The organism is Natronoarchaeum mannanilyticum (genome assembly GCF_039522665.1).
Lineage (GTDB): Archaea > Halobacteriota > Halobacteria > Halobacteriales > Natronoarchaeaceae > Natronoarchaeum > Natronoarchaeum mannanilyticum.
On record NZ_BAAADV010000001.1, the window covers coordinates 761,824 to 816,789 of the forward strand.

The 54,966-nt window shown below is 65.8% G+C and carries 60 protein-coding genes and 1 tRNA gene (2 of these 61 cut by a window edge); 28 read left to right on the plus strand and 33 right to left on the minus strand.

From position 1 onward, the window contains the following. From ABDZ81_RS04090 to ABDZ81_RS04100, 3 genes are all read right to left on the minus strand, one after another. Positions 1–1,424: the 5' portion of an Env/VP5 family phage fusion protein gene (locus tag ABDZ81_RS04090; RefSeq protein ID WP_343772591.1), read on the minus strand. 274 nt of this gene lie to the left of the window's left edge; 1,424 of the gene's 1,698 nt are visible here — the first part of the coding sequence; the start codon lies at positions 1,422–1,424; its stop codon lies off the left edge, out of view. An 87-nt stretch (positions 1,425–1,511) separates the two neighbouring features. Continuing rightward, positions 1,512–1,643 carry a hypothetical protein gene (locus ABDZ81_RS04095; RefSeq protein WP_343772592.1) on the minus strand — a complete coding sequence of 44 codons (132 nt, stop codon included), beginning with the start codon at positions 1,641–1,643 and terminating at the stop codon, positions 1,512–1,514. A gap of 25 nt (positions 1,644–1,668) precedes the next feature. Next, positions 1,669–2,106 (minus strand): DUF8023 family protein, encoded by a 438-nt coding sequence (locus ABDZ81_RS04100; protein WP_343772593.1) that lies wholly within the window; start codon positions 2,104–2,106, stop codon positions 1,669–1,671. A 116-nt stretch (positions 2,107–2,222) separates the two neighbouring features. Here ABDZ81_RS04100 and ABDZ81_RS04105 point away from each other — a divergent pair, with 116 nt between their 5' ends. Beyond that, the gene (locus ABDZ81_RS04105; RefSeq protein ID WP_343772594.1) at positions 2,223–2,426 is read left to right on the plus strand and encodes a DUF8053 family protein; all 204 of its coding nucleotides are present in this window, start codon (positions 2,223–2,225) and stop codon (positions 2,424–2,426) included. A 520-nt stretch (positions 2,427–2,946) separates the two neighbouring features. On the opposite strand, the gene ABDZ81_RS04110 is transcribed toward ABDZ81_RS04105, so the two are convergent. After that, positions 2,947–3,348 carry a type IV pilin domain-containing protein gene (locus ABDZ81_RS04110; RefSeq protein ID WP_343772595.1) on the minus strand — a complete coding sequence of 134 codons (402 nt, stop codon included), beginning with the start codon at positions 3,346–3,348 and terminating at the stop codon, positions 2,947–2,949. Continuing rightward, a complete protein-coding gene (locus ABDZ81_RS04115) occupies positions 3,348–3,761 on the minus strand; it encodes a type IV pilin domain-containing protein (RefSeq protein ID WP_343772596.1) in 414 nt (137 codons plus the stop codon). The genes ABDZ81_RS04110 and ABDZ81_RS04115 overlap by 1 nt, the downstream gene beginning before the upstream one ends. 441 nt (positions 3,762–4,202) lie before the next feature. Here ABDZ81_RS04115 and ABDZ81_RS04120 point away from each other — a divergent pair, with 441 nt between their 5' ends. After that, positions 4,203–4,799 (plus strand): hypothetical protein, encoded by a 597-nt coding sequence (locus ABDZ81_RS04120; RefSeq protein WP_343772597.1) that lies wholly within the window; start codon positions 4,203–4,205, stop codon positions 4,797–4,799. A gap of 379 nt (positions 4,800–5,178) precedes the next feature. Here ABDZ81_RS04120 and ABDZ81_RS04125 read toward each other — a convergent pair whose 3' ends face one another. Next, positions 5,179–5,631 (minus strand): hypothetical protein, encoded by a 453-nt coding sequence (locus ABDZ81_RS04125; RefSeq protein ID WP_343772598.1) that lies wholly within the window; start codon positions 5,629–5,631, stop codon positions 5,179–5,181. Positions 5,632–5,743: 112 nt separating this feature from the next. After that, entirely contained in the window at positions 5,744–5,977 is a 234-nt protein-coding gene (locus ABDZ81_RS04130; protein WP_343772599.1) for a hypothetical protein, read from the minus strand. A 469-nt stretch (positions 5,978–6,446) separates the two neighbouring features. Between ABDZ81_RS04130 and ABDZ81_RS04135 the strand changes: the two genes are divergently transcribed. The 4 genes from ABDZ81_RS04135 (at position 6,447) to ABDZ81_RS04150 (ending at position 9,707) form a co-directional block, all read left to right on the plus strand. Beyond that, positions 6,447–6,710: a hypothetical protein gene (locus tag ABDZ81_RS04135; protein ID WP_343772600.1), complete on the plus strand. Its 264-nt coding sequence runs from the start codon at positions 6,447–6,449 to the stop codon at positions 6,708–6,710. Then, positions 6,707–6,943 carry a hypothetical protein gene (locus tag ABDZ81_RS04140; RefSeq protein WP_343772601.1) on the plus strand — a complete coding sequence of 79 codons (237 nt, stop codon included), beginning with the start codon at positions 6,707–6,709 and terminating at the stop codon, positions 6,941–6,943. Before ABDZ81_RS04135 ends, ABDZ81_RS04140 begins: the two co-directional genes overlap by 4 nt. Continuing rightward, positions 6,940–7,956, plus strand: coding sequence for a tyrosine-type recombinase/integrase (locus ABDZ81_RS04145; protein ID WP_343772602.1), 1,017 nt, complete (start codon positions 6,940–6,942; stop codon positions 7,954–7,956). Before ABDZ81_RS04140 ends, ABDZ81_RS04145 begins: the two co-directional genes overlap by 4 nt. Positions 7,957–8,345: 389 nt before the next feature. Further along, a complete protein-coding gene (locus ABDZ81_RS04150) occupies positions 8,346–9,707 on the plus strand; it encodes a GntP family permease (protein WP_343772603.1) in 1,362 nt (453 codons plus the stop codon). Here the strand turns inward: ABDZ81_RS04150 and ABDZ81_RS04155 are convergent. The 8 genes from ABDZ81_RS04155 to ABDZ81_RS04190 form a co-directional block, all read right to left on the minus strand. Then, a complete protein-coding gene (locus ABDZ81_RS04155) occupies positions 9,704–11,092 on the minus strand; it encodes a glycerate kinase type-2 family protein (RefSeq protein ID WP_343772604.1) in 1,389 nt (462 codons plus the stop codon). The two genes, ABDZ81_RS04150 and ABDZ81_RS04155, sit on opposite strands and share 4 nt — an antisense overlap. 215 nt (positions 11,093–11,307) lie before the next feature. Continuing rightward, on the minus strand, positions 11,308–11,511 hold the full coding sequence (locus ABDZ81_RS04160) for a DUF8005 family protein (protein WP_343772605.1): 204 nt from the start codon (positions 11,509–11,511) through the stop codon (positions 11,308–11,310). A gap of 2 nt (positions 11,512–11,513) precedes the next feature. Continuing rightward, the gene (locus ABDZ81_RS04165; RefSeq protein WP_343772606.1) at positions 11,514–12,707 is read right to left on the minus strand and encodes an ABC transporter ATP-binding protein; all 1,194 of its coding nucleotides are present in this window, start codon (positions 12,705–12,707) and stop codon (positions 11,514–11,516) included. 2 nt (positions 12,708–12,709) lie between these two features. Then, complete coding sequence (locus ABDZ81_RS04170) at positions 12,710–13,678, minus strand: carbohydrate ABC transporter permease (protein WP_343772607.1); 969 nt, start codon at positions 13,676–13,678, stop codon at positions 12,710–12,712. Continuing rightward, the gene (locus ABDZ81_RS04175; protein ID WP_343772608.1) at positions 13,679–14,701 is read right to left on the minus strand and encodes a carbohydrate ABC transporter permease; all 1,023 of its coding nucleotides are present in this window, start codon (positions 14,699–14,701) and stop codon (positions 13,679–13,681) included. Between the two features lie 3 nt (positions 14,702–14,704). Further along, the gene (locus ABDZ81_RS04180; protein WP_343772609.1) at positions 14,705–16,147 is read right to left on the minus strand and encodes an extracellular solute-binding protein; all 1,443 of its coding nucleotides are present in this window, start codon (positions 16,145–16,147) and stop codon (positions 14,705–14,707) included. A 413-nt stretch (positions 16,148–16,560) separates the two neighbouring features. Continuing rightward, a complete protein-coding gene (locus tag ABDZ81_RS04185) occupies positions 16,561–17,637 on the minus strand; it encodes a TrmB family transcriptional regulator (RefSeq protein WP_343772611.1) in 1,077 nt (358 codons plus the stop codon). 178 nt (positions 17,638–17,815) lie between these two features. Then, entirely contained in the window at positions 17,816–18,619 is an 804-nt protein-coding gene (locus tag ABDZ81_RS04190) for a DUF8054 domain-containing protein (RefSeq protein ID WP_343772612.1), read from the minus strand. A 418-nt stretch (positions 18,620–19,037) separates the two neighbouring features. Here ABDZ81_RS04190 and ABDZ81_RS04195 point away from each other — a divergent pair, with 418 nt between their 5' ends. Continuing rightward, positions 19,038–19,874 (plus strand): hypothetical protein, encoded by an 837-nt coding sequence (locus ABDZ81_RS04195; RefSeq protein ID WP_343772613.1) that lies wholly within the window; start codon positions 19,038–19,040, stop codon positions 19,872–19,874. 296 nt (positions 19,875–20,170) lie between these two features. Here ABDZ81_RS04195 and ABDZ81_RS04200 read toward each other — a convergent pair. The 3 genes from ABDZ81_RS04200 to ABDZ81_RS04210 all read right to left on the minus strand — a co-directional run bounded on the left by ABDZ81_RS04200 (position 20,171) and on the right by ABDZ81_RS04210 (position 21,331). Further along, positions 20,171–20,244, minus strand: a tRNA-Lys gene (locus tag ABDZ81_RS04200). A 51-nt stretch (positions 20,245–20,295) separates the two neighbouring features. Then, positions 20,296–21,129, minus strand: a complete 834-nt coding sequence (locus tag ABDZ81_RS04205) for a DUF7119 family protein (RefSeq protein WP_343772614.1) — start codon at positions 21,127–21,129, stop codon at positions 20,296–20,298. Positions 21,130–21,199: 70 nt separating this feature from the next. Then, on the minus strand, positions 21,200–21,331 hold the full coding sequence (locus ABDZ81_RS04210) for a hypothetical protein (protein ID WP_343772616.1): 132 nt from the start codon (positions 21,329–21,331) through the stop codon (positions 21,200–21,202). A 317-nt stretch (positions 21,332–21,648) separates the two neighbouring features. On the opposite strand from ABDZ81_RS04210, the gene ABDZ81_RS04215 reads away from it, so the two are divergent. The 3 genes from ABDZ81_RS04215 (at position 21,649) to ABDZ81_RS04225 (ending at position 24,389) form a co-directional block, all read left to right on the plus strand. Further along, positions 21,649–21,963, plus strand: a complete 315-nt coding sequence (locus ABDZ81_RS04215) for a DUF8134 family protein (protein ID WP_343772617.1) — start codon at positions 21,649–21,651, stop codon at positions 21,961–21,963. A gap of 195 nt (positions 21,964–22,158) precedes the next feature. After that, positions 22,159–23,934, plus strand: coding sequence for a nitrite/sulfite reductase (locus ABDZ81_RS04220; protein WP_343772618.1), 1,776 nt, complete (start codon positions 22,159–22,161; stop codon positions 23,932–23,934). A 170-nt stretch (positions 23,935–24,104) separates the two neighbouring features. Next, positions 24,105–24,389, plus strand: a complete 285-nt coding sequence (locus ABDZ81_RS04225) for a DUF6360 family protein (protein ID WP_343772619.1) — start codon at positions 24,105–24,107, stop codon at positions 24,387–24,389. A 15-nt stretch (positions 24,390–24,404) separates the two neighbouring features. Here ABDZ81_RS04225 and ABDZ81_RS04230 read toward each other — a convergent pair whose 3' ends face one another. Together ABDZ81_RS04230 and ABDZ81_RS04235 are read right to left on the minus strand one after the other, a co-directional pair. Continuing rightward, a complete protein-coding gene (locus tag ABDZ81_RS04230; protein WP_343772620.1) occupies positions 24,405–24,812 on the minus strand; it encodes a hypothetical protein in 408 nt (135 codons plus the stop codon). A 130-nt stretch (positions 24,813–24,942) separates the two neighbouring features. Beyond that, positions 24,943–25,803, minus strand: coding sequence for an aldo/keto reductase (locus ABDZ81_RS04235; protein ID WP_343772621.1), 861 nt, complete (start codon positions 25,801–25,803; stop codon positions 24,943–24,945). Between the two features lie 174 nt (positions 25,804–25,977). On the opposite strand from ABDZ81_RS04235, the gene ABDZ81_RS04240 reads away from it, so the two are divergent. After that, positions 25,978–27,066, plus strand: a complete 1,089-nt coding sequence (locus ABDZ81_RS04240) for a CNNM domain-containing protein (RefSeq protein ID WP_343772622.1) — start codon at positions 25,978–25,980, stop codon at positions 27,064–27,066. On the opposite strand, the gene ABDZ81_RS04245 is transcribed toward ABDZ81_RS04240, so the two are convergent. After that, entirely contained in the window at positions 27,031–27,423 is a 393-nt protein-coding gene (locus tag ABDZ81_RS04245) for a hypothetical protein (RefSeq protein ID WP_343772623.1), read from the minus strand. The two genes, ABDZ81_RS04240 and ABDZ81_RS04245, sit on opposite strands and share 36 nt — an antisense overlap. Positions 27,424–27,528: 105 nt before the next feature. Here ABDZ81_RS04245 and ABDZ81_RS04250 point away from each other — a divergent pair, with 105 nt between their 5' ends. From ABDZ81_RS04250 to ABDZ81_RS04270, 5 genes are all read left to right on the plus strand, one after another. After that, a complete protein-coding gene (locus tag ABDZ81_RS04250; RefSeq protein WP_343772624.1) occupies positions 27,529–27,873 on the plus strand; it encodes a helix-turn-helix domain-containing protein in 345 nt (114 codons plus the stop codon). Positions 27,874–27,875: 2 nt separating this feature from the next. After that, positions 27,876–28,199, plus strand: a complete 324-nt coding sequence (locus ABDZ81_RS04255) for a DUF7521 family protein (RefSeq protein WP_343772625.1) — start codon at positions 27,876–27,878, stop codon at positions 28,197–28,199. Positions 28,200–28,314: 115 nt separating this feature from the next. Continuing rightward, on the plus strand, positions 28,315–29,781 hold the full coding sequence (locus ABDZ81_RS04260) for a sodium-dependent transporter (RefSeq protein ID WP_343772626.1): 1,467 nt from the start codon (positions 28,315–28,317) through the stop codon (positions 29,779–29,781). A gap of 2 nt (positions 29,782–29,783) precedes the next feature. Then, positions 29,784–30,101 carry a DUF8026 family protein gene (locus ABDZ81_RS04265; RefSeq protein WP_343772627.1) on the plus strand — a complete coding sequence of 106 codons (318 nt, stop codon included), beginning with the start codon at positions 29,784–29,786 and terminating at the stop codon, positions 30,099–30,101. 27 nt (positions 30,102–30,128) lie between these two features. Then, positions 30,129–31,136: a proline racemase family protein gene (locus ABDZ81_RS04270; RefSeq protein WP_343772628.1), complete on the plus strand. Its 1,008-nt coding sequence runs from the start codon at positions 30,129–30,131 to the stop codon at positions 31,134–31,136. 232 nt (positions 31,137–31,368) lie between these two features. Here the strand turns inward: ABDZ81_RS04270 and ABDZ81_RS04275 are convergent, their stop codons facing one another. After that, complete coding sequence (locus ABDZ81_RS04275) at positions 31,369–32,907, minus strand: aldehyde dehydrogenase family protein (RefSeq protein ID WP_343772629.1); 1,539 nt, start codon at positions 32,905–32,907, stop codon at positions 31,369–31,371. A 92-nt stretch (positions 32,908–32,999) separates the two neighbouring features. On the opposite strand from ABDZ81_RS04275, the gene ABDZ81_RS04280 reads away from it, so the two are divergent. The 3 genes from ABDZ81_RS04280 (at position 33,000) to ABDZ81_RS04290 (ending at position 35,075) form a co-directional block, all read left to right on the plus strand. After that, the gene (locus tag ABDZ81_RS04280) at positions 33,000–33,755 is read left to right on the plus strand and encodes a helix-turn-helix domain-containing protein (RefSeq protein WP_343772630.1); all 756 of its coding nucleotides are present in this window, start codon (positions 33,000–33,002) and stop codon (positions 33,753–33,755) included. A gap of 101 nt (positions 33,756–33,856) precedes the next feature. Then, positions 33,857–34,726, plus strand: coding sequence for a proline dehydrogenase family protein (locus ABDZ81_RS04285; protein WP_343772631.1), 870 nt, complete (start codon positions 33,857–33,859; stop codon positions 34,724–34,726). A 148-nt stretch (positions 34,727–34,874) separates the two neighbouring features. Next, positions 34,875–35,075, plus strand: coding sequence for a hypothetical protein (locus ABDZ81_RS04290; protein ID WP_343772632.1), 201 nt, complete (start codon positions 34,875–34,877; stop codon positions 35,073–35,075). Here the strand turns inward: ABDZ81_RS04290 and solA are convergent. Then, positions 35,072–36,232 (minus strand): N-methyl-L-tryptophan oxidase, encoded by a 1,161-nt coding sequence (gene solA / locus ABDZ81_RS04295; protein WP_343772633.1) that lies wholly within the window; start codon positions 36,230–36,232, stop codon positions 35,072–35,074. The genes ABDZ81_RS04290 and solA overlap by 4 nt on opposite strands. Before the next feature lie 137 nt (positions 36,233–36,369). Continuing rightward, a complete protein-coding gene (locus tag ABDZ81_RS04300; protein ID WP_343772634.1) occupies positions 36,370–37,224 on the minus strand; it encodes an aldo/keto reductase in 855 nt (284 codons plus the stop codon). A 356-nt stretch (positions 37,225–37,580) separates the two neighbouring features. On the opposite strand from ABDZ81_RS04300, the gene ABDZ81_RS04305 reads away from it, so the two are divergent. Together ABDZ81_RS04305 and ABDZ81_RS04310 are read left to right on the plus strand one after the other, a co-directional pair. Next, on the plus strand, positions 37,581–39,479 hold the full coding sequence (locus tag ABDZ81_RS04305) for an ABC transporter ATP-binding protein (RefSeq protein WP_343772635.1): 1,899 nt from the start codon (positions 37,581–37,583) through the stop codon (positions 39,477–39,479). 646 nt (positions 39,480–40,125) lie between these two features. Continuing rightward, positions 40,126–40,722: a uracil-DNA glycosylase gene (locus ABDZ81_RS04310; protein WP_343772636.1), complete on the plus strand. Its 597-nt coding sequence runs from the start codon at positions 40,126–40,128 to the stop codon at positions 40,720–40,722. A gap of 24 nt (positions 40,723–40,746) precedes the next feature. Here ABDZ81_RS04310 and ABDZ81_RS04315 read toward each other — a convergent pair whose 3' ends face one another. Beyond that, on the minus strand, positions 40,747–40,917 hold the full coding sequence (locus tag ABDZ81_RS04315; protein WP_343772637.1) for a DUF7331 family protein: 171 nt from the start codon (positions 40,915–40,917) through the stop codon (positions 40,747–40,749). A 159-nt stretch (positions 40,918–41,076) separates the two neighbouring features. Between ABDZ81_RS04315 and hisH the strand changes: the two genes are divergently transcribed. Then, entirely contained in the window at positions 41,077–41,745 is a 669-nt protein-coding gene (gene hisH, locus ABDZ81_RS04320) for an imidazole glycerol phosphate synthase subunit HisH (protein ID WP_343772639.1), read from the plus strand. A gap of 63 nt (positions 41,746–41,808) precedes the next feature. Here hisH and ABDZ81_RS04325 read toward each other — a convergent pair whose 3' ends face one another. Beyond that, positions 41,809–42,945, minus strand: coding sequence for a DUF7972 family membrane protein (locus ABDZ81_RS04325; RefSeq protein WP_343772640.1), 1,137 nt, complete (start codon positions 42,943–42,945; stop codon positions 41,809–41,811). A 155-nt stretch (positions 42,946–43,100) separates the two neighbouring features. Then, complete coding sequence (locus ABDZ81_RS04330) at positions 43,101–43,331, minus strand: Lrp/AsnC ligand binding domain-containing protein (RefSeq protein ID WP_343772641.1); 231 nt, start codon at positions 43,329–43,331, stop codon at positions 43,101–43,103. 129 nt (positions 43,332–43,460) lie between these two features. On the opposite strand from ABDZ81_RS04330, the gene ABDZ81_RS04335 reads away from it, so the two are divergent. Together ABDZ81_RS04335 and ABDZ81_RS04340 are read left to right on the plus strand one after the other, a co-directional pair. Further along, positions 43,461–44,150, plus strand: coding sequence for a potassium channel family protein (locus tag ABDZ81_RS04335; protein WP_343772642.1), 690 nt, complete (start codon positions 43,461–43,463; stop codon positions 44,148–44,150). A 1-nt stretch (position 44,151) separates the two neighbouring features. Next, positions 44,152–44,382: an Lrp/AsnC family transcriptional regulator gene (locus ABDZ81_RS04340; protein WP_343772643.1), complete on the plus strand. Its 231-nt coding sequence runs from the start codon at positions 44,152–44,154 to the stop codon at positions 44,380–44,382. Between the two features lie 197 nt (positions 44,383–44,579). Here the strand turns inward: ABDZ81_RS04340 and ABDZ81_RS04345 are convergent, their stop codons facing one another. From ABDZ81_RS04345 to ABDZ81_RS04355, 3 genes are all read right to left on the minus strand, one after another. Then, a complete protein-coding gene (locus ABDZ81_RS04345) occupies positions 44,580–45,320 on the minus strand; it encodes a hypothetical protein (protein ID WP_343772645.1) in 741 nt (246 codons plus the stop codon). A 219-nt stretch (positions 45,321–45,539) separates the two neighbouring features. Further along, on the minus strand, positions 45,540–46,064 hold the full coding sequence (locus ABDZ81_RS04350; RefSeq protein WP_343772647.1) for a DUF5813 family protein: 525 nt from the start codon (positions 46,062–46,064) through the stop codon (positions 45,540–45,542). 40 nt (positions 46,065–46,104) lie between these two features. Continuing rightward, positions 46,105–46,488, minus strand: a complete 384-nt coding sequence (locus ABDZ81_RS04355; RefSeq protein WP_343772648.1) for a DUF7522 family protein — start codon at positions 46,486–46,488, stop codon at positions 46,105–46,107. A gap of 183 nt (positions 46,489–46,671) precedes the next feature. On the opposite strand from ABDZ81_RS04355, the gene sppA reads away from it, so the two are divergent. From sppA to ABDZ81_RS04370, 3 genes are all read left to right on the plus strand, one after another. Further along, entirely contained in the window at positions 46,672–47,676 is a 1,005-nt protein-coding gene (gene sppA, locus ABDZ81_RS04360; protein ID WP_425541898.1) for a signal peptide peptidase SppA, read from the plus strand. Between the two features lie 86 nt (positions 47,677–47,762). Continuing rightward, positions 47,763–48,944, plus strand: coding sequence for a DUF373 family protein (locus tag ABDZ81_RS04365; RefSeq protein ID WP_343772649.1), 1,182 nt, complete (start codon positions 47,763–47,765; stop codon positions 48,942–48,944). A 76-nt stretch (positions 48,945–49,020) separates the two neighbouring features. After that, on the plus strand, positions 49,021–49,749 hold the full coding sequence (locus tag ABDZ81_RS04370) for a diphthine--ammonia ligase (protein ID WP_343772650.1): 729 nt from the start codon (positions 49,021–49,023) through the stop codon (positions 49,747–49,749). Positions 49,750–49,791: 42 nt separating this feature from the next. Here ABDZ81_RS04370 and ABDZ81_RS04375 read toward each other — a convergent pair whose 3' ends face one another. Next, positions 49,792–50,760 (minus strand): nucleotidyltransferase family protein, encoded by a 969-nt coding sequence (locus ABDZ81_RS04375; protein ID WP_343772651.1) that lies wholly within the window; start codon positions 50,758–50,760, stop codon positions 49,792–49,794. 156 nt (positions 50,761–50,916) lie between these two features. On the opposite strand from ABDZ81_RS04375, the gene ABDZ81_RS04380 reads away from it, so the two are divergent. After that, a complete protein-coding gene (locus tag ABDZ81_RS04380; RefSeq protein WP_343772652.1) occupies positions 50,917–52,743 on the plus strand; it encodes an SLC13 family permease in 1,827 nt (608 codons plus the stop codon). A gap of 66 nt (positions 52,744–52,809) precedes the next feature. Here the strand turns inward: ABDZ81_RS04380 and ABDZ81_RS04385 are convergent, their stop codons facing one another. Both ABDZ81_RS04385 and ABDZ81_RS04390 read right to left on the minus strand, forming a co-directional pair. Further along, a complete protein-coding gene (locus ABDZ81_RS04385; protein WP_343772653.1) occupies positions 52,810–54,504 on the minus strand; it encodes a Coenzyme F420 hydrogenase/dehydrogenase, beta subunit C-terminal domain in 1,695 nt (564 codons plus the stop codon). Continuing rightward, positions 54,497–54,966, minus strand: partial view of a nitrite/sulfite reductase gene (locus tag ABDZ81_RS04390; RefSeq protein WP_343772654.1) — the 3' portion only. The gene runs 1,270 nt beyond the window's last position; the window shows 470 of its 1,740 coding nt (coding positions 1,271–1,740); the start codon falls outside the window, past its right edge; it ends in the stop codon at positions 54,497–54,499. Before ABDZ81_RS04390 ends, ABDZ81_RS04385 begins: the two co-directional genes overlap by 8 nt.

Consider the following 54,966-nt stretch of genomic DNA (forward strand, 5'->3'; position numbering starts at 1 on the left):
TCAGTGCGAACGATAGTGAACTCGTCGGTCAGTTCGGCAACGTCGGCCTGCACGTTCCCGGCGTCGTCTTCGTAGTTGAACGCGAAATAGAACGTACCGGGGAAACTACCGACCGGAACCGTCGTGCCGACCGGTAGCGTGTTCCCGTCCGGCGTCGTCCACGCTAAGATCCCCTCGAAACGACCGGACTCGTATTCGAGCGTCGAGTCCGTCGTCGAGTCCGAGGTGTTCGTCGTGTTCGTCGTGTTCCCACCGCTCCCGCTACCGTCTTGGATCGATTCGGTGCCCTCGGCGGTCGGGATCTCGACCACTGCCGCCTCGGTCGCCTGCGGGATGTTCATCGAGCGGAACAGCAGCGCCGCTTCCGCGAAGTCGTCGGCGTTCGCCGCAGTTTCGGCGAGCGCGCTCGGCGCGAGCATATCGGCGAGATTCAGATCGCCGTCTTTCGCCGCCTGGAAGAAGTTATCGACGAGAGACTGAGCGACGTCTTTCGTCGCCGTGGCGCTGTCATGCAGTTCCCGCATGATTGCGGAGTATTCGAGCGCGTTGAACAGGTGCTGCCGGCTATCGAAGGAGTAGTCGTAATTGCTCCCGTCGATCTCCGAGAACTCGCCCGTATCCGGCGGCATCACGGTGTACTGCGTGAGGTTGTCGGAGTGCGGCCACGAAACCGAGTCGTCGTCGCGGGCGTCGAGGTAGTCCGTGATCAGGTTCCCGCTGGTACCGACCTCCGCGGTATGGTCGGGAGTGAACAGGTGAGCGCGCCCGTTAGAGATATCCAGCCACTCGGTGATCTGGTGAGTCTCACCATTTAGAAGCTCGTAGCTCCGGGTTGTGCCTCCGTCTAGGCGGGAGTTGATACTTGAATCCCATTCGAAGTTCCCGGCTCGTTCGGGCGTGATCTTGTCCTTCACGGTGCTGGAGTCGATCAACCGCTCGGAGAGGGTGACCGCCAGAGTGTACCGCTGTTCCCACCACGTGATGAGATTCTTCTCGGGGACCGAGTAGACGCGATCAATCGCGTTCTTCGCGGCAGTGAGGGCGTCCGACTCGGTGCCGCCTTCGAGAGCGGTTTCGTAAATCGCAAACGTCGCTTCCTCTTCCGCCTTCGAGTCGAGAAAGCGCGCGTCGCTCTTGAGGCTCGTCAGCACCGTCTTGTCCTCTTGCCGGGCCGCTCTCGCGTCGGTGTAGGCGTTCACCCACTGCTCGTACTCGTTCTTCTGGTCGAACTCCGCCTGATCGGTGCCGTTGATGTTGCTGCCGATCACGTAGCCGAGGCCAGCGGCCGCGGCAGTCCCGACCGCGTACCCTGCCAGCACGAGAGGGACTGCCGCCTCTGCATCGGCGGTCGGGTCGAGGCGATCGGGCAGCTGCCCCGAGACGCCGAGCGCGGTCGCCCCGCCGGCCGCCGTCGCCTGGAGCATCCGCCGGCGCGACAGGGACGGCCCGATTTGTGGGCTGTGGGCGCGACCAGATCTGTCCATTTCGTCGACGCTCTCGTCGACCGCCACTCAGACCACCCCCGCCGTCGCCGCGAGCAGCCCGCCGACCCCGGCAAGCGCGGTTGCCGCACCCGAGAACGCGATGAACGCGACGGTCTCCGGGTGAATCTGTTCGAGTTCGTCCGAAATATGAACGCTCATTGTGTTGAGTCTCCGTGTTTCGCGGTTACTTGTAGGCGATAATCCAGAAGCCGGCGCCGTTGAGCATCACCATGAACACGCCGATGTACCAGGCCGCACTGACCGCGACAGCGACGGCGGGCACGAGCGCGCTCAGGATGTTGAGGATCACCATCAGGAGCACGATCACGAACTCCATGTCGGTCAGATCCTCGCGGGTGGTCTGGCCGTTCGTGATCCAGGCGATGAAGATCACCGCCATCGTCACGACGAACGCCCAGGTGATCTCGGTGCCGTGGGCTGCGTACAGCGCGTCGTCGAACGACCAGTCGTACGGGAACGTTCCCGTAGTGAGGTTGAACAGCCCGGTCAGCGCGATCGTGGCCATCACGAAGATCGGCGCGAGCAGGCTGTCGGTCAGGTCGATACCATCCTCCCGGCGGACGCCAGGGGGAACCATGTTCTCCGGTAGGCTCAATGCCATGCGACCATCGCGGCTATCCGCTCTAATGTCAAACTCCGGATTTTGGTGATCGCGTGGCGACGCCGTGGTCACAGGGGCAACGACTAAGTGCAATCGGATAGCCGCCGGTTGTGCCGATGTTCAGAAAACTCTGCGACCGCGACGGAACGCCGGTCGTCTCGCTCGACAAGGACGAACTGCGACTCGACGGGATCGTGGGCGACGACGGGGAGATCCCCGAAGACCAGGAGATGTACATTCAGCGCGTCGACGAGGGCGCGTACCTCGTGCGTGCGGTCGACGGCGATACCGTGCCCGAGGTTGAGGAACTCTCAGCATGAGACGTCTGGAAGGCGGTTCTCAGATCAGTCCCGTGGAGTCAGATACGGATTGAATGGCCAATCCGGTTTGATGTATTTTTGCGTTGGGGCTACTGCCGCGAGAGTACATCAAATCCGGTCGGTTAGTTGCTCCCGTCTCCGCTGTAGACTCGGGGTTGAACAGCAGTACATAAAGAGCGGACGAGTTCGTGACTCGCGAGAGCTGGTTTCGCCTGTATTTCAGGGCCGGTACATCAATCAGTACTTATGAGCCACTACAGCTACCCCCTGAACGACGAACGGGAACGACTACTCGACCAGCTCGAAGGTGTGACCGATGAGAACACGCGCCGACGCGATTGATGCCGCAATCCGGCACTATCTGGAGGACAAAAAATAGACAGAAGCATTGGCGCGAGTTCACGTCCGACCAGTTAGAGCTGTTGAGAATGTCGGAACTATCGGTATCATACTACACGAAGGTATGATAAGTCCAGACTGTCTACTTGCCAAAAGAGATCGAATAGTAGTTGGTTGGGTTCTACCCGCCGTACTCACTCAGAACTTGACTAGAATCTCCGCTCGACGCTTCCCAGATCAGGGTTACACTATCTCCTTCTTTGAAGCTGGTTGCTGCTTGCATAGTATCGCCAGCCGTGAAGGAACCACCACTAGCGAAGGACTGTGCAGTTGCACTACCACTAGTTTGGATACTGAGTGTGTTGTTATTCAGATCCTCCCCACCATTGTGATCTAGGAGGATATCTCCACTGCTATTGCTCCAACCGTACTGTGCTTGAGGAGCGGCTTCCTGACTGCCACCGATGTCGAGGACGAATGCCCCGATCACGGCGGCGAGAATGACCGTTATTGCGACCATGAGGATGACGCCGATAACCGGCGACACGGCCTCATCGTCCGTGAATAGCTGTTTGAGTTTCATTAGGAGGAAACCTCCTGGCTTCCGATCACATTCGAACTATCTCCGCTACTAGCTGCCCAAATGATCTGAATTTCATCACCAGAGCCGTGTTTCGCGGTTATTAAGGTCTGGCCAGAGCTAAGGGTTCCAGTAGTATTGAAGTCATTACCACTATACGAATTTCCTGCTGCATCGACAGTTAACGTCGACGTGTCAATGTCCTCCCCACCATTATGTGAGACGGTGACATTATCATTGCTACTGTTGAATGAATAGTCCCAACTCACTTGCGGTGCTGCTTCCTGACTGCCACCGATGTCGAGGACAAATGCCCCGATCACGGCGGCGAGAATGACCGTTATTGCGACCATGAGGATGACGCCGATAACCGGCGACACGGCCTCATCGTCCGTGAATAGCTGTTTGAGTCTCATTGTTTGCGGTTGGTTCCGCCGGCGAACGACAGCAAAGGACTAAGCACTGGTACCTGATACCAGTGGTGAGGCGATCGGCTACTATGTACCTATCACCGCCACGGTGTCCCTCTGTCGTGGGCCCGGCGTTACCAGTGCTATACCAACTATACGTAATAAATCCATCCCTAACTTTGACTGGTCTACAAGAGAACAAATTAAACAGTAACTAAAGATAGGTACGCTATGATCGAACCACCTTTCGTCACCGATGCTGATCTCTCCAGAACCTACGATAGTGGGGCATACGAGGACCCGTATGATCGAATTGAGGACTACCGACGGGTGATCGAATACGCGGCGGATCATCCGAACCGCGGCTCGCAAGCGATAGCCACTGCGCTCGAGCTCCCGCGCAGCCGAATCCGTCCCTGGGTTGACGGCGACGCGAAACCTGACCCGATGCGCGGCGTCGAGATCGCCGAGCAACACGGGTGGCTCCGACTGACCTACGACGACCCGAAGTTCCAAGCGCTCAATCGGCTCGTCGCGTGGGTGTTCTCCGGCGGAAGCCTCGCGTCTGATACGTTTGCTCCACTGTTCGCGGTCGAATCGGAATCGGACGCCGACCAGCTCCGATCTGACTTCGAGACGCTGGGGGTCAAGTACGCGGTCGAGCGCGATGACGATCCCGACCGCGCGACCGAACTACGGCCCACAGCCCACGGGACGGTGCTCGGGCGTGTGCTCCACGTCCTCGGCGCCCCGATCGCAGACAAGAACCCTGACGCGAGCATCTCGCTGCCGGCGTATCTCGACGACGCGCCCGGGTCGATCCGACTCGACTTCGTTGACGTCTACCTCTTGAATCGCGCCGTCGAGTTCGAGGACAAGCGGATGCTACAGGTCGCCGAAGATCGCTCGCCGGACTACCTGGAGGCGCTGGCAGCGTTCTTCGAAAGCGTAGCTGGTGAGTCGGTGACCGTCTCGGCGAAGAATATCTACTTGTCCTCGGCGGCAGCGCAATCGCTGTACGAGAAAATCGGCTCGCCGAAGTAATTGTTCTCAGTCTTTGCTGGCATTGAGCGTTCTTCAAGTCACTGACCTCGTTCCTCTAATAGATGGAACAGGCATTTATTCTAATTTGATAGATCGGAATCCACAGCGAGGATTAGAACATTCGAGATTCCTGGTGAATGGATCGCGTTTTAGGTCACTCTCACAAATGGGACACGTGCGATTCGACTCGTCGGATGTGGAATTTTCCGACATTAGATCAACGAAGAATTGACTCTAATTGAAAAAAGACACTTTTTACTTATTTGTCACTTCATCGGTTCTGATCTATCTTCTGAAGATGAGTCTTGCAATATCTCCTTTGACGGAGTAAATAAACTACACTATAGGAGGAGAGATAGATAAGGGGATTCTCAGCTTCTTAGTTCCGTGCCCGAGCGTATACCTCGTCGGCTAATTGTCCGGGATTATCCCCCTCATCTAGTGGCGTGTAGGCGCCGCTACCAAAGACCGGTCGTCCACAAATTTGTTCTACTTCCTGAGCTGAAATCGCTTCAGATTCACTCAAAACAGTCTGCCATCGAACAGGAACGTGATATTCACTCTCCGGACTATCCGCATCGTGGAAGATCATATTACTCGGTTCAACTGCTGTCTCGTCGAATGCTCCCACGACAAGACCGATCGCGCGGACACCGACTCCGTTTTGATAAGAGAACACCAGATCGTCAGGGGAGAGGTTTTCGAGGTGAGATCCGAACTCCTCGTAATCCCCGAAAGTAGCTACAACATTGTGTGCATAAATTTCAGTCCCAGTAGCGTCGTCTGGGAGATGCCTTTCATTTGTGTTCACAAAGTGGTAGTCTCGTGTCACGAGGATATAGTTTGTTAGAAGACATAAAAAATTAATGCTTTACTGGATCTGCTGGAGGATTGTTTGGCCTGAAATCCAACCAAGAACCCAGCAACGAGACTCTCATTCCCTACTACTCATTCCTCGCATTGCGATCACCACTGAGATATTCTTTCCCACGTGAGGTAATCCGAAAATGAGTCGTATAGTTTCTATCCCGCTCTACATATCCTCTCTCTTCGAGTTCCTCAAGAGCAGTTTTGATGGTCCGATAAGAGGGGTCAAGCTCGTTGTCGAGCACGCCGATCGGGACCGCAATCTCGTGCTCGTCGAGAAATTCCAGTACGGGATCCGTCGCCGAGTTCATCCAGGGACCCCGCTTTCGCCGCGTCATTGACGAACCCACTCAGACGCGATACTTACCGGATTTGGTTTCTCGCAATTGCTGCAGCTTCAATTGCAAGAATTTCAGTTTATGCTGCAAACTATAAGTAACTGGCATCGAAACGGTATGGATACGGAAGCTACACGGACCCGGCGGTCGGCGCCGTGATCTGTCCGAAAAGGCGGGCCCGGTGCTGGAATACCGGCCCGCCGTGGCTCCCGTACCCACCTACGGAAGCATGACCGCGTTGCACGACACGGGGTATAAACACCCCGCACGATCTCCAGTATCGAAACCAACCACTTTCACTCGCCCCCAGCCTCCCGAAAGCGATGGGCTATGGGCATGGCTGTCGGCAAGACGGCGCTTCGGACGCCAGAGCGGACAGTTTCACTTCCACTTTGCAGACAAGGCCGACCGCTTTTGTAGGGTAGTTCGTCAGGTCGGCGTGATGACTGGACGCAAGACGACGATCCACCTCGACGACGAGGCCGATCGCTGGCGATGGGTGTGCCCGCGCGGGCATCGCTCGTGGGAGCCGACGAACAACCACTTCTGGTGCGCCAAGTGCGCCCGGCAGATGAGCCACGACGACGAGTTCTCTCCCGAGTTCCACGAGCTGCACGACAAGCGATCGGGCGAGACGCGGACGCGCGACGAGATTCAACTCATCACGACCGTCGGCCCCTACGAGCACCGGGAGGGATCGGCATGAACCTGCGCGAGCGCCAGCACTGGATGACGGTGCAGGATATCGCTCGATCCGCGGTGATCCCGCTGCTGACCGGTCCCGCCGAGACGCCGACCGAGGCCGTCGAACAGGTCCGCCCATCGCTTGGTCCCGCTAAGCGCGCCGACGCCGCCACGATCGTTGAGGCGATCGCGGATCGCGTCGACGAAGAGGACATCGCCGAGATCGAAGCCGCGGAAACCGAGGGATCGACGTGAGCGACGAGCTCCAGCCGCTGGCGCCGGAGGCTGCCGTCGATTTGTATCTCGACAGCCGTCGCGACGAGGTGACTTCGGAGACGCTGACCTCTCACAAATACCGGCTGAAGATGTTCGTCGAGTGGTGCGAGGAAAATAGCATCACGAATATTAACGATCTCTCCGGGCGTGATCTCCACGCCTACCGCGTCGATCGGCGCGATGACGGCGAACTGAAGCCGGTCACGCTTCGTGGGCAGTTGAGTACGCTCCGGGCGTTCCTCAGGTTCTGCGCCTCGGTCGACGCCGTTCCGGAAGGGCTGGCATCGAAGGTACTCCTACCGACGCTTTCGGAGTCCGACCGGGCGAGCGAGACGAAGCTCGACCCGGAGCGCGCCGAACATATCCTCGAATACGTCAGTCGCTATCAGTACGCCAGCCGCACGCACGTAGTGTTCGCACTACTCTGGCGGACGGGAATCCGAACCGGGAGCATCCGCGCCCTAGACATGGGCGACTTCTACCCGGAGGAACAGGCGCTCGAACTGGTACATCGTCCGGAGACGGGGACGCCGCTGAAGAACAAGCAAAACGCCGAGCGCATGGTCGCACTCGACGGGCGCCTGATTCGGATGCTGGAGGAGTATATCGACGGGCCGCGGCACGACAAAACGGACGAATACGACCGCGAACCACTGGTAACGACCCAACAAGGGCGCCCGGCGGCGTCGACGATCCGGGACACGATCTACCGGATCACCCGACCCTGTACGGTCGGGAAGGAATGCCCGCACGATCGCGACCCCGACGACTGCCCCGCGATGGAAACGCGGTCGTCGAGCCGGTGCCCGTCATCGCGGTCGCCCCACGACATCCGAAGCGGCGCGATCACCGCGCACCTCCTGGAGGACGTTCCGGTCGAGATCGTCAGCGAACGCTGCGACGTGAGCCGCGACGTTCTCGACCGGCACTACGACCGGCGCACCGAGCGCGAGAAGATGGAACAGCGACGCGACCACCTACCAACCAACTAACAGCCATGAGCAAACTTAGTTCCCCTACGCAGTCAGGCGATTCCAAAGACGACAGGACCCGAGCGGGCCCATGGATTCTGCGAGGAACTGACGTGACGAGCGAAGTCTGAACGCCGATTAGATTTGCAACTCCGGCGATCTCTCGCGAGATCAGGACGCAAACTATCCGAGCAACGGGGCAGTTCCGGAGACCGGAAAAGAAACCAATGGAGTGACACAATTAACGTAAACAAGTTGACCATTATGTCATATATAATATACCATCTACGTTGCACACAGGATTTATCGACTCATACCACATTATATCAACAATACGAATAGCGATAGATATCACAAATAACTGGGAGGACCAGTACATTCATTATAGTTCGTAATTGTGTACCGGTCGCATGCTCGAAGGATTCCCACTGGTACTGTTGCTCGCCGCGGCAGTGGCGTTCATCATCGTCGCCACGGCGAAGTTAGACCTGCACGCGTTTCTCGCACTACTTCTGGCAGCCTACTTCACGGGTCTCGCCGCGGGGCTCGATCCCGCGGAGGCTGCGTCGCTGGTGACAGACGGGTTCGGCGGCATCCTCGGCTACATCGGGATCGTCATCATCGCCGGGACGATCATCGGTACCTGCCTCGAGCGGTCGGGTGCGGCGATCGTCATCGCGGAAACGATTCTCGATTACGTCGGCGAAGATCACACGACCGAAGTGATGGCGATCACGGGGAGCTTCGTCTCCATCCCGGTGTTCTGCGACTCCGGGTTCGTCATCCTCTCCGGGCTGAACCGATCGCTCGCCGAGCGCTCCGGGCTCTCGCTGTCGACGCTCGGCGTGGCGCTGGCCGGCGGACTCTACGTCACGCACGTGTTCGTCCCGCCGACGCCCGGCCCGATCGCGGCCGCGGGGATCATCGGCGCGGACATCGGCCTCGTCATGCTCGCCGGGATCATCGTCAGTGCCCCGATCGTCTTCGTCGCCGCGATCTGGGCCGACAGAGTCGCGTCGAACTACCACATCGATCCCAACCCGGAGATGACGATCGAGGAGATCAAAGACGAGTACGGGACGATGCCGTCGCGCGCCGCGTCGTTCGCGCCGCTGCTGATCCCGATCGTGCTCATCGCGCTCGGCTCGATCGCGGCCTACCCCGAAGCAGAAAACCCGGAGCTGATCACCGGGGCGCTCCAGCGCTGGCTGCTGTTCCTCGGCGACCCGGCGGTCGCGCTGTTGATCGGCGCGTTCATCGCCTTCGCGATCGTGCCCGACTTCAGTAGCGACGTCACCGACGAGTGGGTCTCGGACGGGATCAAAAACGCCGCCGTCATCCTCGCGGTGACCGGCGCCGGCGGCGCGTTCGGCGAGGTCCTCGGCGCGCTGCCCCTCGAGAACTTCATCACCGACACGCTGGGCGGCCTCGGCATCGGGCTGCTGGCCGCGTTCGTCATCGCCGCGGCGATGAAGTCGGCGCTGGGCTCCTCGACGGTCGCGATCCTGACCACGGCCAGCCTCGTCGCACCGCTACTGGGCTCGCTCGGACTGGACACCGAGCTCGGCCAGGTGTTCGCCGTGCTCGCGATCGGCGCCGGCAGCATGACCGTCAGCCACGCGAACGACTCCTACTTCTGGATCATCACGGAGTTCTCTGACATGGAGACGGCGACGGCCTACCAGGCCTGGACGCTCGCGACGCTGGTGCTCGGCGTTTCGAGCATCGTCTGGATCGTCGTCCTCCGGAACGCCGCGGGACTGGTCTTCTAGTCGACGACCAGCACCCGCAGATCGTTGAGGTTCGTCCCGGTCGGTCCCGTCAGGACGAGGCCTCCGCGGGACTCGAGGAACGGATACACGTCGTTTTCGGCGAGGGCCTCGCGTGCCGCGTCGGGATCCTCGACGGTCGTCCCGTCGACCAGTGCGCCGGCGGCGTCCGACGCGCCGTCGATGCCGTCGGTGTCGACCGCCGCGACCGTGATCCGGCCCTCGGCGCCGACTTCGTCTCCGGCTTCGGCGCCGCTATCGTCCCCGGCTTCGGCGTCGGTTCCGCCGCCGCCAAGTTCGAGCGCCGCACTCGTCGCGAACTCCTGGTTCGGACCGCCCGTCCCGTCGCCGCGGATCGTCACCGTCGTCTCGCCGCCGGAGAGCACCACGGCCGGCGGCGAGACCGGCGTGCCGGTCGCCCGTATCTCTTCCGCGACGGCGACGTGCGTCGTGGCCGCGTCGCGGGCCTCGCCGCGGACCCGCGAGGAGAGCACGAGCGTCTCGTAGCCGCGGTCGGCCGCCGCCGCTCGGGCCGCCTCGAGCACCGTCATGCCGTCCGCGACGACGTGGTTCGAGACGGTCGCGAACGCGGAATCGTCCGCTCTCGGCGTCTCGTCGATCTCGCCCGCGGCGCCGCGCTCCAGGCGGGTTACGACGGCGTCGGGCGCGTCGATCCCGTAGCGATCGAGGACGGCGATGGCGTCGTCGAACGTCGACTCGTCGGGGGCGACGGGACCGCTCGCGATCACGCTCAGGTCGTTCCCGACGACGTCGCTGAGGATCAGCGAGGCGACCGTCGCGGGCGCGGCGCGACGCGCGAGCCGACCGCCCTTCAGCGCCGAGAGGTGTTTGCGGACCGCGTTGATCTCGTGGATATCCGCCCCGCTCGCGAGCAGGGCGTCGGTCGTGTTCTGGAGATCGGCGAGCGAGACGTCCCCAGCGGGAGCGGCCATGAGCGCGCTCCCGCCGCCGGTGATCGCCGCGAGGACGAGCGTCTCCTCGTCCGCCGCGTCCGCGGCCGCGAGCAGCTCTCGCGTCGCGTCGACGCCGCGTTCGCTCGGCACCGGGTGATCGCCCTCGCGAACCGTCACGCGCTCAGTTTCGACGGGATCGTCCGTGACGACGACGCCGCCGTCGATCCGATCGGCGAGAATGTCCTCGAGCGCGACCGCGACGTGCGCCGCGGCGTTGCCGCCGCCGAGGACGACGACCTCCTCGTACTCGGCGAGGTCGTACGTCGCGTCGGCGATGCTGAGGGAGTCCCCCTCGAGCGCGACTGCGTCGCGGACGACCGTCCGGGGGTGGCCCGCCTCGATGCCGGCCTCGATGCACTCGAGTGCGGTCTCGCGGGCCTCGCTGGAGGCGAGGGAGTCGCGGTCCTCGATCACGCGGAAACACCCGTTCGATCGGCGTGTCCGGATACGTTCATAGACACCCCGTCTTTCGGGAACGGCTAAAATCATCGGGATCGGAGCGGTCACGGTACGGTGACGGCGATCGAAGCCAGCGGCGGCGGTCTCGGACGCGATCTACGGAAGTTCAGACGCGAATAGTGAGCCCGAAAGCCGGGGATCACCGAGGACCCGCAAAAAACGAACCGCCCTCAGTACAGCTGCTGTTCGCGCTCTTCCTGTTCCTGCTCGCGCTTGCGCTTTTCCTTGAGCTTTCGGCGACCGCGGAGGTACTGACGGGCGCCGGGGATGATCTTGTTCTTGAGATCGAGGCCGAACGAGACGATCCCGTAGATCCAGAAGAAAAACAGGACCGCCATGCCGCCGAAGTACACCAGCGCGACCGTACTGACCACGCTCAGTCACCTCCCTCCGATTCGGCGACCGCCGAGTCCGCCGCGGGGGCGGCGGCGGTGTCGACGACGCCGTGGGCGATCGCGTCGCCGGAGTCGGCGTCGAAGAGGTGGACCTTCGAGGCGTCGAGGACGACGCTGATCTCGTCGTCCTCCGCGATGTCGCTGTCCGGGTCGACGCTCATCAGGAGGGAGTTCGACGAGCGCTCGCCCTCCATCGTGTCGTCGGCCTCGGCGCCGTCCAGCTTGAGGTAGACGAAGATCTCGTCGCCCATCGGTTCGAGGACGTCGGTCGTCACCTCGATCGGCGCGGTCGGGTGGGCGAGTTCGTCGGCCGCCTCGGCGGGGTGGACGTCCTCCGGGCGGATCCCCAGCGTGACGGGGTCGCCGTCCCAGACGCCGGATAGCGACTCGGGATCGAGCGCGACCTCGAACGTGTCGGTCGTCACGCCGCCGGGTGTGAGCTCGCCGTCGACCATGTTCATGCTGGGCGAGCCGATGAAGCCAGCGACGAACCGGTTGGTCGGCTCGTTGTAGCAGACCAGCGGCGGGTCGATCTGCTGGAGCTCGCCGCTGTTGATCACGGCGATGCGATCGGACATCGTCATCGCCTCGGCCTGGTCGTGGGTGACGTAGATGATCGTCGTGTCCAGCTGTTTGTGCAGGCGCTGGAGCTCCGTGCGCATGTGAACGCGCAACTTGGCGTCGAGATTCGCCAGCGGCTCGTCCATCAGGAACACGTCGGGCTCCCGGACGATCGCGCGGGCGATCGCGACGCGCTGGCGCTGGCCGCCGGACATCTCCTCGGGCATCCGGTCGAGCATCCCCTCGAGCTGGACGATGTCGGAGGCGCGTTCGACCCGGCGGTCGATCTCCTCCTTGTCGTAGTCGCGCAGCCGCAGCCCGAAGCTGATGTTGTCGTACACGTCCATGTGGGGGAACAGCGCGATGTTCTGGAACACCATCGCCACCCCGCGGTCCTTCGGCGGCAGCTTCGTCACGTCCCGCTCGCCGATGTGGATCGTCCCTTCGGTGGGCTTCGTGAGGCCGGCGATCGTCTCCATCGTCGTCGACTTGCCACAGCCCGAGGGGCCGACGAGACAGACGAACTCGCCGTCCCTGATATCGAGGTTCATGTCGTCGACGGCGACGACGTCCTCGTAGCGCTTCGTCACGTTGTCGAGTGTTACGTTTGCCATGGTTACTCCTTGAGTGCACCCGCAGTCAGTCCGCTCACGATCTTCTCCTGTGCGATGATGACCAGAATGACGACCGGCAGCACGCCGATGATGGCGGCGGCCGCCATCAGGTTGAAGTCGGTCGTGTACTGGGTCTGGTAGCTCAGGATCCCGCCGACCAGCGGCGACCACTCGCTGGGCTCGTTCTGGAGCGACATGATCGACGAGAAGAAGTACTCGTTGTACACCGAGATGAACGTCAGCACCGCCGCGGTGGCGACGCCGGGCGCCGACAGCGGGATGATGACTCGGAACAGCGCGCCGAGCCGCGTCGTCCCCTCGACGCGCGCCGCGTCCTCGAGCCCGTCGGGAATCTGGGCGTAGAACGTCGTGAGGATGAAGATCGACAGCGGCAGGAACAGCGCGCTGAAGGGCAACACCATAGACCCGGGGGTGTTGACCAGCCGCGGCGGCGTGAACAGCTCGATGCCGAGGAACGGCACCTCGATCGCGTTGCCGACGAACGCGTCGAACAGCGGCAGCAGGAACGCCGCCGGCGGGAAGTACGAGATCATCAGGATCCCGAGCATCAGCAGTCCCCGGCCGGGGAACTCCAACCGGCCGAACACGTACCCCGCGAGGCTGGCGATGACCAGCACGATGATCGTCGTCATCGTCGCGAGGATGAAGCTGTTCAGCACGTAGAGGTGGAACGGGATCTGCTGGAACACCTCGACGAACGCCTGCGGGTTGAACCCCTGGGGAGCGAGGAACGGCAGGTTCCAGTCGCCGCTCAGAATCGCGTTGTTCGGCGTCAACGCGAGCACCAGCAACCAGTAGAACGGGAACAGCGTGGTCACGAGGAAAAACAGCGTGACCGCGTAGAACAGCCCCCGGTAGAGCCGGTCGCGGGTGTCCTGATCGGTGATCACGCGCCTGGTCCACCGCGACAGCGGGCCGAGGTTCGACTCGGCGTCCGGATCGGTTGCCATCTATATATCACCCGATTTGTACTGCTGGTAGATCACGACCATCACGACGACGCCGATGATGGCCGCCGTGACGAACGCCAGCGCCGCCGACAGGCCGCGCTGGGTGTTGAACGTCTCGACGACCATACACGACAGCGACGGGACGACGGTACAGCTCGACACCGAGTCGATGAGCCCGTAGATCCGCATCGCCTGGATCGTCCGGAACAGGATCGCGATCCCCAGCGTCGGCAGGATCAGGGGGAACGTGATCAGCTTGAACCGCTGCCACCTGGTCGCACCCGCGACCTCGGCGACGTCGTAGAGGCCGCGGTCGATGCTCTGCAGGCCGGCGAGGATCAAAAGCGCCATGAACGCCGACGTCTTCCAGATGTCGCCGACGGTGATGATCAACAGCGAGCTGGCCGTGTCGTTGAGCGTGTTGGTCTGGGCGACGATCCCCCACTGGGCGAGGATCTCCGTCAGGAAGCCGGTCTGGGGGTGGAACATCAGGAAGAAGATCATCCCCTGGATGACGATCGGGATCGCCCACGGGATGATGATCGCGGCGCGGACCCAGCCGCGCCCCCTGAAGTCCTGATCGAGGACGAGCGCCTGCCCGAAGCCGATGAGCGTCTCGAAGAAGACGCTCACGAGCGTGAAGATGAGCGTGACGGCGAGGGCGCTCCGCAGGAGGCCGTTCAGGTGGACGAACGGGAAGGTGCCGTTGACGCTCACGCCGGGCAAGAACGTCGTCGAGCCCGGGAGCCAGCGGTTGGCATCGCCGGTGAACAGACTGACGTAGTTCTCGATCCCGACGAACTCGGCCTCGCCCAGGCCGACGAGGTTCTGGTACAGCGATAGCTCGAACGTCCGCAGCAGCGGGTACAGCGCGACCGTCCCCAACAGGACGAACACCGGCGTCAACAGCAGGTAGGCGAACCCCGTCTCGCCGAGGTTCTCGATCCGGCGCGTGAGCGTCACGAGCGCCCCCGACTTGCGCGATTCGCGCGTCGTGGCGTCCGGCTGTGTTTCTGCCGCCATATCCTACTGTTGTTCGATCTCTTCGAGCGAGCTCTGGAGGTCGTTCATCGCCTGTTCGGCGGAGGTTTCGCCGGCGACGACCTCGTTGGCCGCCTCGGCGATCACGGTCGACTGGTTGGACCACACCTCGGTGACCGGGCGGGGCATCGTGTTTTCGCCGGCGACCCGGATCGTGTCGAGGTAGTTGCCGACGACGCCGGTCTCCGCGGCGCGGTCGGACGAGAACAGCTCCGGCTTGGGCGGGAGCCATCCCCAGAGCTCGAACAGGCCGAGGCTGACTTCGTCGGTCATCGTGGCGCGGATCACTTCCAGCGCCTCCTCCTTGCGCTCCGAGTTCGGGTTGAGGACGATGTGCCAGCCGCCGAGGGCCGAGGTCGTGCCGCCGGTCCCGGGCTGGGCGGCCTCGCTCTCGGGGACGGCGTACGGCATCGGCATCGTACCGTAGTTGTCGACGCCGAGCGCGTCCTCGGCCGCGTTGTTCCCGATCGCGTAGGGCCAGTTGCGGTGCATGACGGCGTTGCCTTCCGCCATCGGCGCCCGGGAGGACTCCTCGACCCACTGGGTGACGTCCGACGGCATGATGCCGCTCGCGTACCCCTCGAGCGCGTTGTCGTAGTCTTCGTCGACGAACGTCCGCATCATGCGAAGGGAGTCGATCGTCTCCTGTTCGTTCACCGTGACCGGACGCTCCCCGACGGGACCGAACAGATTGTCGCGGCCGCCGAAGTACGCGCCGCCCCACGACGACATCACTTCGTTGAACGTACAGCAGGCCGTTCCCACGTAGATGTCCCACTGGGTCGTGAAGCCGTACTCGACGTCGGCGGCCTCCTGGATCTCCGCGGTGAGCTGGGACCATTCCTGCCACGTCTTCGGTTCGGTCGCCCACGTCTCGAAGTCGGACTCGCCGTAGCCGGCCTCCCGAGCGTGTGCCTTGTTGTACTGCATCACGGGGAAGTCCGGGTACATCGGGAGGCCGTACAGGTCACCCGAACTCGGCGCGCGGGCGGTGTCGGTGAACCCGGTGAAGTAGTCGTCCTCGACTGTCTGGAGTTCCGACTCGTCCAGCTCCTCGCTGAGGTTGGCGATCAGGCCCTGCTGGATGAACACGTTCACCCAACCGTTGTCCATCATGAAGATGTCGGGCTCGGACTCGCCAGCTTCGAGGAGCCGCTGGTAGTTGTCCCGGCGGGCCCCCGTCTCGGAGTCGCCCGGGCGAAGCTCGATGTCGGCCTCGACGCCGTTGTCCGCGTACAGCTGCTTGAGGTCGTCTCCGATCTCGTCGGCCGCAGTCGGGTCGAAGCCCCAGACGACGGCGTCACTGCTGCCGCCGCTGTTACCGTAGATACAGCCGGCCATGCTGACCGCCGCGCCCGACGCGCCGGCCGCCTTGACGAAGTTCCGCCGCGATACTCGCGATCCGTTGTCCGATTGCTTGCCAGGCATCTATTACACAGTCCGGAGATAGCTATTTATAATTAATGGTGCAATACAACTGGTGTTGTAAACGAATGATGTCGCGAGGCGTTACTCGCCCAGTCGACGGGGAAAACGCGATGGTACAGTGATGCTACGGCGGCATACCGCTCGGCGAGTGGGCATCCGGCGCGGACGGTGAGTTCCACCGACCGACGGAACTCGCGTCACGCCGCTTCCCGACCACGGGATCGGATCCAAATCCGTCGTACGCGAATATAAATGTTTGTCCGAAGTTAACGTGGCACATTCATTCGTTCATGAGCGCACGAGGCCGTGAGAGCGCTCACCGAAACCAGATCGGGGCTACGAACGGGAACGATCGCAAAGAATTTCGTCGCTGGACCGTGGTCCGACGGGGGCACTCACCGATCTCAACGGCCTCACGAGTCGATCTCGGTAACGCTGATGCGTAACGCCTCGATCTGTTCGAGAGTCGCGCCCCACCCGCCCACTTCCACGAGGCCGTCATCGGTCCTGACGACGATCGTCGCCTGCCCAGCGTACTGCGCCACCGAGACGTCGTCGTTCGTATGGAGATTCCCGGTCGTGATGACGTCGTCGACGACCCCCTCGATGCTGCGCTCCTCGCCGGTCCTCGTGTCGATTCCTCGAACCGTTACGTGGACCGTCTCGCCCTCCTCCAGGCGCGGCGTGATGTCGCGGATGCAGTAGCGGATGTCGCTGAAGGTCCGCATCAGGTCGTCCTGATCGGCCGTATACAGCGGGTCCCAGACGTCCCACAGGCAACTGAGGAAGAACCAGTGGAACACGTAGGCGTGAGTTCGATCCTCGACGATGATGCCGTACTCGTTGATCGAGCCGGCGTGGGGGGCGAAACAGACCTTCGATCGGTCGACGATGGCGAGGAACGGCGAGGGGATCTCCCTGTGGCGCGCCTCCGAACAGACCTCGGCCACGTCCTCGGGCGCGGGCAGGTCGTCGTGCTCCCCCTCGCCAGTGTGAATCGAGAGTTTGACGTTGACGTCGTTCCGGCGCGCGTCGGCCAGTGCGGGACGGAGCGTCTCGTACTGGGAGGGAGAAACCGAGATCTGCACCTGATCGGACGCCGACCGAATCGCGTCGGCCGTCTGCTCGAGGACGGTGTCGAACCGCTTGACGATCCGGACGTCCGTGTCCTCCAGTTCCGGGCGCTCCCAGCGCTCCTCGATGTCCTCGGCCGCCTCCGAGAGCTGCTCGGCGCGGGACCGAAGATCCTCCAGCACCGACTTGACGTCGTGAGCCCGAGCGTGCAGCGATCCCTCCTCGTAGGTCTCGATGTATCCTCGATCCTCGAGGTCGCGCAGGACGTCGTAGATTCGCGGGTCCGGAACGCCGCAGGCGTCGACGATCTCGGTCGCGGGCGAGGCGCCGAGTTCCAGCACTGTCACGTAGGCGTCGGCCTGGTACGGCGACAGCCCGGCGTCCTCGAGGATCGAAACGAGGTCGTCGCGCTCCATGTGGTCAGTTGCTGGCGGGGGCTTCGCCGTCGGAGCCGATCGACGGTCCAGTACTGTCGCTCGGCGGACTCGAACGGCGATGCGTCGGAGCACGTCCCGGTAGACGGTCGCACGATGACATGGAACGTAGATATTCATCCCATTGTGAAAAGGTTCCGGCCTGCCCCCGACGCGATCGTCAGGCGGGGAACGTGTAGAGCCGGCGATCGCACGACGGACAGGCGAGAATTCGGTCGTCCTCGTAGCGAGGGTTCGTCGTGCCACAGCAGCTCCGCGGCGTCGTCTCGACGACCTCAGTTTCGCAGACCGGACAGCTCTCGAGGAAGCCGCGGAGGGGGCGGACTGCACCAGCCCGTACTGCGGCCGACAGCTCGGGCGCCGTCGTTTCGAGCGCGCGAGCCGCCGCGGCCTCGGCGACCGCGATCGGGCGCGCGAGCGTGACGCCGCCGTCAGACCCCTCGACGAGGATCAGAGCGCCGTTGGTCCCCTGGGCCCGCGCAGTCACTCCCTCGGGCGTCGTCGACTCGATCGCTGCCGCCAGCGCCTCGCCGTCGGCATCGCGTAGCGTACGCTGCTCGTCCGTCCACGCGTCCCGAAACGATGGATCGAGCGCGAGCGCCTCGCCGTCGTCGGTGACGACGCCGGCATCGAGCAGCGCGCCGAGCACGGCTTCGCCATCCGGCGCCGCCGAGTCGCCCGCGCCTGCGATGCTGCCGCGGCCAGTTGCCTCGCCGGACTTCGGCGACGAGATCGGAAGCCGATCGAACAGCGGAGGCGCTACCCGCGGCGTGTACGGCACCAGATACCCCCGCAGCCAGATCCCGGCGCCGCCGCCGGCGAGCACTGCGGCCGCCAGCGGTAGCCAGACGACCGCGGCGACCGCGCCCAGCACCGCCAGTAGCGCCGCGTTCGTGATCGTACAGGGCCAACAGCGGTTCCGGCCGGTGTACTCGGGCCGCCGAATCCGCTCGAACGCGCTCATCGCGCACCCGGGGCGTCCTCGCCCCCTCCGTTCGCCTGATCGTCACGATCGAATTGCACACCCGAGACGTGAACAGTGAGCCGATAAAAGCGTTGGCGACGGCGGCGGAGCAGTCACTGGCGATCGGCGTCGCTGGTCGGATCGAACGCACATCGAAACGGGACGGCGGGACTCGCCCGCCCGCGGGAACCCGCGTATTACGTCCGATGCCCGGCCAGTCGACGAACGCGAGGATACACAGCTGGACGCGGCATCCCAGCAAGCGCTGGCGTAGGAAGCTTGGTTCGTCGCGATATTAATAGCTTCGATATGATAGATAAAAACAACGTTCCCGCGGATCGTCGCCACGCGAACCGGCGCTGGGCGGGTTCTCGGACGAAAGGTAATCGTTATACGGTACGCGTCCCACCTCCCGATTATGCAACGACGAGCAGCGGCCGTGTACACCGCTCTCTTTCTCGTCATCGCGGTCGGGGCGTTCGCGTTCGCGGGGGCGGCGCAGGAGCCCGCGATCACGGTAGAAGACCCCGAGTACAATTTCTCGGAGGGCGACGAGTTCGAGATCAACGGCACCACCTACGCCGTAACCAGCGTCGGCATGACCGAGCCCAGCGGCGGCGGTCACGGCGGTGGCGGCGGCGCCCACATGGAAGCCACCATCGAGTGGAACGTGACCGAGCAGGGCAGCGCGGAGTTGGCGACCGGCCCGGACAACGCCATCGAGTACAACGACGGCGAGTACGAGGTCGTCATCGAGAACGCGACGAACGTCTCCGAGTTCACGCTGCGCCAGATGCCCGGCGACGACGTCACCGTCTACACGAACGACGACGGCGAGCGCGTCGTCGAGGTCCAGCAGGACGGCGAGACTCAGATCATCCCGATCGACGAGTATCAGGGCCTCCAGCGGTTCAACTTCAGCGAGGGCGACGCGATCCAGTACGACGGCCAGAACGCGACCGTCGGCAACGTGACCAACGGCTCGGTCCAGCTCTCCTGGTCCGAGGAGGTGACCGAGGACGTCACGCTGACCGAGGGCGGCACGACCGAGGAGTTCGGCGATGAGACGCTCGTCGCCCACTTCCCCACCGACAGCTCGGTGGTTCTCAGCACGAACGTCGACGCGTACAACGAGCAAGCCGACCAGCAGTCGTTCTTCCACGACCGGACCGACGGCCTGCTGATGATCTCGTTCCTCTCGGGCGCGACCGGGTTCATCCTGCTCGGGATGGCCTACCTGCCGCGTCGCGAGTGACGCGCCCGCCGTTTTTCTGACGCCGCTACTCGATTTTGCGTCCTGCTTGACGCCGTTTTTCGATCCTTCGACGACGATCGATGGCGACGCCGCTGTTCGGTTTTGACGCCGCTGTTCGATGTCGACGCTGTACCTCGGTCAGCGCCGGCAGTCCGCGAATCAGCATCGCCACCGCACGCCCCGCTCGGTCGGCCGGGAGGGAGTTGAAGTAGAGAACGCCTCGCTACCGCTCGGCGTTCTCTACTTCAACTCCACCGTTGCCGCTTCGCTCGTCACGTCCGTTCCTCACAGGAAAACGGGCCGGGAGGGAGTTGAACCCCCGACCGTCTGGTTAAAAGCCAGACGCTCTCCCTAACTGAGCTACCGGCCCTCTGTCACTCGCTTGGAGCAGGGGCGATTAAACGCTTTTGATGCCCCCCGATCAGCGATCCGCGAACTCGGCGGTCAGCGCCTCGGCGGCGAGGTCGTCGGGATCGCTGCCGTCGAGCGCGGCGCGACGCCGAAGCTCACGGTACACGTCCGGGGGGAGATCGAGTGCGATCCGCCCCAGTCGGACTTCGCGGTCGGCGAGCGCGCGCTCGGCGCTCGCGCCGTCGTTGATCTCGCTGGCGAGCGTCCGGACCTCGCGGACGGTCAAGTCGTTGTCGAGGACGGCCCACGCGAGGTCGAACCGCGCCTCGCCGCTCACGCGCGCGACGTGCTTGGCCGCGGTCGGAGCGATGTGACCCATCGCGACGTGGCGGCGGATCGACTGGGGCAGGTCGTGGACGCGCGCCCACTTGCGGATGAACGCGACGGTGGCTTCACCGCCGGCGCGTTCCGCTGCCGCCTTGTAGGACCCCTCGCCGCGAACCAGCGCCGCGCAGGCGGCCGCACCGCGCAGCATGTAGACGTTGTCGTCCGCGCCGGCGGTGTTCTCCGCGAACGCGCGGACGGTTTCGGCGGCCTGCGCGAGGCTCTCCGGGTCGTCGGGATCGAACTGGACGGCCTGCTGTGCGCGGTCGCCGGTGACCGCCTCGTCGCCGCGGACGACGGGCGCGCCGACGGGTTCGTCCCGATCCGAGGGCAGCTGTACCGCCTCGCCGGACGCGTTCTCGCGAGACGAAGACGAGCGAGGGGTTGGAGAGCTTTGCTCTCCGGCGTCTTCGCGAGCTTGCGAGCCGGGGCTCGACGAGCGTTGCTCGCCGGTGTCCGACGAGTCGCCCGCATCTCGGTCACCCGCATCTCGCTGGTCCTCCGACCGGTCTGCAGTCATCACTGCGGGCTAGCAGCGGCAGCGTAAAAAAGCCCCCTACTCGACGGGTAGGGGGTCCGCGTCGGCTGCGTCAGTCGTCGTCGCGCTGCTCGGAGAGGTGCTCCCAGATCTCCGTGCAGCCGGCCCCTTCCTCGATATCCGCGAGATGGTCGTCCTCCGGCTCTTCTTCGTCAGTCTCGTGAGTAGGTGTTGCGTTTGTCATCGCTGATCCTCCGTCTCGTGTCCCTCGTAGAGCTCCGGCGCGACGTCTACCGACGCGATCTGTCGCGACGCCCGCTCTCCGCGGGAACGGTCTGTCATCACACGTCCGTACTATCGCCATCACCTTAAAAAAGAGCTTCACCAACAAACCCTACCCGGGCTCCCAAATACCAGAACTATTATCCTGTTTCTCGGTCGCCGTTATCGGACGTGATACCGTTCCCGTCTGTCGGTTGTACGGGAATCGAATCGTCATATCCGCGGTAAGCCTTGTGGGCGCCGAGGGGCTAAGGTGGCTGGGCGCGTTGTACTTAAACAATGACTGTCGCCGTGCGGACGCTCGACGACGGAGCCTGGATCAGCATCAACGATTCGCGGGCGGTCTCGAACAGCGGCATCTGGCCGCTCGCGCACTACGACTTCTGCGACTGCGAGGTCGCGTACGTCCTTCTGGAGTCGTTCTACGACGTCGGCATCGACCACCACGAGGTCGTCGTCGGGACGATCGGTCAGTGCATCGAGTGCGGCCACCAGGACTCGATCGACGACTTTCCGGTCGGTCGGATCGTCGACGGCGAGTTCCACGCCTACGAAGCGAGCGAGTTCCAGTCGCTGGTCGAGCCCGAGGAGTGACACCGTCGATCGACGCGCTCGCACCTCGAATTCGCCGAGGAGACGCGCCGAGTGGACTCTCCTCGCGTTGGTGACGAACACCCGCACGCGCCATGCAAACCCCTGCCAGGCAACGTTTTCCGGTAAGCGCGAGACGAGGGGAGAACTGACGGGAGACGGCAGCGTTTAAGCCGGGGACGTATAGAGAAGGTATACATGCCTACCGACGTCGAGGAATGGAAAGACGAGGTCTACGGAACGGACATCCGTGACCACATGGAGCGATTCGCGGAGGAGGGCTGGGACGCCATCCCGGACGACGAGCACGACGCCTGGTTCGAGCGGTTCAAGTGGTACGGTCTGTACCACCAGCGCGCCGGACAGGAGAGCTACTTCATGATGCGGATCGGCCCGCCGGCCGGCATTCTCGAGCCCGGCCAGCTCCGCAAGATCGGCGAGATCGCCAAGAAGTACTCGACCGGCCCCGCCGAGAACCCCGTGTTCGGCAACGGCTGGGCGGACTTCACCACGCGACAGGCGATCCAGCTCCACTGGATCAACATCGAAGACGTACCGGACATCTGGGACGAACTGGAAGAAGTCGGTCTCTCTACTCTGCAGGCCTGCGGCGACTCCTGGCGGAACATCGTCGGCTGTCCGGTCGCCGGCAAGGACAAGCACGAGCACGTCGACGCCATCGAGACGACCCACGAACTCCACGACACGTTCAAGGGCAACTCCGACTACGCGAACCTGCCCCGCAAGTGGAAGGTCAGCGTCACGGGCTGTTCCGAGGGCTGCGGTCAGGGCGACATCAACGATCTGGCCTTCGAGCCCGCGACCAAGGAGATCGACGGCGAGGAGGTCGAGGGGTACAACGTCCGCGTCGGCGGCGGCCTCTCGCGCAACGAGCCCCGCCTGGCCCGCGACATCGACGTGTTCGTCACGCCCGAGCAGGCCACCGACGTCGCCGGCGGGATGTCCGGGCTGTTCCGGGACTACGGCGACCGCGACAACCGCTACAACGCCCGCATCAAGTTCCTCGTCGACGAGTGGGGCACCGAGAAGATGCGCGACGTGCTCCAGGAGGAGTACGTCGACTTCGAGCTCCACACCGCGGGCGAGGACTACCGCGACGAGTACTCCTACAACGCCGGCGTCGACCACGGCCACGCGGACCACGTCGGCGTCCACGAGCAAGCGGACGGCAACTACTACGTCGGCCTCGACGTGCTCGTCGGCCGGATGGGCGCCAACGAAGTGATCGAGCTCGCCGACATCGCCGACGAGTACGGCAGCGGCGAGGCACGGGTCACCCAGCGCCAGAACGTCATCCTCACCGACGTTCCCGAGGAGAATCTCGACGACCTGCTCGACGAGCCGCTGCTCGATAACTACAGCCCCGATCCGCACCCGTTCATGCGCGGCTCGATCGCCTGTACCGGCACCGAGTTCTGCTCGCTCTCGATCGTCGAGACGAAGAACCGCCAGGTGCGCTACGCCCGCTGGCTCAAGGACAACGTCGAACTGCCCGACGACGTCGAGGACTTCCACATCCACCTCTCGGGCTGCACGGCATCCTGCGCCCAGCCCCAGATCGCCGACGTCTCCCTGCGCGGCATGAAGACGCGCAAGGACGGCGAGCCGGTCGAAGCGCTCGACATCGGTCTCGGCGGCGGCCTCGGCGAGAACCCCGAGTTCGCCTCCTGGGTGACCGAGCGGGTCCCGGCCGACGAGGTGCCCGGCGCGATCCAGAACCTTATCCGGAGCTACGCCGAGCTGCGCGAGGACGGCGAGACGTTCCGTGAGTTCGTCGTCGACCGCGACGACGAGGAACTCGCCGAGCTAGTCGAGCCCGAGGAGACCAGCTACGACGACCCGATGATGCACAATACCAAGAAGACCTGGTACCCCTACGCCGAGGACGACGACATGGACGCCAGCCCCGCGCCGGCGACGGCGGAGGGCGAGCCGCTCCCGTCCGACGACTAAGCGGAACGCAGCGCGTCGAAGAACGGCAAGCGCGGCGTCGTCCCGTCGCTCGGTTCGACGTCTTTTCTTGCGAACGACCGTCGTGAGAGCGATACCAGATTCGCGAACGTCCAGTGGCATCGCGGCCGACTGTCGCGGGTGCTAAGTACGCCCGCCACCACGCTCCGGACATGACGGATCGGCTGATGAAGGTCAACGCCTACACGACGTTCGACCTGATCGACGCGACCGTGACCGGACAGGACTTCGAGGACGACTCGCTGGCGGTGCTGAACGCCACCTCGCCGCGCAAGGACCCCGACGAGGTGAAACTGCAGCTCGAACTCGACAACATGACCGAGGAGTACCTGCCGGCCCACATGGAGGAGGTCCACCTGACGCCCGAGCAGGCCCGGACGCTGGCGGCGGACCTCGAGAAGCACGCCGACAAGGTCGAGTCGGCGCAGTCGGAGTAGCGGTCGATCGTCGGCCTACTCCCCCGGGCTTTCGGCGAGACCGTCGGCGGCGCGCTCCCGGAGCTGGTCGCGCTGTCGCTTCTCGGAGATGTGGCGCTCGCCGTCGGCCAGTTCCTCCCGCACCGCGGCCTCGTAGTCGGTGAGATCCGCGTAGAAGCCGTCGCGGAACTCCTCGACGATCTCGTAGGTCCACTTGTCCTCGATCGCCCCGGCCGGCAGGTGCTCGTGGCGGAGTTCGTCCGCCAGTTCCTCGTGGCCGGCGTCGCGAAGCAGCTCCTCGGCGTCGGACATCCGGTCCATCGCGTGACCGACAGCGTGGTGACATTCCAGCAGGTCGCCGTACGCTCGCTGGAGGTACTCGGCGGCCAGCTGGAACTCGTGGAGCGCGTCGCGTTCGTCGTCGGTGAGATCCTCGCGCGACATACGAACAGTACGACGGCGGCGGACAAAACAGTTGCAGGCGCCGCCGTCGAGTGAGCGACAGTCGGGCGATGGCCGCGGTTGCGAGAGCGACAGTCGGGCGACGCCGCGTCACAGCGGCGTCCGTACGCCGCTACTCCGCCAGCCGGGCGAACTCGTCGTCGGTCAGCTCGATCCCGGCGGCCGCGACGTTCTGCTCCAGGTGGTCGACCGACGCCGTGCCGGGGATCGGGAGCAGGTTCGGGGAGCGTTCGAGCAGCCAGGCCAGCGCGATCTGGCGCCGGGTCGCGTCGTGAGCCTCGGCGGCGGCGTCGAGCGCGTCGGCCTTGGCCTCCAGGTCGCCCGAGTTCATCGGCGACCACGGCATGAAGCCGACGCCGTACTCCTCGCAGGCCTCCAGCACGGGCTCGTGCTCGCGCTCGACGACGCTGTACTGGTTCTGCACGGTCGCGATCTCGCAGACGTCCCGGGCGCGGTCCAGCTGCTCGACGTCGACGTTGCTCAGACCGACGTGGCGAATGACACCCTCGTCCTTCAGTTCGGCGAGCGCAGTCACCGAGTCTTCTATCGGAATCTCGGGGTCGACGCGGTGGAGCTGGTAGAGGTCGATCTCGTCGACGCCGAGCCGGTCGCGGCTGCAGTACGCGGCGTGCTGGAGGTGACCGGGATGGCCGTGGCGGTCCCACTCGAACTCCTCGTCGACCGTGCGAACCAGGCCGCCTTTCGTCGCGACGACGACGTCGTCGCCGTCCACCGCGTCGCCGGCCAGCGCCTCGCCGACCAGCCGCTCGCTGACCGCGGGGCCGTACGAGTCGGCCGTGTCGACGAAGTCGACGCCGAGATCGACCGCGCGCCGGACCACGTCGCGCGCGGCAGCTTCGTCGGCCGGCGGACCGGTGACGTGCTCGCCGGTCAGGTGCATCGCGCCGTAGCCGAGCCGGCGGACCGTCAGTTCGCCGCCGATGTCGAACGTGCCGCTGTCCTCGATGGTCATGGGCGTCCGGACGGAGGTGGGCGCCTAAGTCGTGGCGATACGCCGCCGAACGTGCGAAACACCGCTGGCGACCGCGTACGGCGATCGAACCGGGCGGCGAGCGCCGGATCTGTCGGACGGCATGCGACGAAAACAGTAGACTTTCCTATCGCAACGACGAAGGAATCGGCGAGAATGGAACCCCTCTGGATCGTGCTGCGGATCATCGCCGGATTGGGGCTGATCCTGGCCAACGCCTTCTTCGTCGCGATCGAGTTCGCGCTCACACGGGCGCGGCAGTACCCCGAGTCGGAGTTCGCCGAGGCGGGGCTCCAGCGCGCCTGGGACATGACCGACGACCTGGAGATCTACCTGACGAGCTGTCAGGTCGGCATCACCGCGTCGAGCATCGCGGTCGGGATCGTCGCCGAGCCGGCGCTGGCGGCGATCTTCGAGCCGCTGTTCGCCGGCTCGGTGCTGGCGGCGGTCGGCGGCGGCGCCGTGATCGCGTTCCTGATCATCAACCTCGTCCACCTGACCCACGGCGAGCAGACGCCGACGTACCTCGGCGTCGAGCGCTCGAAGACGGTCTGCCGGTACGGCGCGACGCCGCTGTACTGGTTCACGTGGATCATCTCGCCGATCATCAACGTCGGCGACACGGTCGCGAAGTGGACGCTCGGACTGATGGGCGTCGAGATGACCGGCGCGTGGCTCGAAACCGAGGAGGACGTCATCGAGTCCCGCGCGGAGCTTCGCAACAAGCTCGGCGAGGTCCTGGAACAGGGCGACATCTCCGAGGAGCGCCGCGGCGAGGTGCTGGCCGCCCTGGAGATCGGCGACACCGCGGTCGAGGAAGTGATGGTCGACCGCGACGACATCGTCTCGCTCTCGACGGAGGTCGACGCAGCCGAGAACGTCCGGCGAGTCACCGAGTCGCCACACACCCGGTTCCCGCTGGTCGGCGACGACCTCTCGGAGTTCAAGGGGATCATCTACGTCCCCGAGCTCACCCGCGAGTGGGAGCGGTTCGGCGAGGGCAACGTCGACCTGGAGAAGATCGCCCACGACACGATGACCGTCGACACCGACGACTCGGTCAGCGATGTCGTCGATCGGTTCCAGGAGGTCGGCCAGGAACTCGCGCTCGTCACCGAGAACGATGAAATCGTCGGCCTCGTGACGACGACCGACGCCGTCGAGGAGGTGATGGGCGAGCTCCGGGATCCGATGGACGAGGAGTACGACTCACCCCAGGTTGAGCCAGACGAGAAGCAGCTCTGAACCGCAGAGCGCGACGACGGTGAGCGCGGCGACGCCGTAGGCGAGCGCGCCCGCGGCGCGATCGCGGACGAGACGTGCGATCGCCGCGCAGACCAGCACCGTTCCGACGGAGAACGCAGGGAGCAGCAGGCTCCCGAAGAGCCTGCCGGCGGTGCGGTCCGCGACGAGGCCGCCGTCGGCGCCGAGCGTCCAGCGAATCGTCATCGGATCGGACAGCGTCGCGGCCGCCCAGACGCCGACCGCGACAGTCAAGGCGGTCAGCGCGACCGCGGTCGTTTGTAGCGGGCGGTACAGCCGGGCGAGACGATCGAGGATCGGTGCTTCGGGGTCGCCGTTCGAGGTTGCGGTGGCGGGCATCACAGTCGAGAGGACGCGCCGGAGCGACGTAGTACTGCCAGCGCGACTTCACGCGCTGCAGTCGGCGATACCGATTTATGTGATTCGGCCGACGAGACGCGTACAGTGAGTGAGGACAGCGAGATCGAAGCCGTCGCGGCGATGCTGGAGGACGCGACGGCCCGGACGATCCTCACCCAGACGAGCCTGGAACCCATGTCAGCGAACACGTTGAGCGAACGCTGCGACGCCTCGAAGCCGACGGTGTACCGGCGCCTGGAGGACCTCCGCGAGCTCGATCTGCTGGTCGAGCAGACCGAGCCCGACCCCGAGGGGGGCCACCACCGGACCGTGTACTCGACGAACATGGATCGGATCACCGTCGAGCTGCGCGACGGCGAGTTGCACCTCGACGTCGACCGCCGGGAGGACATCGCCGACCGGTTCACCGAACTCATCGAGGGGATCTGACCGTGGAACCGATCGTCCTCCAGCTGGCCGAGACGTTCCGACCGCCCGACTACATCATCTGGTTCAGCCAGCTCAGCGGCATCGCCAGCGCGATCGTCGGGCTGTTCATCGCCTACCAGGCCTACCGCGGGTACAAGCGCAACGACTCCCGCCCGATGCTGTACATCGGCGTCGGCTTCCTGCTGGCGCTGGGCGTGCCGCTGGCGCTGCTGCCCGCTCAGCTCGTGCTCTCGACGACGGGGCGCTCGATCGCGCTCGTGATCCAGCAGACCAGCCAGCTCGCCGGAATGCTGACGATACTGTACGCGCTTCGGATGGAATCCTGACGGGCGGCGGATCGTCCGACGGGTGCGCCGCCGCCGGCCGTCCGTTCTCCGAAGCCCGACCATGGTAGGGAGGAAGTATACCCGCAGCGAGTGCTTGAGACTGTCATGAGTAATCATGTCAGAGGCGAGCGCGAGAACGGCGAGAGAAGAGTGGGGGACGCGGTTCGGGTTCCTCATGGCAATGCTCGGCGCGATGGTCGGCGCGGGTAACATCTGGCGGATGCCCTACACGACGGGGCAGAACGGCGGCGGCGTGTTCCTCATCGCCTACGTCCTGCTCCTGTTCGTGATCGCCATCCCCGGGCTGATGGCCGAGACGATGCTCGGCCGATACACCCAGAGAGGCGTTATCGGATCGTTCAGACAGATCCTCGGCGACAAGCGGTACGCCGGGCTGGCGCTCGTGGTCGTGGTGGTCAACGTGGCGCTGATGTCGTACTACGCGCCCATCATCGGGCAGTCGATGTACTACGCCGGCCACTCCCTGCTGCCGACGTTCTTCCAGTCCGGGTTCGAGGCCACCCCGTTCTGGAATTCGTTCTCCGGTTCGCCGTTGCTGACGATCGGCACCCACACCGTCGTCATGGCGACCATCGCGGTCGTGTTGACGTTCGGGATCAAGAAGGGGATCGAGCGCGTCGTGAAGTACATGATCCCGTTCCTCATCCTCTCGCTGATCGCAATCTCGATCCGCGGCGTGACGCTGTCCGGCGGGATGGACGGGCTCGCGTTCGTGTTCACGCCCGACTGGAGCTACCTCTTCCGCGGAGACATGTGGGTCGCCGCCCTCGGTCAGGCCCTGTTCTCGACCGGGCTGGGCTGGGGGATCGCGCTGACCTACGGGAGCTACCTCCGCAAGCACGACGACGTGGCGCTGGGCGGCGGCGTGTTCACCGCCCTCGGGAACACGGCGATCGGCCTCCTGGCCATCTTCGCGGTGTTCCCGGTCGTGTTCGCGTTCGGCCTCGAACCCACCGCCGGCGCGAACCTCATGTTCATCTCGCTCGTGCAGGTGTTCCCGCAGCTCGTCGGCGGGCAGCTGTGGGCGATCATGTTCTTCTTCGGCTTCTTCTTCGCGACGTTCTCGTCAGGACTCGCGATCACCGAAGTGGGCGTGACGACGATCGCCGAACAGACGCGACTGAGCAGGAACCAGTCCGTGCTGACGGTGTCGGGCGCGATCTGGCTGCTCGGCCTGCCGAGCGCCTACTCGTCGTCGTTCCTCGGCTCGATGGACTACATCTTCGGGAACTTCGGGCTCCCGCTGGCGACGCTCGCCATCATCGGGCTCATCGGCTGGAAACTGGGGCCCGAACGCGCACGCGTCCTCGACCTGAATCGGAACTCGGACATCTACGTCGGCTCGTGGTGGGACGGCATCATCAAGTACGTCATCCCCAGCGTGATGATCTTCATCATCGGCTACGGCGCGTACACGAGCGTCGGCACGGGCGACCAGACGCTGATGATCGGCGGCATCGCGCTGATGGCGGTGCTGACGGCGGCGAGCATCGCAGTCATGCGAGTGCTTCCGGACAGCTCGGACCGCGATGCAGTTACCGCGCCCAAGGGGGGTGACTGATCGTGGCGCTCTCGCTCACCACGTGGGTCGTGATGCTCCTCATGATGGCCGTCCTGTGGGGCGGCGGGACGGCCGCTATCTGGCGGTCGATGCACGACGAGGACCGCAAGCTGGATCTCATCAGGGATCAGGGGAAGATCGACACCTACTCGCCGCGGGCGATGGCGGACCTCCGGGAATGGGTTCAGGCGAACCCCGCCGATCCGTACGCCGACGAGGCCAGAGAGCGGTACAACGAGTGCGTCGAAACGCTCCGCGAGATCGACGAGCCGTTCTACGACTGGAGCGACGATGAGATAGAAGAGCTGGAGCGACTGTAGTCCGACCGCGTGCGACCTTCTTTCACGATGCAAACTGACACTCTCGTCGAGACGCTCGACACGCACACCGCCGGCGAACCGACCAGAATCGTCACCAGCGGGTTCGACCGATCGAAGATCCGCGGCGGCGACGTCGCCGCCCAGCGCGACCGGTTCGCCGACGAACTGGACTGGCTGCGCGAACTGCTGCTGTGCGAGCCGCGCGGGCACGACGACATGTTCGGCGCGGTACCGGTCGAACCGGCCGCCGAGGACGCCGACCTCGGGCTGTTCTTCATGGACAGCCGGGGCTACCTGGACATGTGCGGCCACGGGACGATCGGCGCCGTGACGGCCCTGATCGAGACGGGCCAGCTCTCGCCAGCCGAGACCGTCACCGTCGAGACGCCCGCCGGCCTCGTCGAAACCCGACCGACGGTCGCCGACGGCCGCGTCGAGGACGTCACGGTGCGAAACGTCGAGTCGTTCGTCTACGACGCGGTGACCGTCTCGATCGACCGAGACGGCGGAGAGGAACCGCTCTCGGTGCCGGTGGACGTGGTATCGGCCGGCAACGTGTTCGCGATGGTCGACGCCGACGCGGTCGGCCTGTCCGTCGAGACGGCCTCGGTCGACGCGTTCGTCGAGTACGGCACCGCCATCCGGCGCGCGGTCAACGACCGCCTCGATATCGTCGATCCCTTCACCGGCGACGAGCGCCGCGTGTCGATCGTCGAGTTCTACGAGCGCGGCGGCGACGCCGACCGCAACGTCGTCGTGTTCGGCGACGGGCAGGTCGACCGGTCGCCCTGCGGCACCGGCACCTGCGCGAAGATGACGCTCCTGCACCACGAGGGCGAGCTCAGCGTCGACGAGCCGTACCGCTACGAGAGCGTCATCGGCACGCGCTTCACCGGGCGACTGGTCGACGTCGAGCGCCGCGACGGCATCGACGTGGCGACGCCGGAGGTGACCGGGTCGGCGTACATCACCGGTCGACACACGTTCATGCGCGACGAGCGCGACGACCTGGGCGGGTTCTCGCTCCGGAGCTGACGGGGAGCGAGCGGCGCGGCCGATACCGATAGCTTCTATTTGGCGTCGCTATCCGCTTACAGGGAGCCGCAGTTCCTCGGGTTCGATATTCAAAGTATAGTGACTTCAGAGTTCGAAGTAACGACGTATTGAATCTCGAAGGAAAGCGAACCAGTACTGCAAACGGGTGCTATGGGATTTCGCCGAGGTGCGGACGGACCGCCGTCGAGCGACGGCCGCCCGCCGCGGCGGCTCAGTCGTCGTCCTGCGTCGTGATGTCGGCCGAGAGGCCCTGGGCCATCTCGATGTCCTTCGAGTTGTTGAGCGTGAACGCCGTCCGCTCGGTGACGGCCTCGATCACTTCGCGGGCGCTGGGGTAGCCGTTGCCGGAGCTCTTGACGCCGCCGAAGGGAAGGTGGACCTCCGCGCCGATGCAGGGCAGGTTCGCGTACGCCAGCCCGATCTCGGCTTCGTCGCGGAACTGGTGGATCTTGCGGTAGTCCTCGCTGATGACGGCGCCGGCCAGCCCGTAGTCGGTGTCGTTGTGGATCTCGATCGCCCGGTCCATGTCGCCCGAATACTCGATCAGCGCGACGTGCGGGCCGAAACACTCCTCCTGCAGCGAGCGCAGGTCGCTATCGTACTCCATCTCGTAGACGAACGGGCCGACCCAGTGGCCGTCCTCGTGGCCGTCGGGGATCTCGTCGGCGTCGAGGTCGGCGCGATCGACGAGCACGTTCGCGCCCTCCGTCCGGGCGAGCTCGTTGTGCCTGTGGATCTTCTCGACGTGCTCGGCCTCGATCGCCGGCCCCATGAACGTGCCTTCCTCCAGCGGGTCGCCGACGGCGACGTTCTCGGCGACCTCGACGAACCGCTCCTTGAACTCGTCGTAGACGTCCTCGTGGATGATGAGGCGCTCGCTGGAGACGCAGCGCTGGCCGGTCGTCTTGAAGCTCGACATCACGGCGCTGTGGACGGCGATGTCCAGATCGGCGTCCTCGGCGATCACGATGCCGTTCTTCCCGCCCATCTCGCAGGCCGCGAGCTTGCCGGGTTCGCCGCCGACCTTGCTGGCGATTTCGAGGCCGACCTCCGCCGATCCCGTGAACAGCACGGTGTCGACGCGCTCGTCCTCGGTGATCGCCGCGCCGGCGTCGCCGAACCCCTGGACCATGTTGAACACGCCGTCGGGGATGCCGGCGTCCTCGAACATCTCGGCGATGATCTGGCCGCACCACGGCGTCTGCTCGGCGGGCTTCCAGACCACGGTGTTACCTTCCACGAGCGCGACGGCCATGTGCCAGAACGGGATCGCGACCGGGAAGTTCCACGGCGTCACGCAGCCGACGACGCCGCGGGGCTTGCGGCGCATATAGGCGTCCTTGTCTGCGATCTCGCTGGGGATCACGTCGCCGTGGGGGTGGCGGGCGTTCGCTGCCGCCCACTCGACCATGTGCCACGCCTCGGTGACGTCGGCTTTCCCCTCGCTGATCTCCTTGCCGCACTCCTTCGTGACGATCTCGCCGAGCTCCTCGTGGCGCTCGCGCAGCTCGTGGTAGATGTCCCAGAGGTACTCCGCGCGATCGATGTAGGAGAGCTCGCGCCACGCTTCCTCGGCGTCCTCGGCCGCCGCGAGCGCGGCGTCCACGTCGTCCTCGGTGCCGCGGCGGAACGTCGCCAGCGTCTCGCCGGTCGCCGGGTTCTCGCTGTCGAACGTCTCCTCGCCCGCGCCGTCGCTCCACTCGCCGCCGATGTAGTGTCGGTGTGTCTCCGCGTCGGCTGTCTGACTCATACATTCTTCATGGCTAGCCGGCGGATAGAAACCCACCCCTCCCATGGTCGGGTCCACTAGTTTATCCCCGCTGACGCTCTATCCGTAGTAAGATGGCACAAACGGAGGCACAGGGGGGCGAACGGCGAGCGCGCGGAACCGTCCTCACGCTTGAGATCTGGCATCCGAACTGCTGGACGCTGGAAGTGACCGACGCGGCGCCGGCGAACTTGCTCGCACACTCGGTGTACAACGCGACAGACGGTCACGTCAAGGGCCACTTCACGGTGTACGGCGACTCGACCGACGACATCGACGAACTGATCGACGCCGCCGCCGACTCGCGGCTCACCCACTCGGTCGTGGAGATGCAACGAAGGTACGCCCACGACTACGGCGGCACCGCGCCGGGCAACGCGACGCGGGAACTGTTCGTCGAGTACGACCCGACGGACACGATCAGCGACGCGCTCGCCTCGCGGGGGTTCATCCAGGAGGCGCCCGTCCGGATCCGCGACGGCACCGAGTACTGGTCCGTGTTCGTCGACGACGTCGACAGGGACGAGCTCCACGAGCGACTGGAGGAAGTGCGCGAATCCCACGACGCCGACATCACGGTCACCAAGATCAGCTCCCAGGACACCGTCGGCGACGACATCGTCGACCGGGTCGGGCTGCTCTCCGAGCGCCAGCGCGACATCTTCGAGCTGGCCTGCGAGCACGGCTACTACGACTGGCCCCGCGGGATCACGACCCGCGAACTGGCCGACGAGGCGGATATCTCGAAGACGACGCTGCTCGAGCACCTCCGACAGGCGGAGGCCAAGCTTCTCGATCCGGCGATCGAGGAGGCGACCGACTCGCTCTGATCGGCGCCGATTCGGCCAGAGGTTTCTTTCTCCCGTTTCTCCCCGGATAGTTTGGTCGGGTCCGAGATTATATCACGGGAGTCCCAGCATTACGGAGAGCAATGATTCCGCCCGTAGCTAGCAGGTTCGTGGCCGGCGAGACGCCGTCGGCCGCGCTCGACCACGCGGCGCAGAACCGCGAGGACGGCGTCGGGACGATCCTCAATCTGCTCGGCGAACACCACGACGACCCCGAAGTGGCGTCCGGCGACGTCGAGGCGTACCGCGACATGATCGACGAGGTGGCGGCGGCCGAGGAGACGGCGCCGTCCGGCCCCGAGACCTGCATCTCCGTCAAACCCTCTCAGATCGGTCTCGAGATCTCCGACGGCGAGTTCGCGGCGAACTTGCGGCGGATCGTCGAGCGCGGCGACGAGCGGGGCGTGTTCGTCTGGGTCGACATGGAGAACTACGAGACGACCGACGCGACGCTCGACGCCTACGAGGAGCTCGCCCGGGAGCACGACGGCGGCGTGGGGCTGTGCCTGCAGGCGAACCTCAAGCGCACCCGCGACGACCTCGATCGCCTCGCGGACGTCCCGGGCAAGATACGGCTCGTCAAGGGCGCCTACGACGAACCGGAGTCGATCGCCTACAAGGAGAAGTCCCGGGTGAACGAGGCCTACAAAACGCTGCTCGAAGACGCGTTCGAGCACCGCGACGGCGGCGTCGCGGTCGGCAGCCACGACCCCGAGATGATCGAGTACGCCCGCCAGTTGCACGAGGAGTACGGCACGCCCTACGAGGTCCAGATGCTCATGGGCGTCCGCGACGACGCCCAGCGCGAACTCGCCGCCGAGGGCGTCGACGTCTACCAGTACGTCCCGTACGGATCGCGCTGGCTCCTGTACTTCTATCGGCGGGTCCGCGAACGCAAGGAGAACCTGCTGTTCGCCGCGCGAGCGGTCGTTCAGGGTGTTGTACCGGGATAGCGGACCGCGACCCCGCCGGCGTACCGACGGCACGCGACGCCGTCGACGCACTGACGGCACGCGACGCCGTCGGGCCAAGCTGTGCGCGAGGCCCGAGCGCCGGAACGCGAAGCCCACTGTTTTATCGGATCGCAGATAAACGGCACCTATGGACAAAGACCAGCTGCTGGAGCTCGTCCCCCACTACGTCGCCCTGGTGGTCCTGTTGTTGCTGGCGCTCACCGCCGTGCGGGTGCTCGTCGGCGACGTCGGACTCTGGGTCGAGCTGGTGATCGCCTTCGTCGTCGCGGTCGCGTACCGGCCGCTCGTCGCGCGGCTGGGGTACGCGCCGAGCGCGTGGGAGCGCTAGTCGAACCGATCGATCGAGAACATCCCGACGTCGTGGTCGGTCCCGCCCGCCAGCGTCAGGTCCGCGAGGATCTCGCCGACGACGCTGGCGAACTTGAACCCGTGACCCGAAAAGCCCGCCGCGACCGACACCTGCGGGTGGTCGGGCAGCCGGTCGATCACGAAGTGCTCGTCGGGAGTGTTGGTGAACATGCACGTCGCGAGGCGCTGGGTCGGGCCCGCGGCCGCCGGGAAGTAGCGCTCGGTACACTCCCGGAGGATCGCCTCGTCCTCGCGGTTCGGTTCGCGGTCCATCTCGTCGGGATCGACGGTCTCGTCGAGGTGGTGGTACCGCCCGATCTTGAACCCCGGAACGTGGAACGTCGGGAAGCCGTAGTAGCGACCCTCGGACACCTGCAGGTTGAACACCGGGAAGTTCTCTGGCGAGAAGTGCTCCGGCGCGGTCGGCTGGAACCAGCCCAGCGCCTGGCGCTCGGGGACGGCGATCCCTTCCAGCGCGTCGACCTGCTCGGCGGCCCACGCGCCGGCCGCGATTACCAGCTTCGAGGCCTCGTAGGTTCCGCGGTCGGTCTCGACGACGACGCCGTCGTCGGAGTCGTCGGCGCCGGTGCCGCCGGTCGACTCCCACGACTGCACTCGTTCGCGCGCCCGGATCTCGGCGCCGTTCGCGTGGGCGCGCTGGACGTGGGCGACGATGCACTGCTCGGGCCAGAGGAACCCGCCGTCGGGCTGGTACACCGCCATGTGGTCCTCGGGCAGGTCGTAGCCGGGGAATCGCTCGCCCAGTTCGGCGCTCGAGAGCACCTCGTGGGGGATGTCGTGGTCCTCGCAGGAGCGCTTCGACCCCTCGAACAGCGGGTCGTCGGGCGGCGCGGCGTCGACCGATCCGGTCACGTGCAGGAGCTGTCGGTCGTAGTCGGCCTCCAGATCCCGCCAGAGCTCGTAGGCGCGGCGGAGCAGCGGGACGTAGGATGGGTGTTCGTAGTACGCCAGCCGGATGATCCGGGTGACGCCGTGGGACGAGCCCATCGAGTGGGGAACGTCGTACCGTTCGAGGCCGAGCACGTCGGCGCCCCGCTCGGCGAGGTGGGCCGCGGCCGCGCTGCCCATCCCGCCGACGCCGATCACGATGGCGTCGTAGCTGTCGGCGTCACTCATGGGTGCGCGTCGGCGTCAACGCGGACACTCGGACGGCGGCGCTCGGCGGCGACACTCGGACGGCGGCGCTCGGAGTCGATCATACGCGGCCATCGTTCGCGACGAAAAAAGGTGTGCCCCCTACCGCACCGGCGGTCCTACGCCGCCAGCCGCTCGTACTCCTCGTCGGAGAGGTCGATCGACGACGCTGCGACGTTCTCCTCTAAGTGCTCGATAGAGGACGTGCCGGGGATCGGGAGCATCACGTCGGAATGCTCGAGCAGCCAGGCGAGCCCGATCTGGTAGCGGGAGGCGTCGTGATTTGCGGCGATTTCGTCGAGGACCTGCTCCTTCTCGCCGAGGTCGCCCGCGCCCAGCGGGTACCACGGGATGAAGCCGATCCCGGCGTCCTCGCAGGCTTCGAGGACGTCCTCGGACTCGCGGTTGCCGAGGTTGTACTCGTTTTGCACCGTGACGATGTCGGTGATCTCGCGAGCCTTGTCGAGTTGCTCGGCGTCGACGTTGCTCACGCCGACGTGGCGGATCAGCCCCTCGTCCTGCATCTCGGCGATCGCCGTCACCGAGTCCTCGAACGGCGTGTCCGGGTCGGGGCGGTGGAACTGGTAGAGGTCGATCTCGTCGACGCCGAGCCGATCGAGACTCGCCAGCGCGGCGTTCCGGAGGTAGTCGGGGTCGCCGTTCGGGAGCCAGTCGCCGTCCCGATTCCGGAGGAGGCCGCCCTTCGTCGCGACGACGACCTCGTCGCGGTACTCCGGATCCGAGAGCAGCGCCTCGCGGATCAATCGCTCGCTGACGCCGGGACCGTACGAGTCGGCGGTGTCGATGAAGTCGACGCCCAGATCGACCGCTCGGCGGAGCACGTCGCGGGCGTTCTCGGGATCGTCGGGTTCGCCGATGATCTCCTCGCCGGTGATGCGCATGGCGCCGTAGCCCAGTCGATGAATCTCGTCGGTGCCGCCGAGCTCGAAGGCGTCGCTCTCGTTCGTTACCATACGCGTACCGTGGGCGCTCGTCCGGTTAGGGATGGGGGTAGCGGCGGCGTCGCCCGGAGCCGGGGGGCGGTCGCTGCGGCGCCCGGCGGAGTCGGTGTCCCGACGCCGGGATAGAAACGGCGTCACGGCGCCCGGCGAAGTCGGTGTCCCGACGCTGGGATAGAAACGGCGTCACGGCGCCCGGCGAAGTCGGCGTCCCGACGCTGGGATAGAAACGGCGTCACGGCGCCCGGCGGAGTCGGCGTCCCGACGCCGCGGCGGAGTTGACGTCACGACGCCAGCGCATCGTCATCGCGTCCCGGCAAGTCCGTTCGAAGTCGCGGGGTCTTTGAAACGGGCCGGCTTGCACGGTTGTAATGAGCGAAGAGGAGTCCAGCGCGTTCGAGCGCTACCGCGAGCACGTCGACCGGCCGCTGGTCCGGCTGTTCCGGGAGTACGGCGTCCCGCGGTGGCGCTGGATGGTGCTGGGCGTGGTCGCGAACGTGATCGCGCAGGTGGCCTCGCTGGCGCCGCCGGTCGTCCTCGGCGCGGCGATCGACTCGCTGTTCTCGGGGAATCGGGCCTACACCCTGCCGCTGGTGCCCCAGGCGTGGATCCCGGTCGGCGCGGAGCCGCAGTTCTGGTTCTCCGTGACGCTGATCGGCGGCTCCTTTCTGGTGACCGCAGCGTTCACGTGGATCTACGGCGTCGTCGGCAACGAGTTCGCCCACGGCGTGATGTACGCCGTCCGGTCGGACAGCTTCGAGAAACTGCTGGCTCTGGACATGGCCTTTTTCGACGACAAGCAGACCGGCGAGGTGATGGCGATCCTCGACAACGACGCCGCGAACCTGGAGCGGTTCCTCGACGACGCGCTGATGAACTCGCTGCGGCTCGTCGTGATGGTCGCCGGGATCGCGGCCGTGCTATTCAAGCTGCACCCCGAGCTGGCGCTGGTGACGCTCGTCGCGGTGCCGGTGATGGTCGGGTTCACGTGGTGGTTCATGCGAGCGATCGCGCCGCGGTACCGGCGGCGCCAGGAGTCGGTCGCCGACTTCAACACCCGCATCGAGAACGGTATCAGCGGCGTCGAGCTCGCCAAGACCACCGCCAGCGAACCCCACGAGGTCGACCGCGTCGACGGCGCCGCTCACGATCTCTACCGGAAGGTGATGTCGGTGCTGCGACTGAGCTACTTCTACCGGCCGGGGATGGAACTGCTCGCGGGGGTCGCGTTCACCGCGACCTTCCTCGTCGGGGGGTACTCGCTGATGACCGGCGCCGCGCCGCTCGTTCTCACCGAGCCCGTCGAGGTCGGCACGTTCGTCACGTTCGTGTTCATGACCCAGCGGATCGTCGCGCCGCTGGCGGAGGTCTCGAACATCGTCGACCAGACCCAGAACGCCAAGGCCTCCGCCGAGCGCGTGTTCGGCCTCTCCGATATTCCGGTCCACCTCGACGATCCCGACGACGCCGTCGAGCTGACCGACGCCGACGGGCGCGTGGAGTACGACGACGTGACCTTCGCCTACGACTCGGCGCTGATGGCCGACGAGGACGCGGAGACCGTGATCGACGGCGTCTCGATCGAAGCCGAGCCCGGCGAGACGGTCGCGCTCGTCGGGGCGACCGGCGCGGGCAAGTCGACGCTCGTCAAGCTGCTCATGCGCCTGTACGACGTGACCGACGGCGCGGTCCGCGTCGACGGCCGGGACGTCCGCGAGTACGACCTGACGAGCCTGCGTCGACAGGTCGGCTACGTCAGTCAGGACACGTTCCTGTTCGACGGGACGATCGCGGAGAATATTCGGTACGGCCAGTTCGACGCCGATCACGACGCCGTCGTCGAGGCGGCGAAAGCGGCGGAGGCTCACGAGTTCATCCGGGATCTACCCGAGAGCTACGACACCGAGGTCGGCGAGCGCGGCGTCAAGCTTTCCGGCGGGCAGCGCCAGCGCATCGCGCTCGCCCGGATCTTCCTGCAGGATCCCGCGATGCTCGTGCTCGACGAGGCGACCAGCGCGGTCGATACCGAGACCGAGCGGCGCATCCAGCGCGCGCTCGATCGACTGGCGGCGGATCGGACGACGTTCACCGTGGCCCACCGGCTCTCGACGGTGACCGGCGCGGACACGATCGTCGTGCTGGAGGACGGGCAGGTGGTGGAGCGTGGAAGTCACGACGAGCTGTTGCGGGAAGACGGCCACTACGCCCGGCTCTGGCGCGCGCAGGTCGGTGACGTGGGCTCGGTGGAAGCCGACGGCGGCGAGACGTGAGCGGGGAGTGATTGGCGACAACTCCCTGAAAGCCCCCGCCGTGCTCTCTTGAACTGCTGTTATGACTGCGAACTCACTGAAAGCCCCCGCCACGCTCGACCGGTTGCGGCTCGCTGCGCGCTTCCTTCGCTCCTTTCAGTCGCTCAGTCCAGTGCTTGCGTCGCCTCACCGGATCGAGCACGGCGGCCCCTTTCATTCCCTCCCACCGTACCCTCGTCCTCCCCAACCGACTCACTCGGTCGCGTCGCTCCCTCCTTCGCCCCTCGCGCGACGCTGTCTCGCCATGAAGGCTCGACAGCGCGCGCCACCGCATCCACACGGCCCGGTGCGCCCTCGTGGCGCACCGACGGGGAAGGGCCGGGCTGCGCGTGGTCGCCATCGGCGACCCGCGCAATGCCGATCCTGGCGGACTGAAAGGGCAAAGCGGGGTCGACGGCTCTCGTCCAGCTCTATCCGAACGTAGTGAGGATATCTGGACGAGAGCCGTCGAGCGGGCGAGGGCTTTCGAGATGGAATCATCCGTATCGGTTGCGGGAATTACTGGGATCGATCCGGTACCAGTCGAGACGTTCGTGTTGCCAGACGTTCCGAGCGCTCACGATCCTAGAACCCGAACAAAGTAGTACCCCGAGCGCCGCCCCCGAGTATGGAGCAGATGGACGGGCTGACGGTGACCGCCTGCGAGCGCTGTCCCGAGCTCTGCGAGTCGCGCAGCCGGATCGTCAGCGGCGTCGGGCCCGAGGACGCCGACCTGGTGTTCGTCGGCGAGGCGCCGGGCGCCACCGAGGACGAGCGCGGCGAGCCGTTCGTCGGGCGGAGCGGCGACGTCCTCGACGACGCGCTGCGGGACGCCGGACTCGCGCGGGCGGACGTTCGGATCACCAACTGCGTGCGCTGCCGGCCGCCGGACAACCGCGATCCGACCGACGACGAGCTGGCGAACTGTCGCGAGTACCTCGAACGGGAACTCGACCTGCTCGATCCCGAGGTGATCGTCACGCTGGGCAAAGTTCCCAGCGAGCACCTGCTCGAACGGTCGGTCGGCGTCACGAACGAAGCGGGCACCGTCACGGAAACCCGCATCGCCGGCGCGCCCCGGCGCGTGCTGGTCAGCGTCCACCCCGCGGCGACGCTGTACGACCCGAGCCAGCGCGAGACGTTCGCCGAGACGATCGACACCGCGGCCGACCTCGCGGGCGTCGAGGACTCGGGCGACGGCCAGGCGCGGCTCGGCGACTTCTGAGCTCCGCCGCAGTGTTTCCCGAAGCTACCCCCGCTCCCCGATTTCGACGGAGTAGTCGGACCTGATCCAGGCGTCGTCGTCGTCCCGATCGTACACGACGACGGAACCGTCCTCGATCCGGATCGCGCCGTAGCGCGGGACGCCCTCGAACTCCTCTTCCTCGATCGCGTTTTCGAAGCGGTCTGATGAGAACATCGGCTGTGCAGCAGTTCTAGCCGCCAGAGCAGGTTAAGCGCGCTACCAATCTATTGGGGTGCTTGCGCGGGCCGGTCCCGTCGGCTCACAACTCATCCGCCCCCGGCGACTGTCGCGCGAAGCGGAAGGAACTTCCCCGCGGTGGCCCTACTCGCGACCATGAGCCAGCAGACCGAGCGACGCGACGACGCCGCGGCGTCGGCGTCGATCGTCGTCGTCGACTACGGGCTGGGGAACCTCCGCAGCGTCACCCGCGGCCTCGAGCGGGCCGGCGCGGACGTCGAGATCACCGACGACCCCTCGGCGTTCGCGGACGCCGACGGCATCGTGCTCCCCGGCGTCGGCGCGTTCCGCGAGGGCGTCGAGAACGCCGGGCCGTACCGCGAACCGCTCGAAGACGCCGCCGAGCGCGGCCAGCCCGTCTTCGGCATCTGCCTCGGGATGCAGATGCTGCTGACCGACAGCGAGGAGGCCGACCGCGCCGGCGAGGGCGACGTGAAGGGTCTGGACCTGATTCCCGGCACGAACGTCCGATTCGACCAGGGCCAGAAGGTGCCCCAGATGGGCTGGAACGAGCTGAACGTCGAGCGCGACCACCCGCTGGTCGAGGGCGTCGACGGAGAGTACGCCTACTTCGTCCACTCGTACTACGCCGAACCCGACAGCGCCGAGGCCGTCGTCGCGACGACCGACTACGGCGTCGACTTCCCGAGCATCGTCGCCAACGAGGCCGGCAACGTGTTCGGCACGCAGTTCCACCCCGAGAAGAGCGGCGAGACGGGGCTGCAAATCTTGCGGAACTTCGTCGAGATCTGCAGCGAGGCGTAGCGCGTAGTGTAGGCCGCGACGGTCGGCGGCGTCACTCGGCGGCCGCGACGGTCGGGGACGCCGTCAGTTGTCCTCGTCGTCCGTCAGATTCCAGTTGCGCTCTCTCTCCGGAGTTTCCCAATCGAAGGTGTCGATCCGACTGCCGGTTTGCAGGATAAACGGTCCGGCGGCGAGCGTTCGGAGCGTGATCGTCGTCGCCCGAAGGATGTACGACGTGAGCACGATGTAGGGGGCGAGTGCGACCGAGTAAGCGAACGTCATCGTGATGAGGAGCGGCGACATCCCGAGCACCTGCACCTCGGGAAAGAGCCGCGCGTCGAGCGCCAGGATCATGTAGGACGTGAACACGATGACCGGCAGCGAGACGTACAGCAGCCGACTCGACAGGCGGGCGAGTTCCCGCTTGTAGTACAGCGATTTGAAGTACTCGCGGCCGGTCGCGACGTGCTTGAACGTGTCGATGAGCCCGTCGATCGCCTCCCGCTCGTCGTCGCTCAGATCGTCGCTGAACGTCCGCTTCAGGGCGCGTGCGGTGTGGAGCTGTCCGGAGTAGTTGTAGTTCAGTCCGGCCAGCAGGATGCTAAACGCCCCGAGATGGGAGTTCCGCAGCGTGGACCGCGCCTCGTCGATCTCCGCTTCGACGTGTTCGGCGAACTCCTGAACGTACGCCTGGAAGTCCTCGTTCTCTGTCCGAGCGGAGATCCGGATCAGCACGTCCATCTGCTGCGAGATCGCGTACAATACGGCGTTCAGAAACTCCGACGGGCGGGCGGGAGTGACGTCCGCCTCGATGAACTGCTCGATGTGGCGCCGATACTCGATGGAGGCGGTGATGCGCTTCTGCTGGTTCTCTATGTCCGTGATCTCCTGCGAGAGGACGATCGAGTTGATCGAGACGACGATCGAGACGAGCAGGATCGCGCCGCTGAGGAGGGAGCTAAACAGCGTCCGGGCGGCGGTGGTCTCGGTGAGCAGCATTCGCACCTGGAGCGGCCTGAGCACGGACAGCGCGAGCAGCGACCCGAACACGAGCACCAGCAGCACCGCGGTGACCGAGAGTCGCGCTCCCGTGAGCAGGAACCACTGCTTCAGACGGTTCTCGCCGGGTTGGGAGGGTACGGAACCCAGATCCTCCGTCCGATCGCGTATCTCGGACGCTCCCTCGGTCAAGAGCCCGCTGTCGTCCTCGTCCTCGGTCATCGTTCACGCGAATTTCGCGACGGGGCGGTGTGCGAGCCGGCCCCCGGACGGTCCTTTGCAGGTAGTTCGACGTACGCCTGTCGTCGACGGCGCGCCGTCCCCCGAACGGCGCGTCGAACGATGGCTCGAACGAATGCGGCGTCGTATCGTCGTCGCTAATCGAGCGAGATGTACGTCTTCGTATCGGTGACGCCGCCCAACCCTCGGACGCCCGAGGAGGCGGTATCGAGGACCTCGTAGACCTCGCCGACGTCGACCTCGGCGATGATGTCGTAGTCGCCGGCGACGATGTGGGCCTCGGCGACCTGCGAGAGCTCGCGGATCGACCCGAGCAGCTCCTCCGACTTCCCCGCGGCCGTTTTCACCATTATAAACGCGTGAACCATCGTGATCCGTGGTACGCCTTGGCACGATAAAAACGTTTGCCCGAGAGCGACTCGATTCGGCCGCCGACGCGGCGCGTTCGAAGACCGAGCGGGGTAAAGTTATTCAAGGGCCGCCGCGTAGAGGCTGACATGCGGTTTGTTATCATAGGAGCGGGTCGCGTCGGACTTCGAACCGCCCGCGTGCTGCAGGAGGAGGGCCACGAGGTGACGCTCATCGAACGCGATCCCTCGAAGGCCGAGCGCGCCCGCAAGCAGGACTACGAGGTGATCGAGGGCGACGGCTCGCGGGAAGACGTGCTCGAAGACGCCGGCGTGGGCGAGGCCGACGCGCTCGGCGCGCTGTCGGGCGATCTGAACACCAACTTCGCCGCCTGCCTGATCGGCGACCACCACGGCTGCCGCACCGTGCTGCGGATCGACGAGGACTACCGCGAAGATATCTACCGGAAGTACGCGCGCCAGGTCGACGAGATCGTCTACCCCGAGCGCCTGGGCGCGATCGGCGCGAAAAACGCCATGCTGGGCGGCGACATCCGCGCGATCGCCGACATCGCCCAGCACCTGCAGGTCGTCGAGCTGACGATCACCAGCGAGGCGCCGACGGCGGGCTACACCATCAGCGAACTCCAGCTCCCCGCCAACGCGACCGTGCTCGCTTTCGGCAAGCGGGACGCCCCGCTGGCGATCCCGACGCCCGACGAGTCGATCGAGCCCGGCGACCGGCTGATCGTGCTCGCGGACTTCGACGTGCTCGACGACGTCAGACAGATCCTGGTCGGCGACGCCAGTCGCGCGACCGCTCAAGCGGGGGGTATCTGAGATGGTCACCGCCTACGTCATGATCAAGGCCAACACCGGCGAGGCCGACCGACTCCGCGACGACATCGAATCGATCGAGGGCGTCGAGCACGCCCGCATCGTCGCCGGCGACGTCGACATCATCGCCAAGGTCGCCGTCGGGACGCCAGCCGAGGTCAAGGACATCGCGGCGACGGCGATCCAGGAGGTCGACGGCGTCGAGGACACGCAGACGTACATCGCTATGGACTAAATACCACACTACGACCTTTTTCCCGCTCGGGTCGCCTTCGGCGACCACTCGCGGCAAAAATCTCGGCCAAAAAGGCTGCTCGCTCACTTCGTTCGCTCGCAGCGAAACGGCGGCGAAGCCGCCGTATGCTTTTCACCAGCTCTGTCGAAACCCTTTGTGGACCACGGCATTCGATAGAGAGAAGCGATTGCTCGGTGTCATTCGCGTATCTCATCGTCGTCGTCCTCAACGAGGCCCCCTTCGTCGTTCCAACTACACCAATCTCTGTCTGGGCGAGGGTCAGGGCCTGCCCATCCGACTCCATCAGAGTGGATTACAATCTGATCGGGTTTTTCTACACTGGTCTCTGACCATGTCACTTCTTCCTCGTGAACCTCCCCACCAGTCTGAATTTTAAGTGTAGCACGATACTGTCCGTAGGGGTAGTCGTTTCCGTCGGTAAGGGCGGTTTCACTCCTGGCACGGAGGGTTATCGTGTCCTCGAGAAGGAGGCTTCCTTCGTGTTCAATACGTAGATCAACCGTCACATCGGTCTCCATTCCGTTATCTATGACTGGGAGGGTAGCCTCCTTGGGAACGACCTCTTCGCTACGGAGACGCGTGACTCCGTCGTCAGTCGTGACGGTCATATTGTAATAGCGTCCAGTGGCCAGGAGATAGGATTCTTCGATAGAGAGGACCTCATTGAGAATCAGTTCACCGTCAGTCTCGTACACACCGTTTTCGATTGCTGTGTTCGCTTCTTCCTTTGCTGGCTTTGGGAGATCATCCAGAGACACGAACATATCCGGACACTGCTCGTACGTGATGGCGTTGTCCTCCTCAGTGGTGTTTTCCGGGTTGTTGGAGTCGTTAGTTTCTCCACTCCGATTCCCAAGGCATCCTGCAAGGCTAGATACTACAATCCCAGCGCCGAGAAGGAGTCCACGTCGTTTCACAGACAACACGTTCCGTCGAACATTGTAAGTGTTTTCTGGTGATCTTACAGGTCAAGCAGGTGCTGTCAATACGCGTATCTACTGAACGGTTGCTTCGTGGGGGATACTGGTTGACCGAAAGGACCTCTTACTCGGAAACGGCGCCGATGCCGCCGGACGCTTGCGGTGCTAAAAGAATCCTGACGACGCCTCGATCCGGCGTGCCGTGGTCGCTCTCCCCTACAGCGGCGTCCCGCCGCGATTCGTGGACTCGCTGTCGGCGTTCTTCTGGGCGCGATTCAGGAGGCCGGCGACCGGCTCGCCGTACTCGTAGCCGGGGATGACGCCCTGGACGTACGTCCCTTCGACGTAGTCGATCAGCGCCTTGGCGTCGTCGGCGCCCTGATCCGCGGTCCACGCCTGGACGCCGAAGCGCGCGACGACCTCGTCGTCGAAGCGCTCGATCTCGGGGTCGAGGCGGTCGCTAGACTTGACAACGTCGTAGGCGTCGTCGAGGCGGCGTTCGAGCGTGTCGAACCAGCCGTCCTCGACGACCTCGGCGACCGTCTCGCTCTCGACGACGGCGTCGAGCGACGGCACGCGGACCTCGACCTCGAACGTGGCGTCGCGGTCGCCGGGCGCGGGCGAGAGCGTCGCGACGGCGTCGAACGGCGTCGTCGTGCAGCGGTACTCGTCGCGTTCTCCCTCGAAGGCGCCGTGGCGCTCCAGCGCTCGGTGCGCGGCGTCGGGTACGTCGTCGGTCATCGTCGAAAACAGGCGCCGCGCGGTGTTGGGCGTTGTGCTTTCAGAGCTCGTCGCGGAGCACTTCCCGGAGCGAAGTAGTGACGTTCTCGAAGTCCTGCATCGTCAGCCCGTCTGTCGTGACGAACACGCCCTCGCGCTCGTCGGTCACGCGGACGAGGTAGCCGTTGTCGAACGCCCGGATCGTGTAGTTGTAGTTCCCCAGCTCGGTCCCCTCGTAAGCGGCGTGGGCCGTCTTGAAGTCGTGCCACTCGTGGCCGATGAAGCTCGTCAGATCGGCGTCCTGCTCCAGATCGTCCCGCAGGTACAGCTGGTCGTAGTCGTCGCGCGTGAAGTACGTCACCGACCGGAGGCTGTCGCCGATCGCCGTCCGGCTGACCGTGACGATCTTGTCGGCCGCCTCGTCCGCGAGTAGGTTGCTCGCCATCCTAGCTGGTCCTTGCGGACAGCCCTACAAGAAACTGCCCCCGCCGGCACCCCCTGCCGCACTGCGAACCGCGACGCGGCTCGTTACCGACGGTGCGACTCGGCGCCGACGTTGCGGTTCGGCGCCGACGTTTTATGCACGGTCGGGCCCCACACCGGAGTATGCAACGCCGAGGTGGCTGCGGTGGGTGATCGACTCCGCGGGCTCGCGACGCTCGCGGCGGTACTGGCGGGCGCGGCGATCGCCGCCGCGATCGGGTACGTCCTGTTCGTCGAGTTGCCGGTCGGGCTGGCGGAACTGCTCGGAATCGTCCTGACGCTGGCGCTCGCGCTGCTCGGCGCGAAGCTGGCGGGCAACGCCGTCCGCTCGATGGCGCCGGGCTACGACGTCGCCGAGGTCGCCGTCGAGGGGCCGATCACGCGCGACGGCGGCGGCGGGCCGCTGCCCAGCCAGCCGGGATCGACGCCGGCCGACGACATCGTCGAGCAGATCGAGCGCGCCGACGCCGACGACGCGGTCGACGCCCTGCTGGTCAGGCTGAACACGCCCGGCGGCGAGGTCGTCCCGAGCGACGACATCAAGCTCGCCGCCGAGGCGTTCGACGGGCCGACGATCGCGTACGCCCAGGACACCTGCGCGAGTGGCGGCTACTGGATCGCCAGCGGCTGCGACGAACTCTGGGCCCGGGACGCGACGGTCGTCGGCTCGATCGGCGTGATCGGCTCGACGGTCAACGCCGCCGATCTGGCCGAGAAGGTCGGGCTCAGCTACGAGCGGTTCGCGGCCGGCGCCTACAAGGACGCCGGAACGCCGCTGAAGGAACTGGACGCCGACGAACGCGAGTACCTCCAGGGGATCGTCGACGACCTCTACGACAACTTCGTCGAGCGCGTCGCCGAGGGCCGAGACCTCGACGCCGAGGCGATCCGGGACACCGAGGCCCGCGTGTACCTCGGCGAGGACGCCGCCGAGATCGGGCTCGTCGACCGGCTCGGCACGCGCGAGGACGTCGAAGACGAGCTGTCGGAACGGCTCGGCGTCGACGCGGTCGCGGTCGAGGAGTTCGAGCCCGAGCGGGGCATCGCGGCGCGCATGCGCGGCGGCGCCGAGCGGGTCGCCTACGCGCTTGGTGCCGGCGTCGCGAGCGTGGCTGCCGACGACCGCGAGATCGACCTGCAACTGCGCTGAGGCGCCCCCAGAATCGGGGGTGACCGCGCCTTGCAAGATTACGCCGAGACGAGAGTTTTTATTCCGGGGCCGATATGGTTCCGACAGTGACAACGCTGGTGCTCTGCGTCGATCGGGCGAACGACGTCGGCCGCAAGACCGGCCTGGAGACGCCGGTCGTCGGGTGGGAGGCCGTCCGCTCGCTCGTGATCGACGTCGGCCTCGCGGACCCCGAAGACTCGAGCGTCAACTCGCTGCTCGAGACGCTCTCGGTGGCCCGGGAGCTGCGGGACGGCGACGACGACGCCGTCGTCGCGGTCGTCTCGGGGGTCAGCGACTCGATGGTCGGCGCCGACCGCACCGTCGCGCGCCAGCTCGACGAGCTGATCGAGACTCACGACCCCGACTCGGCGGTCGTGGTGATCGACAGCGCCGAGGACGAGCGCCTGGTGCCGATCGTCGAGAGCCGGCTGCGCGTCGACTCGGTCGACCGCGTCGTCGTCCGGCAGGCCCGCGACATCGAGTCGACGTACTACCTGATGAAGCAGTTCCTCGCCGACGAGGAGCTGCGCCAGACGGTGCTAGTGCCGATCGGGCTGGCGCTGCTGGCGTTCCCGGCGCTCACGCTGGTCACCGGCATCGCCGAGGCGATGGCGACGATCACGGCCGTCATCGGCGTGTTCCTGCTGTACAAGGGGATCGGCGTCGACGACGCGCTCCGGGGGCTGGCGACCCAGGTCCGGGACTCGCTGTACTCCGGGCAGGTGTCGGTGGTGACCTACGTCGTCGCCGCCGGGCTGACGCTGGTCGGCGTGTTCGCTGGCGCGCTCGGCGTCTCCGATCTCTCGACCACCGGCGACGCGTTCCTGCCGGCGATGACGTTCGCCCACGCGAGCGTCCCCTGGCTGGCGATGGCGGCGCTGGCGGCCTCGACGGGGCGGCTGCTCGACGAGGTGATCCAGAACGACCGCGTCCGGCCGTCGTACCTCCACCTGCCGTTCGTGGTCGTCGGGCTCGGCCTCGTCGTCCGGGGGTTCGCGGGCTACTTCCTCGAACGCGCGGGGCAGGTGCCGCCGATCGACGTACCCTCGATCGAGGCCGGGGCGGTGTCGGTCGAGGGGTTCACGCTCAGCCTGGGCAACCGGCTCGGCGTGTTCGTCGTCAGCGGCGTCCTCGTGACGCTGATCGGCGTCCGCGTCGCCACCTCGCTGAGCGGCTCGGCGATCGAGGACGCCGAAGCCGAGCTGCCAGAGGGCGACGACGGGAGCCCGTCGAACCCCGATTCGTAGGGTGCGGTCGGTTCCCGCCGCGACGCGGCGGCGGCGCTTCGACGCATCTATCCTCCGGCGCTCCCGATGGGACGGTATGGCAGACGACGCCGGCCGCTGGGTCAGCCTCTTCTCGGGCGGCAAGGACTCCTCGTGGGCGCTGTACCGCGCGCTCGAACGCGACCTCGACGTCGGGCGACTCCTGACCGTGCATCCCGAGGGCGACTCCTACATGTACCACGTCCCCGCGACCGACCTCGCGAGCCTCGCCGCCGAGAGCGTCGGCGTCCCGCTCGTCGACGTCCGCCCGGACGACTTCGAGGCCGAGGGCGTCGCCGACTCGGGCGCGCAGGGCGACGCCGAAGTCGAACCGCTGGAGGCCGCGCTGCGGGAGCTCGACGCCGAGCTGGAGGGCGGCGTCGCGGGCGTCACGGCCGGCGCGGTCGAGAGCGAGTACCAGACTAGCCGGATCGAAGCCCTGTGCGACCGCCTCGGGATCGAGCTGTTCGCCCCCCTGTGGCAGCGCGATCCGCGCGAGCTCGCCGACGAGATGCTCGACACCGGCTTCGAGATCCGGATCATTCAGGTGGCCGCGCAGGGTCTCGACGAATCCTGGCTCGGACGGCGCCTCGACGCCGACGCGCTGGCCGATCTGGAAGCGCTCAGCGAGGAGTACGGCGTCCACATCCTGGGCGAGGGCGGCGAGTTCGAGACGCTCGTGACCGACGGCCCGCACATGGATCGGCCGATCGAGCTGGAGTACGATACGGAGTGGGACGGGACGCGCGGGAGCGTGCGGATCGCGGACGCGGGGCTTGGCGAGTAACTGTACCGGAAGACGAGCCGGCAAAAGAGCGGAGGCCGCGGGCTACCCGCCGTTCGAGATCTGCGTGTGCGCGCCGATCAGCGCGCCCTGGAGGTTCAGCCCGTCCAGGTCCGTCTCCCGGTCGATGATCGACGACCGGATGTCACAGTCCCGCAGCGTCGCGTCGGGGAACACGATCGACTGGTCGAGATCGGAGTCGAGCACCTCGGCGTCGGGCATCACGTGGACGTTCGTCCCGAGTCGGGAGTTCTCGATCGTCGCCGTCTCGGCGACGTGGTTATCGCCCCCGAGATACCAGGCGATCGCCTCCAGGTAGCTCTCGGGCGTGCCGATGTCGAACCACGCCTCCTCGAACGTGAACGCGTGGACCGACCGGCGGTCCTGGAGCCACTGGATGAACCAGCCCGGCTCGTCGGGGTTGTTGCCCGAGTCGAGGTACTCCTCGAGCAGGTCGAGCGCGTCCGCGGGGAAGCCGTAGCACGCGATCGAGACGAGCGTGCTGTTGGGGTCATCGGGCTTCTCCTGGAAGTCGACGACCTCGTCGCCGTCGATATCGACGAGGCCGTAGGACTTGGCCTTCTCTCGGGAGCCGACGTCGTAGGCGGCCAGCACGGGCGAACCCTTCTCCTCGAAGAAGTCGACGAACTCGGAGACGTCGAAGCTGATGAGGTTGTCGCCCGCAATCACGACGGTGTCTTCCTCGACGTTCTCGCGGTCGACCAGCTGAGCGAGCGCGCCGACGACGCCGAACTTCTCGTCCTCCGCCACGGTCTCCTCGATCGTCAGCGTCGGCTTCTCGAAGGGACTCTCGGCGAGGTGCTCGCGGAAGTCCTCGGCGAAGCGCTCGTTGGTCGAGACGAACACCTCCGAGATGCGGTCGTCGTCCTCCAGATCCGCGAAGATTCGGTCGATAACGGTCGTGTCGCCGATCGGGAGAAACATCTTGGGCCGATTCTTCGTGATCGGCCAGAGTCGGGTGGCGTAGCCGCCGGCCAGAACGATCGCTTTCATACACCAACACTCGTAGACCGCCACTAAGGCCTTTTTGCTCCGCGTCGTCGGGCTGCGGTTTTCGACGCGTCGTTCGGCGGGTCGGAGACGGACCGACGCCCCGACGGTCCGGTGTTATTACCCGCGCCGTGGAACAGTCGGTGGAGGGACCTGTTCGTGAGATGGGGGGTGGTCGCGGCGGGGCAAGTACAGCCGCCGCCGACCGACGCGCTTGTGGTGTTCGGGCTCGTCGCACTGGCGTTTCTGGCGTTCGTCACCGAGCCGCTGCCGATCGACGTCTCGGCGATCCTGCTGATCGTGCTGCTGGCGGTGCTGGAGCCCTGGACGGGGATCTCATCGGCCGAGAGCATCTCGGGGTTCGCCAGCGAGGCGACGATCACCGTGCTGGCGATGTTCGTCCTCAGCGAGGGGATCCGGCGGACCGGGACCGTCCAGTTGCTGAGCCGCCGGATCGTCGCGTTCGCGGGCGGGGACGAGCGAAAGCAGCTCGCGTCGATGATCGGCGTCTCGGGGCTGTCGTCGGGATTTATCAACAACACGCCGGTCGTCGCCGTGATGATCCCCGTCGCGACCGACGTCGCGAACCGGACGCGCACGTCGCCCTCGAAGCTGCTGCTGCCGGTGTCGTTCGCGTCGATGTTCGGCGGGATGCTGACGCTGATCGGCACCTCGACGAATCTGCTGGCCTCGGACGTCTCCGCGCGGCTGCTCGGCGAGCCGTTCTCGATGTTCGAGTTCACGCGACTCGGCGCCGTGGTGCTGGTCACCGCCGCGGTCTACCTGCTCGTCGTGGGCCGGCACCTCGTCCCGGCGCGGATCCCGCCCGACGAGGAACTCACCGAAGAGTACGGGATGGGGCCGTACCTGACGGAGGTGGCGGTCGGGGCTGCGGCGCCGCTGGTCGACCAGCGCGTCGCGAGCGCCGCCGCGCTGGCCGACGTCGAGGTGCTGGAGGTGCTCCGGGGCGGCGAGCCGGTTCCGACCGACGATCCGCGGATCGAAGCCGGCGACCGGCTCGTCCTGAAGGCCACCGGCGAGGCCGCCGCCGACCTGTCGGAGCTTCGCGGCGTCGACGTTCTGCCGGACGCGAACGTCGGCGACGCCGACCTCGCGACGCCGCGGGCCGATCGCGACGTGCTGGCTGAGGTCGTGCTGACGCCGCGGACGGGGACGGCGGGCGGGACGCTCGCCGAACTGGAGTTCGGCGCCGAGTTCGACGTCGCGGTGCTGGCGCTGCGCCGCGGCGAGACGGTCGTCCACGAGCAGATCGAGGACCTGCGGCTCCGCGGCGGCGACACGCTGCTGGTCCGGGGCGACGAGGCGTCGATCCGGCGGCTGCGCGAGCACCGCCACTACGTCGTCGCCCAGGAGATCGCTCGCCCCGCCTACCGCACCGAGCGGATCCCGGTCGCGCTCGGCATCGTCGGCGGCGTCGTCGCGCTGGCGGCCCTGAACGTCGTCCCGATCCTGACGGGTGCGCTCGCGGGCGTCGTGGCGATGGTCGCGACCGGCTGCGTCAGACCCGGCGAGATCTACGACGCCGTCGACTGGAGCGTGATCTTCCTACTCGCGGGCGTGATCCCGCTGGGCGTCGCCCTCGAGCAGTCGGGCGGCGCGGCGTTCCTCGCGAGCCTCGTCGTCGCGGGCGCCGGCGACTACCCGCCGATCGTCGTGCTGGGGCTGTTCTACCTTGCGACGACGCTGATGACCGAGATCGTCAGCAACAACGCCAGCGTCGTGCTGATGATCCCGGTCGGCGTCGACGCGGCGAGCCGGATCGGCGCGGAACCGTTTGCGTTCGTGCTGGCGGTCACGTTCGCGGCGAGCACGTCGGTGCTGACGCCGATTGGCTACCAGACGAACCTGATGGTGTACGGCCCCGGCGGCTATCGCTTCTCGGACTACTTCCGGGTGGGCGCGCCGCTGCAGGCGATCATGCTGGTCGTCACGACGCTGGGCATCGCGTTCTTCTGGGGGGTGTAGCAGTGCCCCCTGACGCCGCGGCTCTACCTCGCGGCGTCCGACCGCCGTGTGGGGGGTCGTCCCGCTTCAGTGCCCCGCGTCGTGGGGGTTCATCTCCGTACCGTACTGCTCGGCGTGGTCGGTGTAGTCGATGAAGCGCGGCGCGTCGGGGTCGAAGGGGCGCTCCAGCGAGTCGAACGCCTTCTTCTTGTCCCAGCTCTGGAGGCCGCCAACGGCGCCCCGATCCTCCAGATCGTGGTACTCCAGGTCGGGCTCGGTCAGCTTCCAGGCGTCCAGCCCCGTCTCGGTGCGGACGATCACGCTGGAAAACTCGTCGCTCGAACCGACCGACCCCACGGTCAGGTCCGCGCAGTAGCCGGTGAAGTCGGCGCACTCGTCGCAGCCCTTGAGGGCGGCGTCGTGGAAGTTCTCGACGTCCTCGATCAGGAGCGACTCGCCGTCGTGGTCGTAGACGCGCATCTCGCCGTCGAGCACGTCCATCTTCCCGATCTCGTCGGGTGAGATGCCGCGCTCTTCCTCTAACTGTTCGCCCATCAGCGAGTAGTAGTTGAAGTTCTTCGTGCACATCAGCGCGACCGTGTAGTCGATCGCCCGGACGCCGGCGTCCTGACTCTGGTAGTCCCACTCGAAGTCCTGCAGCGCGCGGATCCCCTCTATCTCGCAGGGCGTGCCCACGAGCGCGAGCGAGAGGTCTTCGGGATCCTCGTCGGGGAGCTTGTGCTCCCACTGGTCGAGTCCGAGGTTGCCCAGCGCCATCGTCTGGTTGTAGATCGTCCCGGTGTTCTCGATCAGCTCCTCGGGCGTGGTCGCGAGGAAGCTCTCGGCCTTCCAGGCCTCCTCGTCGGACTCGGTCGCGATCAGCGCGCCGTCGATCTCGCCCGCCTCGAGCAGGTGGATCAGGACGCTCGTGACGACGCCGCCGTCCTGGCTGCCCTCGCGCCAGTCGTCCTCGACGCGCGCGGAGAACTCCGTGATCGGGTCGCCCGCGCCCGAGACGTTGTCGTCGCCCCCGGTGATCTTCCACTGGCGCTCGTAGCGCAGCCCGCCGCGCGGGCAGAAGTCCCAGCACAGCGAGCAGCCCGTGCACATCTTGACGAGCTCCGGCAGATCGTCGTCGCCGATGCCGATCGAGTCGGAGGGGCACGCCGCGACGCAGGTGCCACACTGGATACACCTGCCCTCGTCGATGACGGCCTCGTCGAGCTCCATGAACCAGGTCTTCTCGTCGGGCGTCTCGATGTCGTTCATCGCCGAGCGGATCTCGTAGCCCGGCGTCTCCAAGTCGGCGCCCTCCGGCAGCTGGACGCGCCTGTCCGGCGGATCGGAGCCCTCGCCGTCGATCTCCTGACTGACGCCCTCCGCGGGGTCGGTGAACTCGACGTTAACGAGCTGGCCGTCCGGCGAGACGTTGGCGGGCGTCGCTCCGCCGTCCGCGACTGCCCGCTCGCCTCCGCCGTCGTCGCAGCCGCAGGAACTGCAGCCGCAGTCGTCGCCCGACTCGTCCGGGGTTACCCCGTCAGAAGCGGCGTCCCCGGCGTCCGTATCGTCCTCCGGTCCGACCTGATCGGCCGGGACCGTTCCCGACTCGGTCGCCGGACGCTCGACGCCGGCGCCGTCGACGCTCGGCACCGACGCGGCGTCCTCGCGAGGCGACGCCGAGCGAGGGCTCGACGAACTCTGTTCGTCGGCGTCCTCGTCGTCCGCTGTCTCGGGGACGCCGGGGAGTGGCTGATCGTCGGCGTTCGGGTCCTCGCTAGTCATCCGCGGCCACCCCCTTCGACACGGGCGCGTCGGCGTCTCGCATGATCGCCCGGAGCCGGTCGTTGTCGACGCCGCGAGTCCACTCGTAGAACCGCTCGCCGTCCGCCCGATCCTCCGCGTAGGCGTCGAACAGCTGTTCGAGCGCCGGGATCACGGCGTCCGCTGGGACGGCGCTCTCGACCCAGTCGAGGAACTCGTTGTCCGACCCGAGGCTGCCGCCCAGCCCGAAGTCCATCCCCTCGACGAGGTCGTCGGCGTCGCCGTCATCGTCGGTGTCGAGTTGGACGGTCTCCCCCCGAAATCCGATATCGGCGATCTGGGGCTGGGCGCAGGAGGCCGAGCAGCCCGACATGTGCATCCGCACGACGTCCAGATCGTCCGGCGTCTCGATCTGCGCGTCGAGCTCGCGCGCCCAGCGCTTCGTGCGCTTCTTGGTCTCGATGATGCCGTAGTTGCAGAACT

Coding starts and splice junctions, on each gene's coding strand:
- ABDZ81_RS04095 (WP_343772592.1), bottom strand. CDS start 1,643: ATGAGCGTTCATATTTCGGACGAACTCGAACAGATTCACCCGGAGACC.
- ABDZ81_RS04100 (WP_343772593.1), bottom strand. CDS start 2,106: ATGGCATTGAGCCTACCGGAGAACATGGTTCCCCCTGGCGTCCGCCGG.
- ABDZ81_RS04105 (WP_343772594.1), top strand. CDS start 2,223: ATGTTCAGAAAACTCTGCGACCGCGACGGAACGCCGGTCGTCTCGCTC.
- ABDZ81_RS04110 (WP_343772595.1), bottom strand. CDS start 3,348: ATGAAACTCAAACAGCTATTCACGGACGATGAGGCCGTGTCGCCGGTT.
- ABDZ81_RS04115 (WP_343772596.1), bottom strand. CDS start 3,761: ATGAGACTCAAACAGCTATTCACGGACGATGAGGCCGTGTCGCCGGTT.
- ABDZ81_RS04120 (WP_343772597.1), top strand. CDS start 4,203: ATGCGCGGCGTCGAGATCGCCGAGCAACACGGGTGGCTCCGACTGACC.
- ABDZ81_RS04130 (WP_343772599.1), bottom strand. CDS start 5,977: ATGAACTCGGCGACGGATCCCGTACTGGAATTTCTCGACGAGCACGAG.
- ABDZ81_RS04135 (WP_343772600.1), top strand. CDS start 6,447: ATGACTGGACGCAAGACGACGATCCACCTCGACGACGAGGCCGATCGC.
- ABDZ81_RS04140 (WP_343772601.1), top strand. CDS start 6,707: ATGAACCTGCGCGAGCGCCAGCACTGGATGACGGTGCAGGATATCGCT.
- ABDZ81_RS04150 (WP_343772603.1), top strand. CDS start 8,346: ATGCTCGAAGGATTCCCACTGGTACTGTTGCTCGCCGCGGCAGTGGCG.
- ABDZ81_RS04165 (WP_343772606.1), bottom strand. CDS start 12,707: ATGGCAAACGTAACACTCGACAACGTGACGAAGCGCTACGAGGACGTC.
- ABDZ81_RS04170 (WP_343772607.1), bottom strand. CDS start 13,678: ATGGCAACCGATCCGGACGCCGAGTCGAACCTCGGCCCGCTGTCGCGG.
- ABDZ81_RS04175 (WP_343772608.1), bottom strand. CDS start 14,701: ATGGCGGCAGAAACACAGCCGGACGCCACGACGCGCGAATCGCGCAAG.
- ABDZ81_RS04180 (WP_343772609.1), bottom strand. CDS start 16,147: ATGCCTGGCAAGCAATCGGACAACGGATCGCGAGTATCGCGGCGGAAC.
- ABDZ81_RS04185 (WP_343772611.1), bottom strand. CDS start 17,637: ATGGAGCGCGACGACCTCGTTTCGATCCTCGAGGACGCCGGGCTGTCG.
- ABDZ81_RS04190 (WP_343772612.1), bottom strand. CDS start 18,619: ATGAGCGCGTTCGAGCGGATTCGGCGGCCCGAGTACACCGGCCGGAAC.
- ABDZ81_RS04195 (WP_343772613.1), top strand. CDS start 19,038: ATGCAACGACGAGCAGCGGCCGTGTACACCGCTCTCTTTCTCGTCATC.
- ABDZ81_RS04205 (WP_343772614.1), bottom strand. CDS start 21,129: ATGACTGCAGACCGGTCGGAGGACCAGCGAGATGCGGGTGACCGAGAT.
- ABDZ81_RS04210 (WP_343772616.1), bottom strand. CDS start 21,331: ATGACAAACGCAACACCTACTCACGAGACTGACGAAGAAGAGCCGGAG.
- ABDZ81_RS04215 (WP_343772617.1), top strand. CDS start 21,649: ATGACTGTCGCCGTGCGGACGCTCGACGACGGAGCCTGGATCAGCATC.
- ABDZ81_RS04220 (WP_343772618.1), top strand. CDS start 22,159: ATGCCTACCGACGTCGAGGAATGGAAAGACGAGGTCTACGGAACGGAC.
- ABDZ81_RS04225 (WP_343772619.1), top strand. CDS start 24,105: ATGACGGATCGGCTGATGAAGGTCAACGCCTACACGACGTTCGACCTG.
- ABDZ81_RS04230 (WP_343772620.1), bottom strand. CDS start 24,812: ATGTCGCGCGAGGATCTCACCGACGACGAACGCGACGCGCTCCACGAG.
- ABDZ81_RS04235 (WP_343772621.1), bottom strand. CDS start 25,803: ATGACCATCGAGGACAGCGGCACGTTCGACATCGGCGGCGAACTGACG.
- ABDZ81_RS04240 (WP_343772622.1), top strand. CDS start 25,978: ATGGAACCCCTCTGGATCGTGCTGCGGATCATCGCCGGATTGGGGCTG.
- ABDZ81_RS04245 (WP_343772623.1), bottom strand. CDS start 27,423: ATGCCCGCCACCGCAACCTCGAACGGCGACCCCGAAGCACCGATCCTC.
- ABDZ81_RS04260 (WP_343772626.1), top strand. CDS start 28,315: ATGTCAGAGGCGAGCGCGAGAACGGCGAGAGAAGAGTGGGGGACGCGG.
- ABDZ81_RS04270 (WP_343772628.1), top strand. CDS start 30,129: ATGCAAACTGACACTCTCGTCGAGACGCTCGACACGCACACCGCCGGC.
- ABDZ81_RS04275 (WP_343772629.1), bottom strand. CDS start 32,907: ATGAGTCAGACAGCCGACGCGGAGACACACCGACACTACATCGGCGGC.
- ABDZ81_RS04280 (WP_343772630.1), top strand. CDS start 33,000: ATGGCACAAACGGAGGCACAGGGGGGCGAACGGCGAGCGCGCGGAACC.
- ABDZ81_RS04285 (WP_343772631.1), top strand. CDS start 33,857: ATGATTCCGCCCGTAGCTAGCAGGTTCGTGGCCGGCGAGACGCCGTCG.
- ABDZ81_RS04290 (WP_343772632.1), top strand. CDS start 34,875: ATGGACAAAGACCAGCTGCTGGAGCTCGTCCCCCACTACGTCGCCCTG.
- solA (WP_343772633.1), bottom strand. CDS start 36,232: ATGAGTGACGCCGACAGCTACGACGCCATCGTGATCGGCGTCGGCGGG.
- ABDZ81_RS04300 (WP_343772634.1), bottom strand. CDS start 37,224: ATGGTAACGAACGAGAGCGACGCCTTCGAGCTCGGCGGCACCGACGAG.
- ABDZ81_RS04305 (WP_343772635.1), top strand. CDS start 37,581: ATGAGCGAAGAGGAGTCCAGCGCGTTCGAGCGCTACCGCGAGCACGTC.
- ABDZ81_RS04310 (WP_343772636.1), top strand. CDS start 40,126: ATGGAGCAGATGGACGGGCTGACGGTGACCGCCTGCGAGCGCTGTCCC.
- ABDZ81_RS04315 (WP_343772637.1), bottom strand. CDS start 40,917: ATGTTCTCATCAGACCGCTTCGAAAACGCGATCGAGGAAGAGGAGTTC.
- hisH (WP_343772639.1), top strand. CDS start 41,077: ATGAGCCAGCAGACCGAGCGACGCGACGACGCCGCGGCGTCGGCGTCG.
- ABDZ81_RS04325 (WP_343772640.1), bottom strand. CDS start 42,945: ATGACCGAGGACGAGGACGACAGCGGGCTCTTGACCGAGGGAGCGTCC.
- ABDZ81_RS04330 (WP_343772641.1), bottom strand. CDS start 43,331: ATGGTTCACGCGTTTATAATGGTGAAAACGGCCGCGGGGAAGTCGGAG.
- ABDZ81_RS04335 (WP_343772642.1), top strand. CDS start 43,461: ATGCGGTTTGTTATCATAGGAGCGGGTCGCGTCGGACTTCGAACCGCC.
- ABDZ81_RS04340 (WP_343772643.1), top strand. CDS start 44,152: ATGGTCACCGCCTACGTCATGATCAAGGCCAACACCGGCGAGGCCGAC.
- ABDZ81_RS04350 (WP_343772647.1), bottom strand. CDS start 46,064: ATGACCGACGACGTACCCGACGCCGCGCACCGAGCGCTGGAGCGCCAC.
- ABDZ81_RS04355 (WP_343772648.1), bottom strand. CDS start 46,488: ATGGCGAGCAACCTACTCGCGGACGAGGCGGCCGACAAGATCGTCACG.
- ABDZ81_RS04370 (WP_343772650.1), top strand. CDS start 49,021: ATGGCAGACGACGCCGGCCGCTGGGTCAGCCTCTTCTCGGGCGGCAAG.
- ABDZ81_RS04375 (WP_343772651.1), bottom strand. CDS start 50,760: ATGAAAGCGATCGTTCTGGCCGGCGGCTACGCCACCCGACTCTGGCCG.
- ABDZ81_RS04385 (WP_343772653.1), bottom strand. CDS start 54,504: ATGACTAGCGAGGACCCGAACGCCGACGATCAGCCACTCCCCGGCGTC.